The 57,671-nt window shown below is 38.3% G+C and carries 51 protein-coding genes, 1 pseudogene and 1 riboswitch (1 of these 53 running past the window's edge); of the genes and pseudogenes, 39 read left to right on the forward strand and 13 right to left on the reverse strand.

What is annotated here, in order from left to right; translation table 11 throughout:
- Positions 1 to 25: 25 nt before the first annotated feature.
- The 15 genes from GZ63_RS0109070 (at position 26) to nhaC (ending at position 15,606) form a co-directional block, all read left to right on the forward strand.
- Positions 26 to 724: an N-acetylmuramoyl-L-alanine amidase gene (locus GZ63_RS0109070; RefSeq protein ID WP_029268798.1), complete on the forward strand. Its 699-nt coding sequence runs from the start codon at positions 26 to 28 to the stop codon at positions 722 to 724.
- A gap of 97 nt (positions 725 to 821) precedes the next feature.
- The gene (locus tag GZ63_RS0109075; RefSeq protein ID WP_029268800.1) at positions 822 to 1,490 is read left to right on the forward strand and encodes a GntR family transcriptional regulator; all 669 of its coding nucleotides are present in this window, start codon (positions 822 to 824) and stop codon (positions 1,488 to 1,490) included.
- Between the two features lie 22 nt (positions 1,491 to 1,512).
- Entirely contained in the window at positions 1,513 to 2,298 is a 786-nt protein-coding gene (locus GZ63_RS0109080; protein ID WP_029268802.1) for a carbon-nitrogen family hydrolase, read from the forward strand.
- Positions 2,299 to 2,319: 21 nt separating this feature from the next.
- Positions 2,320 to 3,009, forward strand: coding sequence for a DUF2848 family protein (locus GZ63_RS0109085; protein ID WP_226374363.1), 690 nt, complete (start codon positions 2,320 to 2,322; stop codon positions 3,007 to 3,009).
- 28 nt (positions 3,010 to 3,037) lie between these two features.
- Positions 3,038 to 3,877 carry an NHL repeat-containing protein gene (locus tag GZ63_RS0109090; RefSeq protein ID WP_051681440.1) on the forward strand — a complete coding sequence of 280 codons (840 nt, stop codon included), beginning with the start codon at positions 3,038 to 3,040 and terminating at the stop codon, positions 3,875 to 3,877.
- Between the two features lie 57 nt (positions 3,878 to 3,934).
- The gene (locus GZ63_RS0109095; protein ID WP_029268808.1) at positions 3,935 to 5,164 is read left to right on the forward strand and encodes an NRAMP family divalent metal transporter; all 1,230 of its coding nucleotides are present in this window, start codon (positions 3,935 to 3,937) and stop codon (positions 5,162 to 5,164) included.
- A 141-nt stretch (positions 5,165 to 5,305) separates the two neighbouring features.
- Positions 5,306 to 5,944: a GntR family transcriptional regulator gene (locus GZ63_RS0109100; RefSeq protein WP_029268810.1), complete on the forward strand. Its 639-nt coding sequence runs from the start codon at positions 5,306 to 5,308 to the stop codon at positions 5,942 to 5,944.
- A 181-nt stretch (positions 5,945 to 6,125) separates the two neighbouring features.
- Positions 6,126 to 7,289: a lactate 2-monooxygenase gene (locus tag GZ63_RS0109105; RefSeq protein ID WP_029268812.1), complete on the forward strand. Its 1,164-nt coding sequence runs from the start codon at positions 6,126 to 6,128 to the stop codon at positions 7,287 to 7,289.
- Between the two features lie 62 nt (positions 7,290 to 7,351).
- Positions 7,352 to 7,906 (forward strand): DinB family protein, encoded by a 555-nt coding sequence (locus tag GZ63_RS0109110; protein WP_029268814.1) that lies wholly within the window; start codon positions 7,352 to 7,354, stop codon positions 7,904 to 7,906.
- Positions 7,907 to 8,223: 317 nt separating this feature from the next.
- Complete coding sequence (locus tag GZ63_RS0109115; protein ID WP_029268816.1) at positions 8,224 to 9,357, forward strand: Leu/Phe/Val dehydrogenase; 1,134 nt, start codon at positions 8,224 to 8,226, stop codon at positions 9,355 to 9,357.
- A 32-nt stretch (positions 9,358 to 9,389) separates the two neighbouring features.
- A complete protein-coding gene (gene pdhA, locus GZ63_RS0109120) occupies positions 9,390 to 10,448 on the forward strand; it encodes a pyruvate dehydrogenase (acetyl-transferring) E1 component subunit alpha (protein ID WP_029268817.1) in 1,059 nt (352 codons plus the stop codon).
- The gene (locus GZ63_RS0109125) at positions 10,448 to 11,470 is read left to right on the forward strand and encodes an alpha-ketoacid dehydrogenase subunit beta (RefSeq protein WP_318842369.1); all 1,023 of its coding nucleotides are present in this window, start codon (positions 10,448 to 10,450) and stop codon (positions 11,468 to 11,470) included. The genes pdhA and GZ63_RS0109125 overlap by 1 nt, the downstream gene beginning before the upstream one ends.
- A 14-nt stretch (positions 11,471 to 11,484) precedes the next feature.
- Positions 11,485 to 12,708, forward strand: a complete 1,224-nt coding sequence (locus tag GZ63_RS0109130; protein ID WP_029268821.1) for a dihydrolipoamide acetyltransferase family protein — start codon at positions 11,485 to 11,487, stop codon at positions 12,706 to 12,708.
- On the forward strand, positions 12,709 to 14,139 hold the full coding sequence (gene lpdA, locus GZ63_RS0109135; RefSeq protein ID WP_029268823.1) for a dihydrolipoyl dehydrogenase: 1,431 nt from the start codon (positions 12,709 to 12,711) through the stop codon (positions 14,137 to 14,139).
- A gap of 21 nt (positions 14,140 to 14,160) precedes the next feature.
- Complete coding sequence (gene nhaC, locus GZ63_RS0109140; RefSeq protein ID WP_051681441.1) at positions 14,161 to 15,606, forward strand: Na+/H+ antiporter NhaC; 1,446 nt, start codon at positions 14,161 to 14,163, stop codon at positions 15,604 to 15,606.
- Between the two features lie 123 nt (positions 15,607 to 15,729).
- On the opposite strand, the gene GZ63_RS0109145 is transcribed toward nhaC, so the two are convergent.
- The gene (locus GZ63_RS0109145) at positions 15,730 to 15,993 is read right to left on the reverse strand and encodes a hypothetical protein (RefSeq protein WP_029268827.1); all 264 of its coding nucleotides are present in this window, start codon (positions 15,991 to 15,993) and stop codon (positions 15,730 to 15,732) included.
- A gap of 157 nt (positions 15,994 to 16,150) precedes the next feature.
- Here GZ63_RS0109145 and cyoE point away from each other — a divergent pair, with 157 nt between their 5' ends.
- On the forward strand, positions 16,151 to 17,083 hold the full coding sequence (cyoE, locus tag GZ63_RS0109150) for a heme o synthase (protein WP_029268829.1): 933 nt from the start codon (positions 16,151 to 16,153) through the stop codon (positions 17,081 to 17,083).
- A gap of 77 nt (positions 17,084 to 17,160) precedes the next feature.
- Here cyoE and GZ63_RS0109155 read toward each other — a convergent pair whose 3' ends face one another.
- Positions 17,161 to 18,372, reverse strand: a complete 1,212-nt coding sequence (locus tag GZ63_RS0109155; protein WP_029268831.1) for an MFS transporter — start codon at positions 18,370 to 18,372, stop codon at positions 17,161 to 17,163.
- Positions 18,369 to 18,797 (reverse strand): MarR family winged helix-turn-helix transcriptional regulator, encoded by a 429-nt coding sequence (locus GZ63_RS0109160; RefSeq protein ID WP_029268833.1) that lies wholly within the window; start codon positions 18,795 to 18,797, stop codon positions 18,369 to 18,371. Before GZ63_RS0109160 ends, GZ63_RS0109155 begins: the two co-directional genes overlap by 4 nt.
- Before the next feature lie 181 nt (positions 18,798 to 18,978).
- Here GZ63_RS0109160 and GZ63_RS0109165 point away from each other — a divergent pair, with 181 nt between their 5' ends.
- The 3 genes from GZ63_RS0109165 to GZ63_RS0109175 all read left to right on the forward strand — a co-directional run bounded on the left by GZ63_RS0109165 (position 18,979) and on the right by GZ63_RS0109175 (position 22,877).
- Positions 18,979 to 20,637: an ATP-binding protein gene (locus GZ63_RS0109165; RefSeq protein ID WP_029268834.1), complete on the forward strand. Its 1,659-nt coding sequence runs from the start codon at positions 18,979 to 18,981 to the stop codon at positions 20,635 to 20,637.
- Positions 20,630 to 21,331: a response regulator gene (locus tag GZ63_RS0109170; protein ID WP_029268837.1), complete on the forward strand. Its 702-nt coding sequence runs from the start codon at positions 20,630 to 20,632 to the stop codon at positions 21,329 to 21,331. Before GZ63_RS0109165 ends, GZ63_RS0109170 begins: the two co-directional genes overlap by 8 nt.
- A gap of 217 nt (positions 21,332 to 21,548) precedes the next feature.
- Positions 21,549 to 22,877 (forward strand): CitMHS family transporter, encoded by a 1,329-nt coding sequence (locus tag GZ63_RS0109175; protein WP_029268838.1) that lies wholly within the window; start codon positions 21,549 to 21,551, stop codon positions 22,875 to 22,877.
- 42 nt (positions 22,878 to 22,919) lie between these two features.
- Here the strand turns inward: GZ63_RS0109175 and GZ63_RS0109180 are convergent, their stop codons facing one another.
- Complete coding sequence (locus GZ63_RS0109180) at positions 22,920 to 23,474, reverse strand: thioredoxin family protein (RefSeq protein WP_029268840.1); 555 nt, start codon at positions 23,472 to 23,474, stop codon at positions 22,920 to 22,922.
- Between the two features lie 233 nt (positions 23,475 to 23,707).
- Here GZ63_RS0109180 and GZ63_RS0109185 point away from each other — a divergent pair, with 233 nt between their 5' ends.
- Positions 23,708 to 24,271 carry an AarF/UbiB family protein gene (locus GZ63_RS0109185; RefSeq protein WP_226374365.1) on the forward strand — a complete coding sequence of 188 codons (564 nt, stop codon included), beginning with the start codon at positions 23,708 to 23,710 and terminating at the stop codon, positions 24,269 to 24,271.
- 60 nt (positions 24,272 to 24,331) lie between these two features.
- Here GZ63_RS0109185 and GZ63_RS0109190 read toward each other — a convergent pair whose 3' ends face one another.
- Positions 24,332 to 25,471, reverse strand: a complete 1,140-nt coding sequence (locus tag GZ63_RS0109190; RefSeq protein WP_029268844.1) for an MFS transporter — start codon at positions 25,469 to 25,471, stop codon at positions 24,332 to 24,334.
- A gap of 143 nt (positions 25,472 to 25,614) precedes the next feature.
- On the reverse strand, positions 25,615 to 25,821 hold the full coding sequence (locus GZ63_RS0109200; protein WP_029268847.1) for an alpha/beta-type small acid-soluble spore protein: 207 nt from the start codon (positions 25,819 to 25,821) through the stop codon (positions 25,615 to 25,617).
- Positions 25,822 to 26,018: 197 nt separating this feature from the next.
- Here GZ63_RS0109200 and GZ63_RS0109205 point away from each other — a divergent pair, with 197 nt between their 5' ends.
- From GZ63_RS0109205 to GZ63_RS0109245, 8 genes are all read left to right on the forward strand, one after another.
- Positions 26,019 to 27,191 carry a pyridoxal phosphate-dependent aminotransferase gene (locus GZ63_RS0109205; protein ID WP_029268849.1) on the forward strand — a complete coding sequence of 391 codons (1,173 nt, stop codon included), beginning with the start codon at positions 26,019 to 26,021 and terminating at the stop codon, positions 27,189 to 27,191.
- A 280-nt stretch (positions 27,192 to 27,471) separates the two neighbouring features.
- Positions 27,472 to 27,576, forward strand: a riboswitch (TPP riboswitch).
- Positions 27,577 to 27,680: 104 nt separating this feature from the next.
- On the forward strand, positions 27,681 to 29,012 hold the full coding sequence (locus GZ63_RS0109215; protein WP_029268850.1) for an acetylornithine deacetylase: 1,332 nt from the start codon (positions 27,681 to 27,683) through the stop codon (positions 29,010 to 29,012).
- 30 nt (positions 29,013 to 29,042) lie between these two features.
- A complete protein-coding gene (locus tag GZ63_RS0109220) occupies positions 29,043 to 29,813 on the forward strand; it encodes an ABC transporter ATP-binding protein (protein ID WP_029268852.1) in 771 nt (256 codons plus the stop codon).
- The gene (locus GZ63_RS0109225) at positions 29,810 to 30,547 is read left to right on the forward strand and encodes an ABC transporter permease (RefSeq protein WP_029268854.1); all 738 of its coding nucleotides are present in this window, start codon (positions 29,810 to 29,812) and stop codon (positions 30,545 to 30,547) included. The genes GZ63_RS0109220 and GZ63_RS0109225 overlap by 4 nt, the downstream gene beginning before the upstream one ends.
- 2 nt (positions 30,548 to 30,549) lie before the next feature.
- Positions 30,550 to 31,539, forward strand: coding sequence for an ABC transporter substrate-binding protein (locus GZ63_RS0109230; protein WP_029268856.1), 990 nt, complete (start codon positions 30,550 to 30,552; stop codon positions 31,537 to 31,539).
- 104 nt (positions 31,540 to 31,643) lie between these two features.
- Complete coding sequence (locus GZ63_RS0109235) at positions 31,644 to 32,222, forward strand: biotin transporter BioY (RefSeq protein ID WP_226374367.1); 579 nt, start codon at positions 31,644 to 31,646, stop codon at positions 32,220 to 32,222.
- Entirely contained in the window at positions 32,223 to 33,707 is a 1,485-nt protein-coding gene (locus GZ63_RS0109240; protein ID WP_029268860.1) for an AMP-binding protein, read from the forward strand.
- Positions 33,685 to 34,824 (forward strand): thiolase family protein, encoded by a 1,140-nt coding sequence (locus tag GZ63_RS0109245; RefSeq protein ID WP_029268862.1) that lies wholly within the window; start codon positions 33,685 to 33,687, stop codon positions 34,822 to 34,824. Before GZ63_RS0109240 ends, GZ63_RS0109245 begins: the two co-directional genes overlap by 23 nt.
- A 74-nt stretch (positions 34,825 to 34,898) precedes the next feature.
- On the opposite strand, the gene GZ63_RS0109250 is transcribed toward GZ63_RS0109245, so the two are convergent.
- Positions 34,899 to 37,079 carry a malate synthase G gene (locus GZ63_RS0109250; protein WP_029268864.1) on the reverse strand — a complete coding sequence of 727 codons (2,181 nt, stop codon included), beginning with the start codon at positions 37,077 to 37,079 and terminating at the stop codon, positions 34,899 to 34,901.
- A gap of 227 nt (positions 37,080 to 37,306) precedes the next feature.
- On the opposite strand from GZ63_RS0109250, the gene GZ63_RS0109255 reads away from it, so the two are divergent.
- Together GZ63_RS0109255 and GZ63_RS0109260 are read left to right on the forward strand one after the other, a co-directional pair.
- Complete coding sequence (locus GZ63_RS0109255) at positions 37,307 to 37,531, forward strand: YdbC family protein (RefSeq protein WP_029268866.1); 225 nt, start codon at positions 37,307 to 37,309, stop codon at positions 37,529 to 37,531.
- A gap of 154 nt (positions 37,532 to 37,685) precedes the next feature.
- Positions 37,686 to 39,284 carry an amidohydrolase gene (locus GZ63_RS0109260; protein ID WP_029268867.1) on the forward strand — a complete coding sequence of 533 codons (1,599 nt, stop codon included), beginning with the start codon at positions 37,686 to 37,688 and terminating at the stop codon, positions 39,282 to 39,284.
- Between the two features lie 58 nt (positions 39,285 to 39,342).
- On the opposite strand, the gene putP is transcribed toward GZ63_RS0109260, so the two are convergent.
- On the reverse strand, positions 39,343 to 40,863 hold the full coding sequence (gene putP / locus GZ63_RS0109265) for a sodium/proline symporter PutP (protein WP_029268869.1): 1,521 nt from the start codon (positions 40,861 to 40,863) through the stop codon (positions 39,343 to 39,345).
- A gap of 333 nt (positions 40,864 to 41,196) precedes the next feature.
- Here putP and GZ63_RS0109275 point away from each other — a divergent pair, with 333 nt between their 5' ends.
- Positions 41,197 to 42,591 carry an amidase gene (locus GZ63_RS0109275; RefSeq protein ID WP_029268871.1) on the forward strand — a complete coding sequence of 465 codons (1,395 nt, stop codon included), beginning with the start codon at positions 41,197 to 41,199 and terminating at the stop codon, positions 42,589 to 42,591.
- Positions 42,592 to 42,807: 216 nt separating this feature from the next.
- Here the strand turns inward: GZ63_RS0109275 and GZ63_RS0109280 are convergent, their stop codons facing one another.
- On the reverse strand, positions 42,808 to 43,230 hold the full coding sequence (locus GZ63_RS0109280) for a PaaI family thioesterase (RefSeq protein WP_051681442.1): 423 nt from the start codon (positions 43,228 to 43,230) through the stop codon (positions 42,808 to 42,810).
- A gap of 74 nt (positions 43,231 to 43,304) precedes the next feature.
- Positions 43,305 to 44,630 (reverse strand): phenylacetate--CoA ligase family protein, encoded by a 1,326-nt coding sequence (locus GZ63_RS0109285; protein WP_198020928.1) that lies wholly within the window; start codon positions 44,628 to 44,630, stop codon positions 43,305 to 43,307.
- Positions 44,631 to 44,976: 346 nt separating this feature from the next.
- Here GZ63_RS0109285 and GZ63_RS0109290 point away from each other — a divergent pair, with 346 nt between their 5' ends.
- The 5 genes from GZ63_RS0109290 to GZ63_RS0109310 all read left to right on the forward strand — a co-directional run bounded on the left by GZ63_RS0109290 (position 44,977) and on the right by GZ63_RS0109310 (position 51,825).
- Positions 44,977 to 45,558, forward strand: coding sequence for a TetR/AcrR family transcriptional regulator (locus GZ63_RS0109290; protein WP_029268877.1), 582 nt, complete (start codon positions 44,977 to 44,979; stop codon positions 45,556 to 45,558).
- A 201-nt stretch (positions 45,559 to 45,759) separates the two neighbouring features.
- Positions 45,760 to 47,229, forward strand: a complete 1,470-nt coding sequence (locus tag GZ63_RS0109295) for an aldehyde dehydrogenase family protein (protein WP_029268879.1) — start codon at positions 45,760 to 45,762, stop codon at positions 47,227 to 47,229.
- Positions 47,230 to 47,284: 55 nt separating this feature from the next.
- Positions 47,285 to 48,646 carry an aminotransferase family protein gene (locus tag GZ63_RS0109300; protein ID WP_029268881.1) on the forward strand — a complete coding sequence of 454 codons (1,362 nt, stop codon included), beginning with the start codon at positions 47,285 to 47,287 and terminating at the stop codon, positions 48,644 to 48,646.
- 366 nt (positions 48,647 to 49,012) lie between these two features.
- The gene (locus tag GZ63_RS0109305) at positions 49,013 to 50,389 is read left to right on the forward strand and encodes an APC family permease (protein WP_051681443.1); all 1,377 of its coding nucleotides are present in this window, start codon (positions 49,013 to 49,015) and stop codon (positions 50,387 to 50,389) included.
- A 455-nt stretch (positions 50,390 to 50,844) separates the two neighbouring features.
- Positions 50,845 to 51,825, forward strand: a complete 981-nt coding sequence (locus GZ63_RS0109310; protein WP_029268885.1) for an MBL fold metallo-hydrolase — start codon at positions 50,845 to 50,847, stop codon at positions 51,823 to 51,825.
- A gap of 17 nt (positions 51,826 to 51,842) precedes the next feature.
- On the opposite strand, the gene GZ63_RS0109315 is transcribed toward GZ63_RS0109310, so the two are convergent.
- Entirely contained in the window at positions 51,843 to 53,462 is a 1,620-nt protein-coding gene (locus tag GZ63_RS0109315) for a M20/M25/M40 family metallo-hydrolase (RefSeq protein WP_029268887.1), read from the reverse strand.
- 239 nt (positions 53,463 to 53,701) lie between these two features.
- Here GZ63_RS0109315 and GZ63_RS0109320 point away from each other — a divergent pair, with 239 nt between their 5' ends.
- From GZ63_RS0109320 to GZ63_RS0109330, 3 genes are all read left to right on the forward strand, one after another.
- Positions 53,702 to 54,730: a DctP family TRAP transporter solute-binding subunit gene (locus GZ63_RS0109320; protein WP_029268889.1), complete on the forward strand. Its 1,029-nt coding sequence runs from the start codon at positions 53,702 to 53,704 to the stop codon at positions 54,728 to 54,730.
- Between the two features lie 121 nt (positions 54,731 to 54,851).
- On the forward strand, positions 54,852 to 55,322 hold the full coding sequence (locus tag GZ63_RS0109325; protein ID WP_198020927.1) for a TRAP transporter small permease: 471 nt from the start codon (positions 54,852 to 54,854) through the stop codon (positions 55,320 to 55,322).
- Positions 55,323 to 55,334: 12 nt separating this feature from the next.
- Positions 55,335 to 56,609: a TRAP transporter large permease gene (locus GZ63_RS0109330; RefSeq protein WP_029268893.1), complete on the forward strand. Its 1,275-nt coding sequence runs from the start codon at positions 55,335 to 55,337 to the stop codon at positions 56,607 to 56,609.
- A gap of 584 nt (positions 56,610 to 57,193) precedes the next feature.
- Here the strand turns inward: GZ63_RS0109330 and GZ63_RS18120 are convergent.
- A complete protein-coding gene (locus GZ63_RS18120) occupies positions 57,194 to 57,394 on the reverse strand; it encodes a hypothetical protein (protein ID WP_029268895.1) in 201 nt (66 codons plus the stop codon).
- 153 nt (positions 57,395 to 57,547) lie between these two features.
- Positions 57,548 to 57,671: pseudogene (locus GZ63_RS18830) on the reverse strand (IS110 family transposase) (its annotated part continues 35 nt past the right edge of the window); the annotation flags it as partial.

Genomic DNA, 57,671 nt, shown 5'->3' on the forward strand with positions numbered 1-57,671 from the left:
AACATACTATACGAGGAGGATTTTGATGAAAAAAATTTTTATTGATGCAGGACATGGAGGAGCAGATTCGGGTGCTATTGGTAATGGGCTTAAAGAAAAAGATGTTTGCTTGACGATTGCTCTAAAGATGAGGGATTATTTGAACCGGGAGTATGCGGAACAAATTATTAAACTTTCCCGCACAAAAGATGAATATTTGACCTTAAAGCAGCGCACAAATATGGCAAATCACTGGGGGGCGAATTGCTTTGTGTCGATTCATCTTAATGCAGGGGGAGGGGCAGGATTTGAATCGTATATTTATAATGGGAAATTTGCAGATAAGCGTAGCACCAATCGATTTCGGAACCACGTGCATGATGAAATAATCGTAGGTACAAAATGGCAGGACAGGGGGAAGAAAGAGGCAAACTTCCATGTGTTAAGAGAATCATCGATGACAGCTATTTTGACAGAAAATGGATTCATTGATCACGAGCCTGATGCAAATAAATTAAAAAGCGATGGCTTTTTGAATACACTTGCCTTCGCTCATACAAAAGGACTAGCGTTAGCCCTCGGATTAAAGCAGTGCACTAGTAAAAAAATGCATGTAATACAAAAAGGAGAGACATTTTGGAACTTAGCGATCAAATATCAATCAACTGTAAAAAAATTAAGGCAATTAAATCCTGACGTAATTCCAGAAAGATTGCAGATTGGGACACGAATCAGAGTGAAATAATGGAAAAGTCTTACCATTTGGTAAGCTTTTCTATTTACAGTGTATACAGAGTAATGTATTATGTATACATAAGAAATTATAGGAGTTGCATTGTAAGATGAGTGAATTAAATTTTGGAAAGCCTATTAAAAAAGAAACAGTCTATGAGATTGCGTACAGGGAACTTAAATCAGCAATTTTATCGAACAAGCTAAATCAGAATCAATTTTATACCGAGGAGGATTTTGCGAATGAATTAGGTATTTCAAGAACTCCGGTAAGGGAAGCCATTCAAGGCTTGGTTTATGACCGATTGCTTATTGCAGTTCCAAGAAAAGGAGTGAAAGTAAGAGGGTTTACGAATTCAGAAATTAATCAAATATTTTTACTTAGAAAAGCGATTGAAAAAGAAGTACTAACGGAGTTTTTGAAAACGGTAACAAATGAACAAATAAACAGGTTGGAAGAAATTATTTCTCAGCAAGATAAGGCTATTATTCATGAAAACAGAGAATTATTTATTCAATTAGATCAAGAATTTCATAATTGTATCATTCATTATACCAATTACAATTTAGTTGAGGAAATTTATAGCAAGCTGCATGATCTAACGGTTTTAATTGGATATCAGGCAATACGAAAAGAAGGCAGAATGAATGAAGTGATTACAGAGCATAAGGATATTGTGCAGGCGATTGTAGAAAAAAACAAGGAGCAAGCTAGTGCTAAGTTACTTCTCCACTTAGATAACACAATGGACTCTTACAAGATTATGGATAATAAATGAAAACGAAACGGGAGGTTTTATCATGAAATATGCAGTTTATCAAATGGATATTATTGCTGGTAACCCCAAGAAGAATAGAGAGAAGGTAAACAACTGGGCAAAGGAGACAATGGCAAACGAAAAGCTGGATGTGCTTGTTCTTCCAGAAATGTGGACGACAGCCTTTACGCTTCCGGAATTAGATGAGTTCGCAGATGTTAATGGTGAACCTACGACATCCTTTCTTCAAGAACTTGCAAAAAAACATCACGTTCATATTATCGGTGGTTCCATCGCAAACAAAAAAGACGGAAAATTTTATAATACAAGTGTAGTAGTTGACCGTAAAGGATCGATCGTATATACGTATGACAAAATTCACTTAGTACCCATGCTCCATGAGCATAAATACCTCACGGGTGGTACAGAAAAGGTAAGAACATTTGAACTAGAAGGAGTAAAAATGGGAGTCATCATTTGTTATGATTTGAGATTTCCAGAACTGGCTAGAAAATTAGCACTAGAAGGTGTACAGGTATTGCACATTGTCGCTGAATGGCCTGCCCCGAGAAAAGACCATTGGAGACATCTCCAACTAGCCCGGGCAATTGAAAATCAAATGTTCGTTGTATCTTGTAATCGTGTTGGTTCTTATGATGGAGAGGATTTTGCAGGAACGTCGATGATCATTGATCCTTGGGGAACGCCATTAGAAATTGGCAGTGACTCAAAGGAAGAGACGCTTTCTACAACGCTGTCCTTGGATATCGTTCCTAAAATTAGAAAAGATGTACCTATTTTTTCAAGCAGAGTTCCAGAACTATATTAATCATACAAGGGGGAAATGATAATGAAAAATACACTAAAACTAAATGTACAAGGAAAAAATAAAACAATCGATGTAGATGTTCATCATGTATTTAACGCTGGATATGCAGGAAGTGATCAAGAAAAGGTGCAGGAACATATTGATGAATTAGCAAAATTGGGTGTACCTACACCGACAACAACACCTATCTTATTTCCGGTTTCCGATTATGTTGTATCCACAACGAAGCATATACAAGTGCAGCATGAGGAAACAAGCGGGGAGATTGAATATGTATTAATTTGGCATAACAATGAATTATACGTCACCGTCGGCAGTGACCACACAGACCGCAAATTAGAAACATTCAGTGTGCCGATGTCAAAACAGGCATATCCGAATGTGATTGCAGAAGATGTATGGAAATATGAAGACGTTAAAAATCACTGGGATCAACTAGAGTTTATTTGTTGGGTTACTTCTGGAAATGAGAAAAAAATCTATCAACAAGGCACCTGTGCAGATTTATTAAATCCGGAGCAATGGGAAGAAAACTTTTCTAAATTAAATGTGGAAGAAGATGGAAATTTATTCTTCTCTGCAACGATTAATACGGAAGATAATACATTGGCATTCGCTGATAAATATGAATTTGAATTAAGAGACCCAGTGCTTCATCGATCCATTAAACATCAGTATGAAGTGAATGTGCTTCCTGAATCTATTGAGTAATCAAAATAGAATAGGATGTGTTTCTGGTATGTTGGTATTTGGGCTTGGTCCGAGAAAGTATCAGGTAAAGCGAGATTGGGGACGTCTTCCTAGTCACCTTTCTATTAAAAGTATCTCCGCAATTGAAGTGGATCAGCATGACAACGTTTTTGTACTACAGCGGAGTCGTCCTTTTCTACTTCTATTTACTAGCGAAGGAGAGTTGATTGATGCTTGGGACAATGATTATATAGCTGATGGACATTATTTATACGTTACTCCCGAAGATAGAGTCATTGTGGTAGATCGGGATTTTCACCGACTGATTGTCTTTAATAAAGAAGGGGAAGTAATTGATGTTATTGGCGAAAGGCATATCCCGGGTTTGCCCGGGGAACCTTTTAATCATCCAACTGATATGGTGATGACAAGAAATGGACATTATTACGTAACAGATGGATATGGGAATAGCTGTGTCCATCATTTTGACCCTAGTTGGAAGCGGTTGAATACTTGGGGTGAAAGAGGCTCAGAAAATGGTGCTTTTTCAACACCACATGCAATTGCAACGGATTCCTATGGTCGTTTGTTAGTGACAGATCGAGAAAACAATCGAATTCAATTTTTTAATCAAGATGGAAATTATTTAAAAGAAATTGGGAATGTTTATCACCCGATGGATATTTGGATTGACAAAGAGGGGCTTATTTATGTGACAGATCAAACACCCAGTATAAATATGTTCAGTCCTGAAGGTGAATGGATTGGTAGATGCCGGACATTTGGCATATATGGCCATGGGATTACGGTCGATAGCAAAGGGGATATTTATATTGCAGAAATGTTTCCAGATGGAATTACAAAATTAGTTTTGAATCATTTAGGATAAATATATTTCAAGTATTTTGAATTTGCAAAATTTAATATCTGCAAAGGGGGAAGTAAGATGAATTCAAATCATTTGCAACCTGATAAACCTATTATAACAAAAGGGCATAAACGATTAATATGGGGCGCCATTTTCTTGATGGCAACTTCCTCAATAGGGCCCGCCTTTTTAACACAAACAACTGTTTTTACGGAAGAGTTTGCAGCTAATTTCGCTTTTGCTATCTTAGCCTCTGTTATTATTGATATTGGTGCTCAACTGAATATTTGGCGCATTCTTGTTGTTTCGGGAAAACGAGGTCAGGATGTAGCAAATCTGGTTTTACCGGGTCTAGGTTCAGTTATTGCTATATTAATCGTAATAGGCGGTCTTGCATTTAACATTGGTAACGTTGCTGGTGGGGGACTTGGACTTAATGTATTATTTGGTGTTTCGACCACAACAGGTGCCATCATCACTGGGATCCTTGCAGTAATCATATTTCTTTTAAAAGATGCTGGAAAAGCCATGGATATTGTCGCTTTAACTTTGGGCTCCATTATGCTAATCATGGTTGGATATGTTATGCTTACAACCAATCCTCCAGTAGCTGAAGCAATGGTGAAAAGTGTCTTTCCGGATGATTATAAATCACTTGTTTTACCTGTTATTACGTTAGTTGGCGGAACCGTTGGAGGTTATATCACGTTTGCAGGAGGACACAGACTACTTGACGCTGGTGTAAATGGTAAAGAGAATTTACCTGTCGTAAATAGGGCAGCTAATTACGGAATTTTAACAACGGGTGTCATGCGTATTTTCCTTTTCCTTGCCGTACTAGGGGTTGTAGCAGCTGGATATAAGCTTGATGCCAGCAATCCACCAGCATCTGTGTTTCAAATTGCTCTTGGGGACGTTGGATATAAGATATTTGGTTTAGTACTTTGGTCCGCAGCATTAACTTCTGTTGTAGGATCTGCTTATACAAGTGTTTCCTTCTTGCGCTCATTCCATCAAAACTTCGAAAAATATAACAAATATATTATCATCGGATTTATCCTTTTTTCTACAATAGTCTTTGCGGTTGTTGGGAAACCAGTTACAATCTTAGTAATTGTCGGTTCATTAAACGGATTAATTTTACCATTAACATTAGGATCTATTTTGATTGCATCACGCAAAAAGGAAATTGTTGGGGACTATCATCACCCTACATGGATGATTGTATTCGGTATTATTGCAGTAATTATCACATTAATCGCTGGTTGGTTTTCTTTAGAAGGCATTGCAGAGCTTTGGACGGGGTGAAAAAAGAAGCTGTTCGTAATTATTACGGACAGTTTTTCTTTTATTTTTCCGTCAATCAATTTTCCAGTATTTCCTTTTTTGCCGGAATGATGTAAACTGTTTACAAGTCAGATAGATAAGTTATTAACAGGGGGTGGGATGATGAGTGGTATTGTTAAGCCTGAATCACTTCATCTTCAAGCATATCATATTATAAAAAAATCCATTATGGATGGTGAATTCAAGCCGTCTGAACGTGTGGTGGAATCAAAGATCGCTACGAAGCTGGGCATTAGCAGAGGACCAGTCAGAGAAGCAATCCGTATGCTTATTCAAGATGGACTGCTTAATTATAATGATGGATTTGTTCGTGTTTATCAGCCGCATGTACAGGATGTTATTGATTTATTTGAGTGCCGTGAAAGTTTGGAAACACTTGCAATTCAACTAGCGATTAAAAATATTTCAGAGGCGGAAAAAGAGCAATTAGCCGTTAATTTAAAAGAAACGAAAGAAGTACCAGATCATGGGGTAGAGCTTGGGCAATTAGACCAGCAATTCCATACGATTATCATTGGGGCTTCAAAAAATAGACAGTTAATTGAATTGATGGATACCATTAAGACGAAAATTCATTATATGCGTAAAAGTATGGTAGGCGGAGATTTTTATCCGGAATTTATTGAGGAGCACGAACATCTTTATGAATTAATACGTGAGAAAAAAGAGGAAAAAGCTGTAAAGTTCATGCATGCTCATATTAAAAGAGCTTTAGATGGTGTACTCATGCATATTGGTTAATACTTTATTAAAATATCATAGAAAACAAAGAATCTTAATCCAGTTTGAAAGGGTTAAGATTTTCATTTTTAAAAATAATTTGCAAGCTTTTAGTTAACTGTTGACAAAAAATACAGAAAATTATATTATTTCATTAAATGGAGTTTTCGTTTAAAAAAGTTAAAAGAAAGAAGTGTATTCGTTGGCCAGTGTAGGAAATGAAGTTCAAAATCAAATTTATGAGGGAATGTTTTCCCAAGAACAGAAACGTTTGCCAGTTTCGTTTGAAGACTGGGAAAAAGCCGCAAATAATTTATTAGCAAAGCACTCTTTTGATTATGTAGCAGGCGGGGCTGGATCAGAAGAAACCGTACATAATAATCGAGATGCATTTAAACGCTGGCAGATTGTACCACGTATGCTCAATGATGTAGGTAGCCGTGATTTAAGGGTTCATTTATTAGGTCATACATTTCCTCATCCATTTATGTTAGCACCAATTGGTCTGCAGTCGATCATCCATCCGGACGGAGAGGTAGCGGTTGCAAAAGCAGCTGCTAAAATGGGAGTTCCTATGATCGTAAGTACGGTGTCATCAAAGCCGATGGAAGAAATTTCTGCGGCTGCTGATGGAAGCCCGAAATGGTATCAGCTTTATTGGAATGAAGACCCCGAGATAACGGCCAGCTTTCTAAAACGCGCAGAAAGAGCAGGTTATACGGCAATTGTCATTACATTAGATGCTCCTGTCACACCATGGAAAGAACGTGATCTCACAAATAGTTATCTTCCTTTTATGTTAGGGGAAGGCATAGGAAACTATCTTACTGACCCTGTTTTTTGCAAGAAACTTGGATGTGATCCGGAATCTGACATGAAGACCACAATCGATTACTGGGGCCAAATCTTTGGAAACCCAAAAGTAACGTGGGATAATCTGTCATTTATTCGTGAACATACGAATTTGCCTATTTTGTTAAAAGGAATTCTTCATCCCAATGATGCAAAGTTAGCATTAGAATACGGTGTTGATGGCATTATTGTCTCTAATCATGGTGGAAGACAAGTAGATGGTTCGGTTGCGGCCCTTGACGCATTGCCAGAGATCGTAGCGGCAGTACAAAATAAAGTACCTATTTTAATGGATAGCGGAATAAGAAGAGGTGCTGATGTCTTAAAGGCACTCGCCCTGGGAGCAACTTCTGTACTCATTGGCAGACCATATATTTATGGGTTAGCAGTTGCTGGAGAAGAAGGAGTAGAGCAAGTTCTACGCCAGCTGGCAGCTGATATCGATTTGACGTTAGCGCTGTGCGGGAAAAACTCTCTATCATCCATCGATCGCTCATTATTAAGAAGGAAGTAGCTTTTTCCAGTTGCTCTATAATTACCTGGTTGTTTCTATCTATCCGTTCTGGGGTGAAACGATTGAAAAGCAAAGAAATAAATCGACACTTTCAACAGTTAAAAAAGCAGCGGGAAATTTTTTATAATGACTGCAGTTTGGATTTTAAACATGCATGGAGGAGGCCTTTACCGGATAAATGGTTCATCGGCGAAACGCTGTATCACTTAGTCTTATTAGTAAGACTGTTCAGAAGGTTTTCTGTTTTATATATACCGGTTATGCTACCAATTGCCCATTTACGGAAGAAAAAACCTTATCAATCTGAAATACATAACATATACAAAGAATATAAGGAAAAGAAAAAGAGGTCAATGTCCGCACCATCTCTACTTGTACCACCTAAAGATTTGAAAAAGGATTATCGCTTCAAAGACGTTCAGGAATTGCTTGAGGAAGAAACGAAAAAGCTGATGGATGTGATCGAAAGTATGGAGGAAAATGTTGCCGGACATATACGTTATCCCGACCCAATTGCCTATTACCCCAATCTGATCCAAAGTATCCATTTGCTAGCTATTCATGAGCAACACCATTTTGATCTTGTTAAAAAATATGAATTGCTTCAACTGCAATAAATATTCCTTTCAGCACTGTAACGGATCATAGTAACGATGCATGCTGATCCGTTGCAATGTCGTTGAAGACTACAAAGTGCATGAAAATGAAAGCGTTTTCTAATTTGTCGTTTCTATTCTGTTAAAGTTTTTTAAATCCTTCGTTTTTTTCAATTATTATTTACTATTTGCAGTTGACAGTTAACAGTCAACAGAATATACTTAAAAATGAAACGTTTACAAAGCAAAGATTTTATCGATTTTAGATCGACTATTTTATGTAAGATGATGAAAGCGAATACATGGGAATAAAAGTAAAAAACTGGAGGTAGTGTGTGATGAAACAACTAGCAAAAAAGAACGAACAGGATATATTTCAAAAAATAGCAGGGCATGAACAGGTCGTTTTTTGTAATGACCCAATCACTGGTTTGCAAGCTATTATTGCGATTCATGATACAACCCTCGGTCCAGGTCTTGGTGGAACGCGGATGTACCCTTATGAAAATGTAGATGACGCACTTGAGGATGCACTTCGTTTATCTGAAGGAATGACATACAAATGTGCAGCAGCTGATATTGATTTTGGCGGTGCAAAGGCTGTAATTATTGGAGATCCGGATAAAGATAAAACCCCTGCGATGTTTCGTAAGTTTGCACAATACGTCGATTCATTGAATGGTAGATTCTATACAGGAACAGATATGGGAACAACCATGGATGATTTTGTTCAAGCACTAAAAGAAACGAATTTCATTAATGGAATTCCTGAAGCATATGGCGGAAGCGGTGATTCATCCATACCAACATCTCAAGGTGTTGTATATGCCATCCAAGCAACAAATAAGCACGTCTTTGGTGATGACAGTCTTGGAGGAAAAACGTATGCGATTCAAGGTTTAGGAAAAGTAGGTTATAAAGTAGCAGAGCATTTACTTCAAGCTGGAGCAGATTTATTTGTAACGGATATTCATGAACATGTACTTGAATCGATCCAAGATAAGGCAAAAGAATTAGGCGGTTCTGTAACCGTTGTAGGAAGTGACGAAATTTACAGTGTGGATGCAGATGTCTTTGTACCTTGTGCAATGGGCGCGGTTCTCAACGATGAAACCATTCCTCAATTAACAGTAAAAGCTGTTGTAGGCTCAGCAAATAATCAGCTTAAAGCCAAAACGCATGCACAAGTACTTGCAGATAAAGGTATTTTATATGCACCGGATTACATTGTAAATGCAGGTGGTTTAATTCAAGTTGCTGATGAGCTATATGAACCAAATAAAGAACGTGTATTACTTAAGACCAAAGCAATCTATGACTCTCTTCTAGAAATCTATGAACAAGCGAAACTAGCAGATATTACAACAGAAGAAGCAGCAAATAGAAAATGTCAGCAAACCATCGATGAACAACGAAACAGAAACAATTTTTTCGCTCGTGATCGCAGACCAAAATGGAATATTCGTGGGTAAAAGCCAAAAATAATTCGTGAAGGGTGAATGAAATGAAGGAAAAGTATCCAATGATGGAGATTATTGATAAGGCCGGTAAATTCGTCTCAAAGGAATATGAAAAGGAAATAACGAAGGAACAAGCACAAAAATTTTATTATCATATGCTACGAATTCGTACCTTTGATCGGAAAGGGAAAGCTCTGCAGCGTCAGGGAAGAATTGGAACCTACGTGCCTTTTGAAGGACAGGAGGCATCACAAGTAGGAAGTGCATTAGTTCTTGAAGAGAAAGACTGGATGTTTCCAACATACCGTGATCACGGGGCTACATTAACATTTGGAGCTGAAATGGATCGTGTATTGCTTTATTGGAACGGACGTGTGGAAGGCTCCGTCCCATCGAAAGAAAAAAATATTTATCCTGCTTCTGTTCCAATTGCGACACAGCTCCCACATGCTACAGGTGCTGCAATGGCAGAAACGTATAAAGGAACAAATAATGTAGCGATTGCTTATTTTGGTGACGGTGCGACTTCAGAAGGGGATTTTCATGAAGGTATTAATATAGCGAGTGTCTTTCAGGCACCAGTTGTATTTTTTAACCAAAATAATGGATTTGCCATTTCTGTTCCAATTGAAAAACAAATGAATTCTGAAACGATTGCCCAAAAATCAGAGGCATATGGCATACCGGGAGTACGTGTAGATGGTATGGATGTTTTCGCTGTGCATTTCGCAGTAAAAGAAGCTTTTGAAAGAGCGCGGAACGGAGAAGGTCCAACTTTAATTGAAGCGGTAACATGGCGTTTCGGTGCTCATACAACTGCTGATGATCCTACAAAATACCGCGATCAGGAAGAAACAGAGAAGAAACGGGAAGAATTGGATCCAATTTTACGATTAGAACGTTTTATGAAAAATCATGATATGTGGGATGAAGACTGGGCTGAAAAAATAGAAAAGGAAATTGAAGCAGAGTTAGATGACGCAATTGTAGAAATGGAAAAATTCCAGAAACCTGATCCTGCTGATATGTTTGACTATGTTTTCGAGGAGCCAACTTGGACGATTCAAGAGCAAAAGGAAATCTTAAAGGGGGCGACAAAATAATGGCAAAGATGTTAGAGAAGCAGGCGAATGAATCAATGGAAACAACTAAATCAATGACACTGATTCAAGGGGTTACTGATGGCTTAGGAACGATGCTTGATGATGATGAAAACATCCTAGTGCTTGGTGAAGATGTTGGTGTAAATGGAGGCGTTTTCCGAGCTACAGATGGCTTGCAGGAAAAGTTTGGCGAAAGAAGAGTGGTCGATACACCACTAAGTGAAGCGGGGTTTGTGGGTGCAGCTGTCGGAATGGCGCTTAATGGATTGAAGCCGGTTGTAGAAATTCAGTTCCTTGGTTTCATTTATCCAGCGTATGAACAAATTGCAACACATGTTACACGTGCACGTTCACGTACAATGGGCCATTATCATTTACCAATGGTTATTCGTGCTCCGTATGGTGCAGGGGTAAGATCACCAGAAATTCATTCAGATAGTATTGAAGCTTTATTTACCCATTTACCAGGAATCAAAGTTGTTTGTCCATCAAACGCCTATGACGCAAAAGGATTGCTTGTCGCTTCGATTGAAGATCCTGATCCTGTATTATTCTTAGAGCCAATGCGTCTTTATCGCGGTGAGCGTGTTGAGGTACCTACTGAAAAGTATTCCATTGAGTTAGGAAAAGGGGAGCGGATTATCGAAGGTGAGGATGTAACTGTTCTTGCATGGGGAGCAATGGTTCCGATCGCTAAAAAAGCAGCCGAGCAAATGAAGGAAAAAAATATCTCCTGTGATGTTATTGATCTTCGTACATTGTATCCATTAGATAAAGATATCATTGCAGAATCCGTCCAAAAAACAGGTCGCGTTGTCATCGTTCATGAAGCACAATCAACTGGCGGGGTAGGAAGTGAGATCACATCCGTTATTAATGACAAAGCCTTTTTATACTTAAAATCTCCAATTGAACGTGTAACAGGGTTTGACGTGCCAGTTCCACTGTTTGCTTTGGAAAATGATTATTTGCCAACACCTCAGCGAGTGCAGGATGCGATCCAAAAAGTAATTGATTTTTAGGAGGAGAACAAGCAATGGAAGTAAAATTTCATGACATTGGAGAAGGAATGAATGAAGGAGAAATTTTAACGTTTTTTGTTAAAGTTGGCGATGAGGTAACTGTTGACCAACCGCTTGTGGAGATGCAAACAGATAAAATGGTCGCAGAAATCCCATCTCCAACTGCGGGCACCGTCAAGGCGATTCACTTTAATACAGGGGAAGTCGTGACTGTCGGGACACCTATCATGGAAATTGATAATGGCGAGGAAAACAGTCCTCCGGAAAAAGCAGAAGAACCCAAAAAACAGGAAAAACAATCTGCTCCACAACCAGTCGAAGAGAAAACCTCAACTAAGAAAAAGCATAACCGTGTCCTAGCAGCCCCATATACACGAAAAATCGCACGTGATAAAGGGGTAGATATAGAAGAGATTCAAGGTACAGGTCCTGCCGGCCGTGTGACAGAAGAAGATGTGTATCAGTTTGTAAACGGTTCAGCGGGTAAAGCGGGAGTTCAGGAAGCTGCTGCGGCGAGTGTCCCCGCTGCAAATCAAAAAGAACAAGCAAGCGATACAATTCCTTTTAAAGGAATCAGGAAACAAATTGCAAAAAATATGAGCTATTCCTTGCAGACTATCCCACATGTCACGCATTTTGAGGAAGCAGATTTAACAAACTTGCTTGAACTGCGAAAAGAATTGAAAGAATCTGGGGATAACATTTCCGTTGTAGCATTTTTCTTAAAAGCGCTAGCTATCTCACTAAAAGAGCATCCAATCTTTAATGCAAGACTTGATGAAGAAAATGAAGTCATTCATTTACTTAAACAATATAATTTTGGTCTTGCTACAGATACGGAAGCAGGATTGTTGGTACCAGTCCTTCCAAATGTGGATCAAAAATCACTACGTGAAATTCATACAGAAATGAAAGATCTAACGAAAAAAGCGCAAGAAGGAAAATTAAGTGCTCAAGAAATGGCAAATGGCACCTTTACGATTAGTAATGTTGGGCCACTTGGCGGAATGGGAGCTACACCAATTATTAATCATCCGCAAACGAGTATTTTGGCATTTCATAAAACGAAAAAAGTGCCTGTTGTCATGGATGATGATGAGATTGCAATCCGCTCCATGATGAATATGTCGCTTTCTTTTGATCATCGTGTTGCTGATGGCGCAGCATCTGTAAGGTTTACAAATCGGTTTGTAGAATTACTGGAAGAGCCGAAAAAGTTACTATTGGAGTTGGTTTAAATGGTTGTAGGAGAAATTGCAGAAAGCCGAGATTTAGTCATTATTGGCGGCGGTCCTGGCGGCTATAATGCCGCCATCCGGGCTGCACAACTTGGACTTGATGTAACCATCATTGAGAAAGGAAAAATGGGAGGCGTTTGTTTAAATGAAGGATGTATTCCTTCAAAAGTCTTTGCACACGCAGCAAAGGAATATGCCTCTGTTCCAAATCTATCCATACTTGGCATCAATATAGGAGAGCCAACTTTTGATTTTCATGCACTAATGAAATATAAAGACAGAACAGTTACACAACTCAGAAAAGGCGTAGAGGCTTTATGTGCAGCCAATAAAATTGAAATCATTGAAGGACAAGCTACTTTCACAGCAGAGAATAAGATTGGCGTTGAGAATGGTCATCAATTTGACGTGTATGAATTTAACCATGCGATTATTGCTACAGGAAGTGCAACTATAAAACCTGACTTTTTGCCTAAGCAAAGTGACCGTGTTTTATTTTCTGATGTAATTTACAATCTAGATGAAATGCCACAAGATTTAATCGTATATGGCAGTAATTATATTTCACTGGAAGTTGCATTTAGCTATCATAATCTCGGTGCTAATGTAACAATGATTTTAGATGAAACAGATGATTTTTCATTTGATACGTCTATTAACAGAGAATTAAAGCGTATTTTGAAGAAACAAAAAATTAAAGTGCATCGCGGATTTAAAGTGGAGGAAGTGCATGCTTCTGAAGATGACGTTGAAGTCCAACTTGCTAAAGATGGAAAAGAAGAAACTTTAAAAGGTACGCATATCTATGTAGCTACGCAGCACAAGGCAGACATAGCCGAATTAGGACTGGAACGCTTTGGTCTTAAAATGACGGAAGACGGTCTCGTTGAAACAGATGCACAAATGCGGACATCGTTGGACAAGCTTTTTGCCGTAGGAGATATCACAGAAGGAACACCTTCTGCAGTGAAAGCGATTAAAGAAGGAAAAGTAGCTGCTGAGACCATTGCTGGACTAAACAGTGAAGTTGATCTAACTTTCCTTCCATCAATTGTTCATAGTATTCCAAAGATCGCGTCAGTAGGATTAACCGAAGAAGAAGCTGCTGAAGCAGGGTACAAAGTGAAAACGAGCCAATTTGCAAATAGTGGCAATAGCTACGCAATGATTACAAATGAAAAGAGTGGAATAACGAAAATAATTAAAGATGAAGAAACAGATTTACTTCTGGGATTCCATGCAATTGGAGCGGGAGCTGTTGAATTAATCAGCACGGCTGTAACTGCTCTTGAAATGGTAGGACGAGACGAAGATTTAAATTTCCCATTATACCCGCATCCTAGTTTTAATGAGACGATACTCGAAGCCGTGGAAGGTCTGGAAGAAAAAGCGATTCATATGCCACCACCTAAGAAGACTGCGAAAGTATAAAAGTAATGAAGGAGACTTTTTATGTTCCGAATTAAACCTGTACAAGTACCATCTTTATCTGAGGCAGTATTGATAACAGTCGCAATTCTATTCATCATGGGTTCCAGCATCATCATTTATGATGCACCTCCGCATATCCCTTTAGCTATTTCACTTTTACTTCTGGTTGTATATGGACTGATAAAGAAAGTGCCATATAAAGATTTAGAAGAAGGAGTAACGGAAGGTGCCAAGGCCGGCATGGCTGCAGTATTTCTCTTCTTCTTTATTGGAATTTTAATTGCCTCCTGGATGCTGGGAGGCACGATTCCAACCCTTATTTACGCTGGCTTTGAACTAGTGACACCAAGCTTCTACTTTGCGATTGTTTTTGTCATAACAGCAATTGTAGGTATGAGTGTTGGGAGTTCTTTGACAACAGTAGGAACAGTTGGCGTTGCTTTTATCGGAATATCAAGCGCAATCGATGCTTCACTTGCAATTACAGCAGGTGCGATCGTATCAGGTGCGTTCTTTGGTGATAAAACTTCACCACTATCCGATACGACAAATATGGCTTCATCCATATTAAAAGTGGACTTATTTGAACACATCAAAAACATGACATGGACAACAGTCCCAGCATTTGTGATAACCTTTATTTTATTCGCTATATTATCACCTAAACTTACAGATACAAATTTCGGAAAAATGGAACAATTTCAGCAAGGATTACTGGATACAGACCTTGTCCACTGGTATAATGGTGTCATTCCAATCGTTGTTTTGTTAATTTTCTCAATAATGAAAGCGCCTGCATTACTGGCGCTCGCTGCCGGATCCCTTAGTGCCATTGCAATTTCCTATATTAATGGAGCCACACCGGTTGGGGACCTGTTTGGTGTTTTATTCGGCGGATTTGTTTCTGAAACAGGCGTCTCAGAAATAGACGAATTATTGACCCGGGGCGGCATAGAGGATATGTTATTTACCATCGGTCTTGTCTTACTTGCTCTAAGTATGGGCGGATTGCTATTTACCTTAGGAATCGTGCCAAGATTGCTTGCTTCCATTGAAAATATGCTAAAGAAAGTAAGATCTGTGATTTTAACATCGGCACTCACTGCAATCGGTATTAATGTTCTTGTTGGGGAACAATATTTATCAATCCTATTAACCGGCGAATCTTTTCAATCCCAATATAAAAAGGTCGGTCTGACAAATAAAAATTTAGCAAGGGTTTCCGAAGATGCAGGAACTGTCGTTAATCCACTTGTCCCGTGGAGTGTTACAGGGGTCTTTATCACAACCGTTCTAGGGGTTCCGACCTTACAATATTTCCCTTTTGCAATCTTTTGTTTGCTATGCCCCTTATTAACTATATTTTATGGGTTTACCGGGAAAACATTGACCTATATAGACAAAGAAAAGGAAGGAGCAGAACGAAATATCCACGCAGAAAACATGGCAAAAAGAAAAATGATTTAATAAAGGCGAGGCATGCACAAATGTATGTCTCGTTTTCCATGGTTATGCGCTTGAAATTTATGCCACCGTTGAAATTGTCCATTTGTTCCCGTGCATCGGTTGATATATGTTCTTTTCCGGTTGCTATCCCCGCACACCGGTTGATACATGTTCTTTTCCGGTTGCTATCCCCGCGCACCGGTTGATATATGTTCTTTTCTGGTCGATATCCCCGCGCACCGGTTGATATATGTTCTTTTCCGGTTGATATCCCCGCACACCGGTTGATATATGTTCTTTTCCGGTTGCTATCCCCGCACACCGGTTGATACATGTTCTTTTCCGGTTGATATCCTCGCGCAGCGGTTGATATATGTTCTTCCAGTCGGTTCCACCTCTCTGGTTCAATTTTCATCATCTACAATCGATGTATTCAGTCCTTCATCTCCATAAATGACAAAAATTAGTCATAATAAAATTCGAACAAAGTATGTGCACATGTTATAATAGTCCTAAGTATGGTATCCTATCAATATATGGGGTATTTTAAAATGAACTGCACGAGGTGAACAAAGTGAGTAAAACTTCTACCGATATGATTGGAAAAGTTACTGATTCAAATCAACAACATACAACTTCTATCATCTCCGATATAAAATCACTTGTAAAAGGCATTGTGTTAATATCGAATGTTCTGCCGGTACTAACCGGATTGGCATTAGCGCTCTATTTTACCAATGCTTCTCTTGCGGAGAATTGGAATGTGATTCTACTGACATTAATTGGGAGTACCCTTGTTATGGCTGGAGCATTAATGCTTAATAATTGGTATGAAGTTGATCTCGACAAGGAGATGCAGCGGACAGAGAAGCGACCAACTGTTACAGGAAGCATTCCTCTTAAGATGGTTTTAACAATGGGAATCAGCACAACGATTCTTGGATTCATTCTTCTTTTATTTACAACATTTGAAGCGACGGTATATGCATTTATAGGTTGGTTTACTTATGTTGTATTGTATACGTTCTGGTCAAAACGAAAATATACACTCAATACAATCATTGGTAGTGTTTCCGGAGCAGTAACCCCTTTAATAGGGTGGGCTGCAATTGAATCAGCATATCATGTTGTTCCAATTGTACTAGCTTTGATCTTGTTTATCTGGCAAATTCCACATACGTTTGCCATCGCCATAAGAAGATGTGATGAATATAAAGCGGCTGGGGTACCGATGCTTCCAGTCGTATGTGGTGTCGAAGTGACAAAACGTCAAGCGCTTATCTATATAGCCTGCTTGCTTCCATTACCATTGTTTTTAACTTCGCTTGGCACAGCATTCGTCGTTCTTGCTTCGTTGCTGAATGTAGGTTGGCTGGCGCTTGGAATTAGTGGGCTTTTCACAAAAGATAACTTGAAATGGGCGAACAGGAACTTTTTCTATTCATTAAATTATGTGATCATCCTTTTTGGTATGATGATTGTATTTACCGGATTTTAATCTTAACATATAAACAAAAAAGCTATCTCCAAGGGCAGAGGATTTGTTTTATTGCCCGAAGAGGTAGCCTTTTTAGTTTAGCGAGCTTCTGTTGAGACCATCGTTGATTCCTTATGCTGGCTTGCTTTTTTGCCGTGCAAGAAGTAGTAGACACAGCCTCCTACTAAAGTAAGTCCCGCCATTGATATATATAACCCTTTAAAACCGATGACTGGTATTAAAAATCCAAGAAAGAAAGGTCCGATGCCAAGTCCTGTATCAAGGAAAATATAATACGTTGATGTTGCTAATCCAATGCGATGTTTTGGAGATTCTTTAACCGCAATTGCTTGTGCACTGGACAGGAATGTGCCATATCCAAGGCCAACGAAAATACCCGCTAATAAAATCAAATAACCTTGAATATCAGCAAAGCTTAAAATGAGAAAAGCCATTGCGAATAATAGAAAGGCGGGATACATCACAAAATTCTCCCCTTTTGTGTCAAACCAGCGTCCGACAAAAGGTCTTGAAACTAATGTCGCCACGGCGTAAAAAATAAAAAAGAAGCTGGCGATATCTACTACATCGATTGCGATCGCGTAGGAATTGATAAAAGATAAGATACTTGCATATCCAAGCCCCATAAAACCAGCGATAATGGCAATCGGAATCGTTCTTGGTTCAAGAAAACTACTTCGTTTAAATCCTTTTAAATCCTCCAATTGCTCTTTCGTAATTTCAGATTTAGGGACTGTTAAGAAAAAGGAACAAATAAAACTAAAGCCAAGCAGAATGATACATAGAATAAAGTTGATACTAAAATCCGCGTGCTGGTGGATAAACATACCAAGAAAAGGTCCTACAGCTGCAGCGAGTGTAATACTTAAGGCATAATAACCTATGCCCTCTCCATGCCTTTGTTTTGGAATGATAGATGCAACAATGGTTCCAGTGGCAGTGGATGCGATGCCTAAAGCTGCGCCATTCAAAAGGCGGATAAGATAAAGGAACATCAAACTATCGATCGTAAAATAAAGGAAGTTCGTTAATAATGTAAAAATAAAACCGATATAAAGAATCTTTTTTTGCCCAACGGTATCGACTAACCCTCCGGCAAATATCCTAGCAATCAAAATGCCGATGATAAAAATACTGGAAGCTAGACCTGCCTCACTGGGCGTGGCTTGGAATTGATCTACTGCAAAAACGGATATAGTGGCCATTAATAAATAAAATGTAAAGTATAGAAAAAAATTGGCAGTTGATACAATGAGGAAATCTTTTGTCCACAATTTTGTGCTAGTCATCTATTTTTCCCCCTTTCTTGAAGCAAATTATCACGGATTTGAGGAATAAAATGAAAAGCAGCAAGTAGCTCTTCTTCAGGAATATCCTTTAAAACTTGATTTTCTAATCTCGTAATCCTCTCCCTGCAAGACTGATATACTACCTCTCCCTTTGATGTTAATTGGATGATTTTCTCCCGTCTATTTTTGCCAGGAATTTGTTCCATCAGCTCTTTCTTTTCTAGACGATGGACACTTCTTGTGATCGAAGGTTTCTCGATATGATAATAATTTGAAATGGTTACAAGTGTTGAAGGACCTTTCTTTTTGACGTAAAAAATAATCTGCCACAAGGAATAAGACAGGTCGTATTCCTTCAGCAGGTCATTTAACTTTGATGTGAGCGGCCGGTATAATAATAAATAACGCTGGAAAAAGCCTTGCATGTTATTCGCTCCTATCGTAACCTTAGATAATAGTTAACAAAGGTAACGATACATAAATTTTATGGAGCTGTCAATGTTTCATGGTAAAAATTCTTATTTCGCTTCCTAAATATGATACACTCTAAACGAGCATTTCCCTTGTATTACATAAACAGGAACGAAATATAGGAGCTATGCATACATGGAAAACTTTGAATCGAACAGGAATAAAAGACAGTTGACATGTCCAAACGTTTCCTTTCAATTTAGTTTAAAATTAAAAATGATCTTGCTTTTCAGCTTGCTGATCATCGGTATTTTTATCATTTTCGGATTATTTTTGCGTTCCTTTATTTCGGCTACTATGGAAGACCAAATCGGAAAAAGGGCGTTAGGTGTAGCGAAAAGCGTAGCAAATACACCTGAAATAAGAGAAGCCTTTGAACTTGAAAATCCAGCAAGGGTGATCCAGCAAATTGTTCAGCCTATCCAGGAAGCAACAGATGCGGAGTTTATCGTTGTTGGAAATGAAGAGGGTATTCGCTATTCCCATCCGGATCCTGATCGTTTAGGAGAAAAAATGGTAGGGGGCGATAATGACAGGGCACTAAATAAGGGTGAATCCTATATTTCCAAAAGCACAGGGTCGCTTGGACGATCCATTCGCGGCAAAGTGCCTATATACGATAACCATAACAATGTCATCGGCTTAGTTTCCGTTGGATTTTTAAACAATGATGTCCAAAGTATTATTCAAAATCAAAGCAAATCTTTGTGGTTTACGTTATTGGGGATTGTGCTTCTCGGAATTGTTGGGGCCATTTTCATTTCCCATTACATAAAAAGGCTTTTGTCTAATATGGAACCGGAGGAAATTAATCATTTATTATTGCAAAAAGAAGCGATTTTGCAGTCGACACATGAAGGGATTATAGCAGTGGATCACAATGGACTAATTACAATGATGAATACTGCTGCACAAAAGACGTTATTTGATAAACAAATACAAAATGCTGCCTATATGGGCAAACCAGTTAAGGATTTATTGCCGCATTCTAACATATATGACGTACTGACATACGGGGAAAGGCATTATGACAAAGAAATGATTCTTGGCAATGATGTCGTTCTCGTCAATCGAACGCCGATCTATCACGAACGAGCGATCACTGGGGCGGTGTCCACTTTTCGCAGTAAAACAGAAGTGGAGCATGTCACAAAAGAATTGCTGCAAATTAAGCAATATGCAAATGCACAGCGTGCGCAAACCCATGAATTTTCAAATAAGCTTTACATTATTTTAGGATTGTTGCAGCTTAATCAAATTCAAGAGGCCATTGATTTTATCAAAAAAGAAAATAATATCCAGCAGGAATGGTCGCGCTTTTTGCTTGAAAATGTGTCTGATCCAACGATACATGGTTTACTGCAAGGGAAATTCAATCAGGCAAATGAACTCGGCATTACCATGTTCATTCAGCCAGCTAGCCAACTGACCTACCCACTTACAGGCAGTAAAAAAGATGCTTTATTGACAGGCCTTGGCAATTTACTGGAAAATGCCATTGAGGCTGTGAACGTTCAAAATCGTTCTCAACGAGAAATTTCTATTTTCTTTACGGATATTGGTGAGGATATTGTCATCGAAATTGATGATTCTGGTCCGGGAATGAAAGGTGAGGGAAATATTTTTGAGCAAGGCTATTCTACGAAAATTGGTTTACATCGCGGTACCGGACTCGCCTTAACAAGACTTCAGCTACGAAAAGTTGGCGGCGAAATCATGCTGGAAGACGGGGAGTTAGGTGGAGCCTGTTTTGTTATCATCATACCGAAGGAGGCTGAAAATGAAAATGAGTGAAAAATTCCAAGTCCTTATCATTGAAGATGATTTTAGAATCGCTGATATTCATCATCAATTTGTTGAAAAAATGGGAGATTTTATTGTACTGGAAAAAGTGAAAACCGGGAATGAAGCGTTAACCTATCTTCAAAATACGGAATCGATGCCAGATCTCATTTTATTGGATATTTATATTCCGGACGTTGAAGGTCTGGATTTATTATGGGAGCTCCGGACAACATTTCATCATATTGATATCATGATTGTAACCGCTGCAAATGACGTTGAAAAAGTAGAAGAATCGCTTCGGGCAGGTGTTTTTGATTATATTATCAAACCTGTGGATGTAGCACGTTTTGAGGAGACATTAAAACGATACAAACAACAGCGTCAATGGATTGCATCCAAAGAAGTGATGGAACAGAGAGATATTGATTTTATCAGGAGAGGAGATGCTCTTGCTCCTTCCACTGACAATAGCAATCATAATTTGCCAAAAGGTATTGATCCACTTACATTAAATGAAATTACAAGTTTACTAAAAAATAATGAAGTGCAGGGAGTAACTGCTGTGGAGCTAAGTAAATTAATCGGTACAAGTCGATCAACTGCAAGACGTTATTTAGAATATTTGGTATCCGTTGAAAAAATCCGTACAACTCTGAAATACGGAAGTGTCGGCAGACCAGAGAGGAAATACGTATTAAAATAAATAACTTGTTCTCCTATCCGTGAAACTTATGAACAAAATGAAGAATAAAGAGGTTAAGCCGTTTATGTTTAGAAGGTTCCCCATGCAATGTATTCATGATATTTTTTAATTAATCTAAAAGTAACGGGTTACCCCCTTTTTTGGATGAAATTGCGAACGCTTTCATTGATGGTATGCTTTAATTCCATCATTTATAAGGCGGAAAGGAGAGACAAAATTGGATTTAAGTTTGATTGCATTTATTACGATATTTATTATTGTGTTACTGCTTATAAGCGGAAGAGTGTCACCAATTATTGCCTTGGTGCTTGTACCAATTATCGGTGCATTTTTTGCAGGTTTTGATATTACCCAAATCGGGGATTTCTTTGATGAAGGTATTGCATCCGTTATCAATGTTGTGATTATGTTTATTTTTGCAATCCTTTTCTTTGGGATTATGCAAGATGTCGGTTTGTTTGATCCACTTATCAATAAATTGATTGCTATTTCACGAGGGAACGTTATCGCGGTCAGTGTTGGGAGTGTTCTAATCGCAATGGTTGCACAATTGGATGGCTCTGGGGCTTCCACATTCTTAATTACCATTCCAGCGCTTCTCCCGCTATATAATCGATTGAAGATGAACCCATATTTACTCCTCTTATTGATCGGTGGAAGTGCAAGTGTGATGAACATGCTTCCATGGGCAGGCCCTTTGGGTCGTAGTGCTTCTGTACTAGAGATGGATGTTACCGAACTTTGGAGACCGTTAATACCAATCCAAATCATTGGAATGGTACTTATGATCGGTTTAGCTGTTTTCCTTGGGTATTTTGAACAACGCAGAATTCGAAAAAAATATGGTGATGTACAATCTGCTGCTGCGTTAGAAGAAGAGGCAGATGAAGATCAATCCGCAAATGAACCTCAAAATCGTAAATGGCAGCGACCAAAATTACTATGGGTCAACATCATGTTAGCGATAGCCGTTATTGGTGTTCTCGTATGGGGCATCATTCCGGCAGGTTTTGTCTTTATGATTGGTGTCAGTATCGCACTGCCAATTAATTATCCGAAAATGAGCGATCAAATGGAGCGAATCCGTGCACATGCCCCGAACGCATTAATGATGGCAACGATTATTCTTGCGGCAGGTTCGTTCTTGGGAATATTAAATGGCACAGGTATGCTGGATTCAATTGCTGAAGATACTGTCAAAGTCTTGCCTGCTTTTGTCGCCCCTTATGTCCATTTGATTATAGGATTTCTAGGTGTACCATTTGAATTATTACTAAGTACAGATGCATATTATTTCGCACTGCTCCCTGTCGTTGATCAAATTGCAGCAGGTTTTGATATTGCTTCGTTATCGACTGCATATTCCATGATCATCGGAAGTATTGTTGGTACTTTTATTAGTCCGTTCTCCCCAGCGCTTTGGCTCGGGCTAGGCCTTGCAGGACTTGAGATGGGGAAACATATACGTTATTCCATTTTATGGTTGTGGGCCATCAGCATTATTTTATTAATCGTTGCGTGCTTGATGGGGATCATCACCTTATAAGCATAAAAATAAGACTGCAGGAGCGGATGCACTGCAGTCTTATTATATGTTTGCTAATGATTCTTTTATTTCTTCATAGTTGGCATCCCAAAACTTCGAATCATTTTGGAATGATTTTGTCATGAATTTGATAATTTCTTTAAACTTCTCTTGATAGTTTTCTGCATCTTTCGGTGGAATGCTTGCTTTATGTTTATCAACAAACGCTGCGGTATATACTGATTTTGGTCCCCATTTTGCAACTTCATTCCCGTTCGCATCAATAAATATATAAATTGGAACTGTGCGGGATTTTCCATTGGTCAAATACTGATCCATTAATTCTAAGTTTTCATCGCGTAGTAGAACACGGACTGGCATTTCTGTTTTTTCTGCAAAGCGAAATAAAATCGGCAGATCCATCATACAATGACCGCACCAAGGCTCGGCAAGAACAATTACCCTTAAGTTTTTCTCTTTTACAGACTGAAAGAATGCGTTATCCTCTGGTAACGTAAAGTTTTTATAAACATGATGAAAACCATCTTTTAGTTTATCCAATGTTTTTGTATATTCTTCAGATGTTAATCCCTTATTAAACCAACCATTTAAATCCACTTTCGATCGACTCCTTTTATGATGATAACTATTTTCAGTATAAGCGATTGAATTACTAACGTAAATGGAACTGCTTTAAACAGAGGGTTATGCATTGTTGTTCATTTTCATATATAATAAAACTAAAGAAAATTCTTTTGATCAGCGGGCCGAAAGGAGCAGTTCATTTGAAAACGACTGCCGAATTAGCAAACAGCGTCAAAATAAAAGAATACAAAAACGGAGTATCGATCTTGGAAAAAGATGAGCTTCTAGAATTTATCGGGAAAGGTAGAAGTGCGGTTGTTTTTAAAATGAAACATACAAACAAAGCACTTAAAATATTTTTCCCGACATGTGCACAAATTGCTAAAGAAGAAGCTGACATATATAGAGTACTTGAAGGGAACGTATATTTCCCAAGATTATATGAAGCAGGTGATAATTACTTAGTAATGGACTATATTCAAGGGGTAACATTATTTGACTGTCTGGCCCAGGGGATAGAACTTAACGAGTTAGTCATTCAACAAGTGGACAAGGCCTTACTTTCTGCGAAACGGCTCGGACTTAATCCTTCAGACATCCACCTTAAAAATATTATTTTACTGCCCGAAGGAAAAATTAAAATTATTGATGTTGCCAGATTTAGACAAACGAAAGATTGCCGCCAATGGAAAGATTTAAAGAAAGCTTTTTTTAAGTTTTACAAAAAGAATTTCTTTCCGAAAAAAATTCCTGTATTTTTATTAAATTTCATTGCATTTTTATATAAAAAGGTAAGTTTCTCATTGCCTGTTGTATACACTCTTTTTTAAACAAAAAATGCCGTTTGCACGATTGCTTTATCGTCAAACGGCATTTTTTTGAGGTTGTAATTATTTTTTCTGTGATCCTTTCGAAATAACCCATACAATGAGTGCAATCAATAACATAAGGCCAGCACTAACTAAAAATGGAAGCCCTAATACTTCAGCAACGGTTCCTGAAATAAAAGAACCTGCAACTGCCCCTAGCGAAAAGAAGGCATAAAAAATACCATATGCTTTCCCGCGATCGACTTTGGAAGATGTTTCTGCAACAATTTGATTCATCGAAGGAAAGACAAGTGCAAATCCGCCACCATAAACGATCATAGCGAAAATACTGCTAAGGAAACTAGGGATAAAGCTCAGCATTGCAAGTGCGATAGCGATAAATGCAATACCGGTTAAAACAAGTCCCAGAGATGCGTACCTGTCATAAATTTTATTGATTGGTGTTAAAAAGATAATTAAAGCCACGATTCCAAAAATACTTAAAAGCATCCCGGTTGTTTCGGATGTAAGACCTAAATCATCCACTTTTAAAGGAAGTGCAAAGGCCAACGTGCCATTACTTACCATTAATGCAAAAGCAGCGAGGGAAGCTTGCATCAGTAGCGGATGTTTTAGGAGAGGAATAAAATGTTTCAGAGCAACTTTGTTTCTTTCACTGGAAACGAAGGATTCTTTAATAAATCTTGCTATTAATATAGAAGATATGATAAATAAGCCTGAAATCATTAAAAAAACAGATTCGATGGAAGCCCGTGCTGCCATAATTCCGCCGATAGCGGGGCCTATAATAGCGGCAATCCCAATACTCGCTCCGGTAAAGGCCATTGTTTTTCCTCTTGATTTATTGCTAGACATATCACCAACATATGCAAAAGCAGCCGGAATTAATATTCCTCCCGCAAGCCCGTGCAGGAGTCGGAAAATAAAAAGCTGTTCGCCAGTTTGTGCGTACGGATAAAAAAATAAAACAATGGCAACCGTAACCATCCCGGTAAGCAGCATTCGCTTACGTCCAAATCGATCAATCCAATGGCCGCCAACAACATTTCCAAGCATATTTGTAAGGGAATAAACTGCGACAATCGCTCCTGCTAAAATATGAGAAGCCCCTAATCCGAGTGCATAAGGGGTGATGATTGGCAACTGTACGAATGTATCTAAAAATGCAACAATGATAATGAAATAAAGTAGCTTGTTCATGTAATCGACCTTCTCTTTCTCTATACTTCTTTCATTATAACGCTCCATAAGTTGCCTGTCACTTTATGTATGATAAGATTCATTTTTTTGTAATAAGACTGTCTCATAGGAAGATAATCTCCTTAAAGACAGTCTCATTACGGCTACGAATTGTTCCTATTGTTCATACTTTCTTCGGCGATTTGGATCATTCGTTTGACCATTTCGCCACCTACCGATCCATTTTCACGTGCAGTTGTGTCAGCTCCAAGCTTTACATCAAATTCATTTGCAATTTCTTCTTTCATTGCATTTACTGCATTTTCCGCTTCAGGCACTGACAATGCATTTTTGCTTCTGTCATCCGCCATCGGTAATCCCTCCTTGGGATCGTTGAACAATTGGATGAACAGGATCACCTGTTCATCCTTTATTTTAAGCAGAAAACATTCTTTTATCCGTTCCAAAATATGGGGATATAAAGTAATTTTCAATCAAATTTGAATCTTTACAAAATGAATAGAAATCGCTATGATAGTACCAATTATGGACATTGGGAGTGTTTACGATGTGGACATTTGAGCAATCGAAAACGTTAAAACGTTTACCAGAGCAATTTTTTGCAAAACTTGTTCAAAAAGTGCAGCGCCTGAAGGATGAAGGACATGACGTGATTAATCTTGGGCAAGGAAATCCTGATTTGCCGACGCCGCCTTCAATTGTAAAGGCCTTGCAAAAAGCAGCTGAAGATCCGGTCAATCATAAGTATTCACCATTTAGCGGCCATACATATTTTAAAGAAGCAGTAGCAAAATTTTATCAGAGGGAATATGGAGTGGAAGTAGATCCAAAAAGGGAAGTATCCATCCTTTTTGGAGCAAAAACAGGCTTAGTGGAGATTAGCCAATGCTTATTGAATCCAGGTGATTTGGCATTACTGCCTGATCCGGGCTATCCGGATTATTTGTCTGGTATGGCGCTTGCCGATGCAAAACAAATATTGATGCCATTGTTAAAAGAGAATCATTTTTTACCTGATTACCATGCTATTTCTGAAGAAGACGCAGAAAAGGCCAAACTTCTTTTCTTAAATTATCCAAACAATCCTACGTCAGCAACTGCGACAAAGGAGTTTTTTGATGAAACGGTAGCTTTTGCAAAAAAACATCATCTATGTGTCGTTCATGATTTTGCCTATGGGGCGCTCGGTTTTGATGGGGAGAAGCCGCGCAGTTTTCTCCAATCAGAAGGAGCAAAAGAAATTGGAGTCGAAATGTATACGATGTCAAAAACATATAATATGGCAGGATGGCGCGTCGCTTTTGCAGTAGGCAATCCATCTGTAATCGAAAGCATTGATTTAATCCAGGATCACTTGTATGTAAGTTTATTCGGCGCCATTCAGTATGCGGCGGCCCAGGCACTTCTTGGAGATCAGACTGCTGTAAGAGAACTGGTTCAAACTTATGAGCGCCGGCGCAATCGTTTTATCAAAGCAGTGAAGGAAATTGGCTGGAAAGTGGATATGCCAAAGGGGACATTCTTTGCCTGGCTTCCGGTTCCAAGTGGGTATACTTCACAGGAATTTGCTGATTTACTGCTTGAGAAAGCCCATGTTGCTGTGGCTCCTGGAAATGGATTCGGATGTACAGGTGAGGGATATGTACGGGTTGGACTGCTTGATTCAGAAGAAAGATTAGAGGTAGCTGCCAAACGCATAGGAGAATTAGGTTTGTTTTAGGAAATAAAGGACTTGCGTTAAAGCAAGTCCTCCCTGAATTTAAGTCGAAGGTCGATTTGATTTGCTGTATTTCTTCTCATCTTTTGTTTTCATTGCATTTAACTCTTCTTTGCTTTTGTTTTTTGTTTTCGTTTTATCTTTTGCCAATGAAAATGCCTCCTTTATATTTAGTATGGTACACTTCATAAAAAATAATAGGTTAAAAAATTTTTCCCTTGTTTAATCTTGCAATCCATGTATAATTGTTAATGAATTCAAAATAAAATAATCGATTTAAAATGATCACCTCTAGGGGAGCTTTATGAAGCTGAGAAAGACGCAAACAGTCTTGACCCTTGAACTTGAACTAGTTAGTACTAGCGGAAGGAAGCGGTGTGGTATTTTGTATATTTTTGTATTGGCAACAATACAGATATTTGACGTACGATACATGCTAAAGCCACTTTCTTCGTGAAAGGGCTTTTTTTAATGGAAATGGAGGATTATCAAATGGAAAAAGATATCCAATCGATTATGAAGCAGGTAGATGAGAGGCAAGAAGAACTGCTTGATTTATTAAAAACATTAATTCGTTTTAGGACACCTGCACCACCAGCACGAAACACGGAAGAGGTACAAGCATATATTGCATCATTTTTAAAAAACAAAGGTTTTGATATTGACACGTGGGATGTATATCCGAATGACCCGAATGTTGTCGGAGTATTAAAAGGAAAAGAATCGGATGCTTATCAGAGCCTAATGATTAATGGTCATGTTGATGTTGCAGAAATTGGAGAGGATGAACAATGGGAAGTTGATCCGTTTATCCCGGTTGTGAGAGATGACGTGATCATTGGACGCGGAGCAGCAGATATGAAAGGTGGGCTTGCTGGAGCTTTATTTGCGATTCAACTGCTTTTTGAAGCCGGCGTTGAACTGCCGGGAGATCTGACTTTTCAATCGGTAATCGGTGAAGAAGTTGGAGAAGCAGGTACACTGGAATGCTGCAAGCGGGGTTATGAGGCGGACTTTGCCGTTGTTGTGGATACGAGTGATTTAGAGATTCATGGTCAAGGCGGTGTGATAACAGGGTGGATTACGATTAAAAGTGAGAATACGTATCATGATGCGACCAGAAGAAATATGGTCCATGCAGGTGGAAATTTATTCGCAGCAAGTGCCATTAATAAAATGGTGAAAATTTTAAATGGTCTGGAGGACCTGGAGCGCCACTGGGCTGTGACGAAAAGTTACCCTGGTTATCCGCCTGGAACAAATACGATTAATCCCGCTGTAATTGAAGGGGGGCGACACGCAGCATTTATTGCAGATGAATGCCGCCTATGGATTACAGTTCATTATTATCCAAATGAAACACATGAAACGGTGGCTAAAGAAGTAGAAGAGCACATCCTAAACGTCGCTGCAGCAGACCCATGGCTAAAGGAAAATCCCCCTCTTTTTACATGGGGAGGAACGTCTATGATTGAAGATCGCGGCGAAATTTTCCCTTCTTTGGAAGTGGATGAGAATCACGAAGCAGTGAACCTTTTGGCAAATTCACATCAACATGTTACAGGTGCAGAAGTCATTAAAGGTGTTTCTCAATCTGTAACAGATGGTGGCTGGCTTGGAGATGCAGGTATTCCAACAGCTATTTATGGTCCTGGTGATACATTCAATGCACATAGTGTTAATGAACAGCTTTCCATTTCACAATTGATAGACTACACAAAAATAATGATTAAATTTATTTATGAATGGACACATACAGCTAAAACAAAACAAGGAGTGTCAGCCAACCATGATCCATCAGCAGAAAATGCAAGCTCGATGTAAAAATAGCCTTCAGAATGTGAGGGAAATCAGATGAGCAAAGCCGTACTCGAATTTAAAGATGTGTCTTTTCAATATCAGGAAGCGGACAAGTCAGTAGATCTGCTTGATTCACTTCACTTCCGGGTTTTTGACGGGGAGTTTATCAGTATTATTGGTGCGAGTGGTTCAGGTAAATCAACGTTGTTCCGTCTGATTACTGGCCTAGAGCAGCCTGTGAGTGGATCGATCCATATAAACGGGGAGCAGCGGCCAAATCGACTAGGCAGTGTTGGTTACATGCCCCAGCAAGATTTACTCATGCCATGGCGCACTATCTATGAGAATGCTGTATTGCCGCTCGAGATAAAAGGTGTTAGCAAGCAGGATGCACATCAGCAGGTTGTGAAAGGATTGAAAGAATTTGGGCTAAGTGGGTATGAGCAGAACTATCCAAGCGACTTATCCGGTGGAATGAAACAGCGCGTATCTTTTTTAAGAGCTGTCTTAAGCGGTTCGAATATCTTGCTGCTGGACGAGCCGTTTAGTGCACTGGATGCGATGACAAAACTGTCGATGCAGGAGTGGTTGCTTGCGCAGTGGGAGAAAAGAGGCCAAACCATTTTATTTATTACCCATGATGTAAATGAGGCATTATTTTTATCTGATCGTATTTTTATTTTAACAGAGAGGCCCGTAAAACAGCTCAAAGAAGCAGTTGTCCCAATGAATCGCCCACGAACCTTAAGTGGTCTTCATGCTCCGGAAGTAACAAAAATGAAGGAGCAGCTAATTGAACAACTTCGAGAGAGGATTAGCCTATGAGAAATTATCTCCCCTCGATTTTATTAATTGCTGTTTTCGTCATCGTTTGGGAGGTTGGGGCAAGGATTGTTAATACGGAATTTATTTTACCAGCTCCTTCAGGAATTGGACTCAAACTTTGGGACTTAAAAGGATTGCTCTTGAAAGAACATCTCACGTCCACATTACTGATTATTGTGATTGGGCTTGCCATTTCCATTGTGCTTGGAATTGCTCTAGCGATTACGATGACGCAAAGCAGCGTAATGGAAAAAACATTTTATCCGATTATTATTACATCACAAACAATTCCAATCATCGCACTTGCTCCAATTTTTGTACTGTGGTTCGGGTATTCGATATGGAGTAAAGTCGTTGTGACAATTTTAATCACATTTTTTCCGATAACGGTTAGCACATACGACGGGCTGCGTTCCAGCAGTAAAGAGCTAAAGGAATTGCTGTTAACCATGGGGGCAAGCAAAAAGGATATATTTTTCAAATTAGATGTTCCTTCTGCTATCCCTTACTTTTTTTCTGGCATGAAAGTGGCTGTACCGCTCAGTGTAATCGGCGCTGCTATTGGTGAATGGCTGGGCGCCCAAGAAGGACTTGGCTACTTCAGCAGAAGAATGATGACGCAGTTTGACGGTGCGGGTGTGTTTGCACCGATTGTCATCCTATCATTATTAGGAATTATTTTCTTTTTAATTGTAATTATGTTCGAAAAAAAGGCATTAAAATGGAGGAAATAACATTGAAAAAAGCATTGGTATTATTTATAGCTATAGCTCTAGGAGCTACTCTTACGGCATGTGGGGATAAAGAAGCAACAGGAAAAGCAGATGAATTAAAGGAACTGGACGTTATGCTTGATTGGTATCCGAATGCTGTACATAGCTTTTTATATGTAGCAAAAGAAAAAGGATATTTTGAAGAAGAAGGGCTCGACGTATCGATTCAATTTCCGGCAAATCCGACAGACCCGCTCAATTTAGCGGCTTCCGGAAAAATAGATATCGGATTTTATTATCAGCCGGATGTCATTATGGCTAGAGCAAATGAAGACATCCCAGTAAAGTCAACAGGTGTTGTTGTTCGTTCACCACTAAATCATCTTGTGTTTAAAGAAGATAGTCCTGTACAAACACCGAAAGATTTTGAAGGCAAAAAAGTCGGCTACCCAGGTATTCCTTTAAATGAAGCTATCTTAAAAACAATGGTGAAAAGTGACGGCGGGGACCCAGAAGCAGTTGAAATGGTCAATGTGGAATTTGAATTAGGATCTTCACTTATTGCTGACAAAGTAGACGGTGTGATCGGAGCTTATATTAATCACGAAGTTCCGGTGCTTGAAAGTAAAGGGCATGGGATCGCATATAATAATCCTGTTGATTATGGTGTCCCAAGTTACTATGAACTAGTAGGTGTAACAAGTGACCAAACATGGGAAGACGAGCAAAAAAAGATTGAAGCATTTTGGCGTGCAGCAGAAAAAGGATATGATTTTATGGAAAAAAAGCCAGACGAAGCGTTGGATATTCTGTTAGATAATCAGGACGAGGCTAATTTCCCGCTGGATGAGGAAGTGGAGACAAAAAGCATGGAAATTTTACTGCCAAAAATGGAATCTGAACATGGTTTTGGAAGCCAAAGTGAAGATGCATGGCAAGAGACAGCTGATTGGCTGAAGGAAACAGGATTAATTGAAGAAATACCAGAGATGGAAGATTTGTTTGTAGAATAGCGAAGCTTTAAATCTATCGTAAACGAAATAAAATGAATGTTGACAATCAGCCTCTATACTGTATATTATTCTAGTAATAGAATGATAGAGAATAGAGGTTTTTTATGATGAAGTTACGTGATATGATGTACATTTCTTTATTTGCAGCAATTGTTGGTGTATTAGGTTTCTTCCCTCCAATACCACTTCCGTTCAGTCCCGTACCGATTACCGCTCAAACACTTGGAGTGATGCTAGCCGGAGGGATTTTAGGAGCACGTCGGGGCGGTCTAAGTTTACTCTTATTTATCATCCTTGTTGCCATTGGTACGCCACTTTTATCAGGTGGAAGGGGCGGATTAGGTCCATTGCTTGGCCCTGGCGGAGGATATATTATTAGTTGGCCTATAGCTGCATGGACAATCGGTTATCTTGTAGAAAAAAGTTGGAATAAATTATCATTATGGAAGATACTCTTGTACAATGTACTAGGTGGAATTTTATTAATCTATGCTGGTGGCGTTACTTATTTATCCATTGCAGGAAATCTCCCGTGGCTGCCAACAGCTATCAGCGCACTTGCATTTTTGCCTGGTGACTTAACGAAAGCTGTAGTTTCCAGCTATATTACATGGAAAATCAGCAAAGCATACCCGCTGATAACTCCAAAAAAGCACCAACAACCAATAAAAAGGGTGGGATAAATGGGAATTGGGAAACAGATTGAACAGATCGCACAAGAGCATCCAGACAAAGCAGCGCTTATATTCAAAAATAACTTTATAACGTATGATGCATTTTATCAATCCATATGCCATATACAAAAACACCTATTATATATTGGTGATACGAAAAGGCCTCAAAAAGTTGCCGTTCTTATCGGAAACGAGCCGGCATTTCTTGAAGTATTCTTTGCGGTAGTGACACTTGGATGGACCGCAATTCCTTTTGATCCAAAATGGAGTGAAAGGGAAGCAGCACAGGTAATGAGCAAAGCAGAAGCTGATATCTATTTAAAAAGTAAACAATTTACGGAATATGCTCCGTACATGGTTGACGCAGCTTATGATATCGAAGAAATAAAAGCCACTCCTATCATTGGCGATTCGCTGCCTCCATGGAATGTACATACTTCTGAACATTTTTATCTTGGATTTACATCTGGTTCAACAGGATCTCCAAAAGGATTTATTAGAAACCATACGTCTTGGTTAGAAAGCTTTAAAGCAGGTGAGGAAGCATTTCAATATGGAAGGGATGATGTCATTATGGCACCCGGGCCGTTATGTCATTCCTTATCCTTATTTGGAGCGATCCATGCACTCCATATGGGTGCCACTTTTCATTTGACAACAACTTTTTCTGCATCAAGCATTCTCAGTCATTTAAGAAAAGGATGTACAAGTGTCTTATACGCAGTTCCTACAATGCTACAAAGCCTTATGCAACATCTAACAAAACCGATCAAAAGAAAAATCACCTTTCTTTCTTCAGGCGCAAAACTGGATTCCAGATTGAGACATAAACTAGGAAACGCATTTCCAGAAAGTATTATTTATGAATATTACGGTGCTTCTGAATTAAGCTATGTTTCTTTTTCTTCGGAAGAGCTATCTTCCAAATACCCGGGTAGCGTAGGAAAGCCCTTTCCAGGAGTACAAATAACGGTACGAAATAGCAACGGGGAACCAGTACCAAACGGAAATATTGGAAAAATATATATCGAAAGTGATTTTTTATTTGATGGGTATGTCCATGAACCAGAAGAAACGAAAAAAGTATTAACCGATTTTGGTGCGAATATTGAAGATCTTGGATGGATGAATGATGAAGGTGTTCTTACGATCGTTGGCAGAGAAAAGAACATGATGATCAGTGGAGGGCTGAATGTTTTTCCTGAAGAAATAGAAAAAGTAATGAAAGAAAAGGATACAGTAAAAGAAGCAATTGTAATCGGAATACAGGATGAATACTGGGGGCAAAAGGTGATAGCTTTGATTCAATGGAAAGGGAAAGCATATCCGGATTCTCTCCATTTGCATTGCAAACAGCGATTAGCTTCTTATAAAGTACCAAAAGCTTTTTATGAAATAGAAGCGTTTCCTTATACATCCACTGGTAAAATTGCACGGAAGGAAATTGAAATGAAATGGCGTGATTTGATAAATGAATACACCTGTAATTGTTAAAGCAAAACGGACAGCTGTAGGTAAAGTTGGCGGCATATTTAAAAACGTTGCTCCTGAAAAGTTAGGCGCAGCGGTTATTCAAGCATTGATCAAGGAAAGTAAAATGGATCCGGCAGCCATTGATGAAGTGATCCTTGGAAATGTTGTCGGTCCAGGTGGTAATATGGCAAGACTTACAGCACTTTCAGCCGGACTTCCAGCAGATGTTCCGGGTGTTACAGTCGACAGGCAATGTGGATCAGGTCTAGAAGCTATTCAAATGGCGTGTAGACATGTTCAAGCTGGTGCTGGAGAAATTTATATTGCTGGTGGGATTGAAAGCAGTAGCTTGGCGCCTTGGAAATTGGCAAAGCCTGCTTCCCTGTATCAACCACCGACATTATTCACACGTGCACGTTTTTCTCCTGATACGATTGGTGATCCAGAAATGGGAGAAGCGGCTGAAAACGTAGCAAAAGCGTATCAAATTTCCAGAGAAGAGCAGGATTTATTTGCTTATCATAGCCATCAAAAAGCAATTGCTGCCCAAGAGGAAAATAGATTTACGGAAGAAATCACAGTCGTACAGGGGAAAGATCAGGATGAATGTCCCAGGTCTCGATTAACGATGAAACGGCTTGCTAAGCTGCCTGCCCTTTTTAAAGAAAATGGTACGGTAACAGCAGGTAATGCGTGTCCCGTGAATGATGGGGCTGCTGCTGTTTTAGTCATGTCTGAGAAAAAGTGCCAGGAACTTGGCTTAAAACCAATATTAAAATTTATTGATGCGACAAGTGCTGGAGTAGATCCAAATCTTCTTGGTGTAGGACCCATTCCTGCTGTTCATAAACTGCTGAATCGAACAAATTTGTCAATGAAAGATATTGATGTAATCGAATTTAATGAAGCATTTGCTTCCCAAGTATTAGCATCTGCAAAGGAACTTGCTATTGAGTTTGATCGAATGAATGTTGGCGGAGGAGCACTTGCTTTTGGTCACCCGTACGGTGCTTCGGGTGCCATTCTTGTTACACGCTTATGTACAGAAATTCAAAGGCTAAAAGGAAAACGAGCGCTGGCAACACTTGGAATTGGCGGCGGGCTTGGATTAGCAGCGCTATTTGAGAGGTGTGAATAAACTGGAAAAGGTATCCCAATTATAAAAGGGGATTAAACACGAATATATAGGATAAGGGGGACAGCCCCCTTACCCTATATATTTACACCGCTTGCCATTTGTTGCTTAAGCTCCAGTCTTCGTTGATGGAGGATAGGCTCCGTATACCCGCTTGGCTGATCTCTTCCCTTCAACACGAGATCGCAAGCAGCCTGGAAAGCGATTGATTTTTCAAAGTCATTAGACATTGGCATATAGTCTGGATCGTTTGCATTTTGCTCATCTACAATCTTGGCCATACGCTTCATCGTTTCGATTACTTGTTCTTTTGTACATATTCCGTGGTAGAGCCAATTGGCAATGTGCTGGCTTGAAATTCTTAAGGTAGCACGGTCTTCCATTAATCCAACATTATTTATATCCGGCACTTTCGAACAGCCTACACCCTGATTAATCCAGCGAACAACATAACCTAAGATTCCCTGTGCATTATTATTCAATTCTTCTTGAATTTCATCATTGCTCCAATTTGATTCTTCAGCAATTGGTATTGTCAGTAGATCGTTTTGGAGTGTTGTGATTTGTTTTTCTAATTCGATTTGCTTATCTTTTACATTTATTTGATGATAATGGATCGCATGTAATGTCGCTGCTGTAGGTGATGGAACCCACGCAGTATTCGCACCTGCTTTTGGATGTGCTAGTTTTTCATCAAGCATGTTTTTCATTTTATCGGGAGCTGCCCACATGCCTTTTCCGATTTGTGCATGATTCGAAAAACCTGCACCAAGTCCAGTAAATACATTCGATTTTTCATAGGCAGCGATCCAGGTAGATGCTTTCATATCTTGCTTTCTGATCATTGGGCCTGCTTCCATAGATGTATGAATTTCATCTCCCGTACGATCCAGAAAACCAGTATTAATAAATGCGATACGTTCTTTTACTTCTTTAATAGCGGCTTTCAGGTTGAGAGAAATACGGCGCTCCTCATCCATTAAACCAATTTTTAGTGTATTTCTTTCTAGAGATAGCATATCTTCTACACGGTTAAAAAGCTTGTTTGCAAAAGCTGCTTCTTCTGGACTATGCATTTTTGGTTTCACAATATAGATAGAACCCTTACGTGAATTGTCATAAACGCCCTTTTTCAGCAATGAATGTTTTCCTATTAAACTCGTAATCACAGCATCTAACATTCCTTCGTAAACCTCTGCATTATCTTTGTTTAATATAGCACTATTTGTCATTAAATGCCCTACATTACGTACAAACATCAGAGATCTTCCGAATAAGGAAAATTCTTTATGATCAAGAGATTGATAGATTCGATCTGGATTCAGTGTACGTGTTACTTCTTTCCCACCTTTTTTAAATGATGTGGATAAATCGCCCTTCATTAATCCAAGCCAGTTACGATAAACCTCTACTTTATCCTCCGCATCAACTGCTGCAACGGAATCTTCACAGTCAATAATGGTAGAAAGTGCTGCCTCTAATACAATATCTTTGATTCCAGCATCATCTGTTTTTCCGATTGGATCGGAAGGATCAATTTGCATATCAAAGTGTAAACCATTATTTTTAAATAAGATCGACGTAGGGCTATTTGCATTCCCCTGAAAACCAGTTAGCTTTTCATTTTCTTTTAAACTAGTTACGGTACCATCTTTAAGCGTAACAACTAATTCACCATCAACGATCGAATAGTTCCCGACGTTTTTATGTGTACCCTTTTGGAGAGGGATGGTTTCGTCTAAAAATTCTCTTCCGAATTCAATTACTTTTTGACCGCGGATCGGATTATATTCGGCCGTTTTATCTGCTCCATTTTCCTCACTAATGACATCTGTTCCGTAAAGTGCATCATAGAGACTGCCCCAGCGAGAATTGGCAGCATTTAATGCATAACGCGAATTATTGACCGGAACAACGAGCTGAGGTCCAGCTTGTTTCAACTCGTCATCTACATTTTCTGTTTCAATACGAAAATCTTCCGGAATAGGTTGCAGGTACCCTATCTCTTTTAAAAATTGTTTGTACGAGTGGAAATCATTTGACTTATTTTCTTTATGGTACTGATTCATTTTCTCCTGTAAGTCTTTTCTCTTTTCAAGGATAGCGTCATTTTCAGGTGTTAAATCATTAATCAGTTTTTCAAAATCAATCCAAAACTGTTGTGTATCAGTTTCACTTCCAGGGATTGCCTCTTTATTAATGAATTCATAAAGGTTTTTGGCAACTTTCAGTGATCCTACATCTACATATCCATTCATATTTTAACCCTCCATTAAAAATTGCAGCTTTTGTTATATAACAGAACCTTAGTGAGTATTATAGACAGAAATTTCAAGAAAGTCAATCAGATATGGAAAATAATTCAAGGGTTTTTTAGTTGTGGAAGATAGTTATTCATTATATTAACTGTTTTTTTATAATGATAACGTAATGCATACCTAGGAGGTATGTTAAAATATGAATACAATAATAGGAGGTGGACAGTGTGGCTGACATTAAATACGAAATATTAGAGACCATCGGTGTATTATCTGAATCTCCAAAGGGGTGGACAAAGGAATTAAATTTGATTAGCTGGAATGGGCGGAATCCTAAATATGATTTAAGAGATTGGGCTCCAGATAAGGAAAAAATGGGGAAGGGAGTTACATTATCAAAAGAAGAACTGCAGCAATTAAAGGAGATTTTGCTAACAAAAGAAATCTCGTAAAAAGTTGGCCAATCATATCGAATGGAAGCTATTTCCCTACCGGTTATGTGAAGGGGTTTTTTGTTAATGAACGATTCAGAATTTTATTGACTTTTTTCGAAAGATTCATGTATAGTATCCCTACATGTAGCCGTTAAATAAGGAGAAATCAGCTATGAGAAAAATATTTACAGATGGAAAATTTTATACGTTTGATTCAGTTAAGCCTCAAGTAGAAGCTGTCGTAGTGGAAGATAATCGTTTCATTGATATGGGATCATCACACGAAATGATCATGCAGTGGGACAGCCCGGACACTGAAATTATCAAACTGAATGGCAAGACAGTGACACCTGGATTAATCGATAGTCACATGCATCTATCCGGAGTAGCCGGATCGTTTTTAAATTTAGATCTGACCGGACTGACATCGAAACAAAAGATGCTTGAAAAAATCCAAACAAAAGCAAACACCCTTCAAAAAGGGGAATGGCTAATCGGAAGAGGCTGGGATGAAAATCTGTTTACAGACGGAAAGATACCTACGATTGAGGAATTAGATCGCATTGCACCGCACGTTCCGCTTTTTTTACCTAGAGTTTGCAGCCATGCAGCTCTCGTGAATACAAAAGCGTTGGAAACGTGTCATTATCATCCATCGATTACCGTTCCAGAAGGCGGGACAATTGTGCTTGATGAGGATACGAAGCAGCCGACAGGTTTGTTGCTCGAGTCCGCATCAGACCTGATTAGGAATCATATTCCAGAACCTTCCTATGAAACAATAAAACTTGCGATGCGAAAAGGGATCCATTATGCAATGGAAAAAGGTTTGACAAGTGTACATACGAACGATCCGCTTTTTTTAGGCGGGCTTGAATCGACTTATCACGTGTATGATGAATTATTAAATCAGGAACAGTTAGGGTTGCGATGTAATTTATTAATCGATCATGTTTTCCTGAATGATTTGAAAGTAAAAGGAATGTACGCGGGCTATGGAAACGATACGTTACAAATAGGTGCAGTAAAAATCTTTGCAGATGGCGCACTGGGAAGAAGAACAGCTTTATTATCAAAGCCGTATAGTGATGCACCAGGTGTCTGTGGTGAAGCGATGCAGGATCAACAGTCCCTTTATCAGATTGTTCAGGCAGCACGTGATCTATCGATGCCTGTTGCTGTACATACGATTGGAGATCAGGCGCTAGAGAATGTGCTGGATATTTTGGATCAATTTCCAGCGGCCTCACATCGTGATCGTCTCGTTCATATTCAAATTTTAAGGAACGATTTGATAGAACGAATGGTGAACACGAATAGAATTGCAGATATTCAGCCAAGATTTGTAGTTGGTGACTTTCCTTGGGTAGAGGAGCGCCTTGGTGAGGAAAGAATTAAACTTTCCTATGCATGGAAGTCATTAATGCATGCAGGTGTCATCTGTGCTGGCGGTTCAGACGCTCCTGTAGAACCGGTTGATCCGCTACTTGGAATCCATGCAGCTGTCACGAGAAAGATTCCAGGCCAGGCACATGACGGATATATCCCCAAAGAAAAACTATCGATGACGGAAGCTTTTCAATTATTTACAGTGCTCGGTGCATACCCGACTAATGAGGAAATGAAGAAGGGTACAATTTCAAGGGGAAAACTTGCTGATATGACAGTTTACTCGAAAAATCCATTCCATATGGAAGATGCCGATGAATTATTAGAGACCGAAATTGAAATGACTATTATTGGCGGGAATATGATGTATCGGAAAGGATGAATTTGGAAAAAGCCACTTTTTCGTCTTGTTTTCAAGCGAAAAAGTGGCTTTTTACCATTTATTCTTTTGCTTTTAATATTGTTTTATCAAATTCTTCTGCCATTTCAGGAGTAATCTTGCCCATTAAACTTACGATAATGGTAATGATAAGATTGAATAGAAATCCTGGGAGAATTTCATAAAGATCAAATATTCCTCCTGATAAAAATTCACCCCAAATAATAACCGTTAACGCACCAACGATTATTCCCGCTAGTGCACCATTTCGAGTAATTCGCTTCCAGAATAATGATAATAAAATAATCGGACCAAAAGCAGCACCAAACCCAGCCCATGCATAGCTAACAAGATCAAGGACAGAGCTCTCAGGATTTATCGCAATCAGCGCTGCGATAATAGCAATCACGAGTGTGGCGATTCTTCCAACCCATACGAGTTCCCGGTCAGAAGCCTTTTTTCTGAAAATAGCTTTGTAAAAATCCTCAGCTACAGCGGATGATGATACAAGTAGTTGTGAGTCAATTGTACTCATAATCGATGAGAGGATTGCAGCAAGCAGGATCCCAGCTACTACCGGATGAAAGAGGATTTGTGAGAAAGCAATAAAAATTTTCTCGGAATCTGCAAGCATTTGTACACCGTTTTCCGACATAACATTAATCTCAAACGTTTCTAACACGGAAACATCCTGTGTATTTATAAAAGCAAGACCAATAAAACCTGTGAAAATGGCACCATACAGACCTAAAATCATCCAAGTTGTCCCAATAAAGCGAGCTTTTGGTACATCTTTTGGTGAGCGTAAAGCCATGAAGCGGACAATGATATGCGGCTGTCCAAAATAACCAAGCCCCCAGGCTAAAGAAGAAATGATTGCTAATACACCAACACCTTTTATCATATTCAGATGATCCGGATTAATTTGACCAACGGCTTGGACAGCTTCGTTCCAGCCTCCAATTTGGTTTAGCGCTACCAAAGGAACAACAATTAATGCAAGAAACATTAACGTACCTTGGATAAAATCTGTCCAGGCAACAGCAAGGAAACCACCAAGTAATGTATAAGAGACAACGACAATTGTTCCCACCCATAGTGCTGTTTGATACGAAAACCCAAATGATGCTTCAAACAGTTTAGCACCAGCAACCATTCCGGAAGAAGTATAAAAAGTAAAGAATAATAAAATGACTAATGCAGAAATCACACGAAGGATATTGGATTTATCTTTAAAGCGATTTCCTAAGAAGTCCGGAATTGTAATGGAATCACTAGCCACTTCTGTATATACTCTTAATCTTTTAGCAGTAAATTGCCAGTTCAAATATGCACCAGTTGCTAAGCCAATAGCCATCCAAGCTTCTGACAAGCCAAATGCGTAAATGGCTCCAGGAAGACCAAGTAATAACCACCCACTCATATCGGAGGCACCGGCACTTAAAGCGGCGACACCAGGCCCAAGTTTTCTCCCGCCAAGTACATAGTCAGATAAATCATTGGTTCGCCAGTACATAAATAGTCCAATGACGAGCATTCCAATTAAATAAACAAGAAATGTTACGAAGGTTGCAGTCCCCATTTAATGCCCCCCTTTTTCAGTAAATAAAGTAATGATGGAAAGGATAATTAAAATCGGCATCGGCACAAAAAGCCACAAAATGGTTCCTCCTGAAATAGCGTACTCCATATGTTCAGCTCCTTTCTATTATTCGTATTGTTCCCTTTACTTCTTATGAAGATTGTATGCTTCATAAAATGTTCCTATGTTGGGAAAATTTGCATAAGACAACGATATTATAAAAATATTAAATTTACAAATCATTCCCAATATTATTGACCTTCTTATGTGAAAGCGCTATAATACAGGGAACTTGTACCATTTTTAAAATAAAATGACTAGAGAGGGATACCCATGTTCACAATTAATGACTTAATAGAGGGATATGCAAATAAACAATATTCACCAGTTGAAATAACGCGTGCGTATATTGAGCGTGCCAAGCAAAACTCACATCTAAATGCATATATCACATTAACGGAAGATACAGCAATCGAACAAGCTAAAATCGCTGAAAAGCGCTGGCATTTAGGTGAGGCAGGGCGCTTGGAAGGAATACCACTATCTTATAAGGATAACTATCATACAAAAAATGTAGCGACTACAAGTGGCTCTAAGGTTGATGCAGATTTTGTTCCGGACGAACACTCGAATCTTGTTCAAACTTTAACAAATGAAGGGGCAGTGATGATAGGTAAGAACAACATGCATGAATTTGCTTTCGGAATTACGAATAACAACCCTTTTTACGGGCCGTCTCGTAATCCTTGGAATACGGATTTGATTTCAGGTGGTTCAAGTGGCGGATCTGCTGTATCTGTAGCTACAAATACCAGTATAGCCTCATTGGGAACGGACACAGGGGGATCAATTCGGATACCTTCAGCTTGTTGTGGCTTAGTCGGATTAAAACCTACCAATGACTTGCTTAGCAAATCAGGGATAACCTTATTATCCTGGAGTCTGGACCATGCAGGGCCTATCACACGTAATGTCTCTGATCTCATTGTGATGATGGAAGCGTTAGTCGGTAGAGAAATATCGGAAACGAAAATTCAATCGACAGATTTGCTCGGTTTAAAAGTAGGAGTACCTTCTAATTTCTTTACCGAACAAATTGAACAGGAAGTGTTAGATGCTTATCATCAAACATTGCAAAAGTTAGAGGAATTAGGTGCTGTTTTAGTCGAAGTAAAAGTGCCTGATGCAGAGGAGGCTTTAGCCTTAACATTTACCTTAGCAACCGGCGAAGCAGGATTTTTACACCGAGAACGAATGGAATCCCGCTTGGATAAATATGGAGAAGATGTTCGCCAAATATTACAATCAAGTCCTTCTCTTATTGCGCTAGATTATATGGAAGCATTGCATAGACAACAGGAGATTTCGAATAGTTTTGATGAATTAATGGAAGAAATTGATGTACTTGTTGCACCAACTTTACCTATTGCTCCAAAGCCAATCGGAAAAGAAATAGTTACGATTAACGGAGGAAATGAGCCAATTTTTAATTGCATGATTCGCTATACTTCTTATTTCAATTTAACAGGACATCCTGTTTTAGCTCTGCCGGTAGGGATAACTTCGGATAGCCAATTACCTGTTGGAGTGCAGTTGGCAGGCAATAAAAGAGATGAAGGGCAATTACTTAAAATTGCCAAAATCTTTGAAAGACATTATTTACATGATTTCTATAAACAGCGAGAAAAGGTATGCAATGCTTCAAAAGCAGATGAAGTTAATTCGTAAGCGGAAAATAAAAGAGGTTGCACGCAGCAATAACGAGTTTTCTTTACAGGCGTAAACGAAAAAATGCTAATATATAAAGAATGGAATGAAAATTTGAATGAACAATAGCAGGGAAATTTGCAAATCATTCCCCTGCTATTGTTCTGTGTTTTAGTAGTGAAATATCAAAGGAAAGAGAGACTAATCTCAGTTGGCTAAGAATGAAATGATAAAACTTTATTTCTCCATAAAGTTTTCCTTTTTTCTATAAACCATTCCTTCCATAGTTGCGATAAGATCATCTGAAGCATTATATACCTTCATTTCATAGGTTGCTATTTTAGGTGTTAATTTCGTTTCCTTTGCAATACAAATGATTTCCTCCCCCTTTTTTCCAGGGGCCAGATAAGACATGTTGACATTTAATCCTACAGCTGTTCTCCCGTGTGAATTACTTGCGACTGCAAAAGCATAATCTGCCAATGAGAAAATAGCTCCACCATTAGCAGCACCATTGAAATTCAGTAAATCTTTCGTAATCGGCATCTTTACTTTTGCATACCCTGCTTCACAATGTTCTAACATGATGTTTAAGTGGTTAGCAAATGGGTCCGATGTGAAAAAATCGATCATTTGCTTATCATTTGTTTTCGTTTCCATGTAAATTCTCCTAACGTGATGTAATTCTTGTATTAATAAAGAAGAGAGGGGGGGAGATTCTCTTCTTTATTTGTTTATTGTGTAATATGTTCTGTTCTTTGATCTACGACGCGTACCGCTTTCCCTTCTGATCTTGGTATCGATTTAGGTGGTAGAATCGTAACATCTACACTTACTAGACACTCATCCTTGATTGTAGATTGAATATAGTCTTTGAGATTACCAATATTCTCATGGTTGATATCTTGCTTGTATTGATGGAAAGTAGGTTCAGATAATTCAACCTGCAATTCAACTGCATCCATTGCTCCGTCTTTTTTAAGATGGATCTGGTAGTGTGGAGAAAGTGCTTTCATTTGTAGCAAGGATCTCTCCATTTCAAATGGGAAAACATTAACACCCCGAATAATCAGCATATCATCAATTCGGCCTTTAACACGAGACATGCGCACGGTTGTACGTCCACAATTACATTTTTTACGTGTAATCGTAGCAATATCTCCGGTCCTATACCTGATAACCGGAAAGGCTTCTTTCGTTAAACTTGTAAAAACGAGCTCTCCTTCCTCACCGTCAGGAACTGTTTCTAATGTGTCAGGGTCAATCACTTCAACGAAGAAATGGTCTTCCTGAATATGCAGACCGTCCTGTTCTTCGTGACATTCAATTGCGACACCTGGTCCGACAACTTCACTCAATCCGTAAATATCCACAGCCTTAATATCAAACTTTTCTTCCAATGTATTTCGCATCTCCTCAGACCAAGGTTCAGATCCAAATATACCATATTTTAAATTGGTCTTTCGTGGATCTTTTCCTTGTTCCTCCATTACCTCGGCGATATGAAGTGCATAGGAAGGAGTGGAACATATTACTTGTGGTTTCAAATCTTCTAGGAGCAAAATTTGCCGATTTGTATTTCCTCCTGATACCGGAACGGTAGTAATGCCTAGCTTCTCACCGCCATCATGTAATCCCAGTCCACCTGTGAATAAACCATATCCATAAGCATTGTGCATCACTTCGTTTTGGCTCCCGCCAGCAGCCGTAATGGATCTGGCAACAATCTCTGCCCAGTTGTCAATGTCATTTTCGGTATAGGCAACAACTGTAGGCTTCCCGCTTGTACCGGATGAAGCATGCAAGCGGATAATATCTTCCATCGGAGTGGCAAAGAGACCGTATGGATAATGATCTCTTAAATCCGATTTTACAGTAAAAGGTAGTTTTTTAATATCTTCTATTGATTTAATATCGTTTGGTTTTAGATGTAATTCATCAAATTTTTTCTTATAAAATTCTACATTTTGATAGACTCGTTCCACTGTTTCTTGCAGGCGACTTAACTGTAAAGTATCCATTTCATTTCTTTCTAGTGTTTCTATTTCTTTATTAAAAATCAAACTGATTCCTCCTTTAGGTTGAAAGAATGATTGACGTAAAAACGTCTACTTCCTGCTATTTATTCTTCCATTATTGGGAATTATATCCATTGTGATTATCTGATTTTGTAGCAAGCATATAATATAACAGATTAATCAATAACGTGATATTTTCGTTATCATTTATAATAGCGCTTACATATCAGAAAGTCAATATAAGTATGAAAATTATAATAATTATCAACTGAGTTCTATGGACAAATGAAAGGTATGAAAACCCATATACTCTATTAAACTGCTTTCGTTGATGCTATACTTTTTGTAGACGCAGAAATATATATCGCAAAAGTTGCAGGAGGATTTCATGGTTAAATTAACGGAGACTAAAATTAAGGAAAGCGCACTAACACTTTTTATAAAGAAAGGCTATGCAGGCACCTCTCTTACGGATATTGGAAAAGAAGTGGGAATAAAAAAGCAATCCATCTATACGCATTTTAAAAGTAAAGAAGATTTATTTTTACAAGTAATGAACCAGGTGATTCAAGAGGAAATAGCCTTTTTAAACGATTATTTTACCAATCAAAAACATGTATCACTTCACGACATTTTATATCATTTTATCAAAAAACTAAAAGAGCGATTCATATCTGATGGAGAAGAAAATATTAAATTTTTACTTCGAATGATGTTCATTCCGCCAAATCGTATTAAGGAAACGGTAATATCTAAAGCTCTTACCTATTACGATCAGTTAAAGAATCACATCGAACATACTTTTCATCTGCATAAAGATGTTATAAACGTTTCTGTTGAAGCTGGGAAAATTTCCTTTTTAAATTTGTTTGATGGGTTATTGGTTGAACTTATATATATCAATATAAGAAATTTTGAGAAAAGGTTTCAAATTTCTTGGAACATTTATTGGCAAGGAATAAAAAAGTAAATTATTACTTGCAAAAGTTCTGATAATTTTGTACAATAACTTACGAACGGTCGGAAGTTATTGTGCAAATAATCTCATTGAGGAGGATTGGTTCTATAAATCATCATTTTATTGAAAGTTAATTTTTTTTACAACGATTGTAAGCGGTAACAATAATGTAAATTATTTGGATTAAAAATATTTTCTTAGAAGGTGAATGGAATGGAACAATCATATCAGTTATTTGTCGATGGGGAATGGATGGATTCGATTTCTAAAGAAACGTTTAAATCGTATAATCCTGCTACTGGCGAGGTAAATGCTGTTGTAGCAAAGGGAGGAAAAGAAGATATTGATTTAGCAGTGAAAGCAGCTAGAAAAGCTTTCCAGTCCGGCCCGTGGGCTGAAATGGCCCCTAGTGACAGAGGCCGTCTATTAAATAAGGTAGCACAGGAATTGTGGAAGAAAGCTGACTACTTAGCGGAAGTGGAAACAAAAGACAATGGACTTCCAATTAATGAAAATAAGATGATTGCAATGCCTTCCATGATTGATGTTTTAGAGTTTTACGCTGGGCTTGCAAATAAAGTACAAGGAGAGACGTTAGCGTCACCTCCCGGAAGATTTAATTATACGTTGAAGGAACCACTTGGAGTTGTTGGTGCAATTATTCCTTGGAATTTCCCGTTGATGTTAGCGATGTGGAAGATTGCCCCAGCTTTAGCTGCAGGAAATACGATTGTACTAAAACCTGCTGAACAAACACCGATCAGTCTGTTGGAAATGGTGAAGATTTTCAAGGAAGCAGGGATTCCTGATGGAGTCATTAACGTTGTTCCAGGGTATGGAAGTGACGCGGGGAATGCATTATCTTCGCATCCAGATGTTGATAAAGTTGCATTTACAGGGTCAACATCTACAGGGAAAATTATCATGCAGGCGGCCAGTAAAAATCTAAAACCGGTAAGTTTAGAACTTGGAGGAAAAAATCCGAATATTGTATTTGACGATGCAAATATCGAAAATGCGGTGAATGGCTCGATGTTTGGTATTTACTTTGGTCAGGGGCAAGTCTGTGCATCCGGCTCCAGATTGTATGTACAAGAAAGTATTTATGAACAATTTATGGAAGCTTTTATCGATAAAACACAGAAAATCAAAGTTGGAAATCCTTTAGATCCTACTACTCATATGGGGCCACAAGTTTCCAAGCAGCAGCTAGAGCGAATTGAACATTTCGTAAAAACAGGGGTGGATCAGGGAGCAAAACTTGTCATTGGTGGAGAAAGAGCAAAAGTTGACAATGGAAACTTCTTCACTCCAACTGTTTTTGAAAACGTTTCAAGCGATATGACAATTGCCAAGGAAGAAATTTTTGGGCCTGTATTATCTGTTATCAAATTTAAGGATGAAGAAGATGCATTGCAAAAAGCGAATGATACACTGTACGGCCTAACTTCCGGTATATGGACGGAGAATCTAAAGCGAGCGCACCGAATGGTAAAAGGTTTACAATCAGGCACCGTATATGTCAATACATTCAGTATGCTTGATAGTGTTGCTCCTTTTGGAGGTACAAAGCAAAGTGGATTTGGAAGAGAACTGGGGATCCAGGCATTGGATATGTATACACAAACCAAAAATGTTTGGATGGACCTTAATGATGAACATCTCAATTGGTATGGCGTGTAGTCATTTCTCAAAAAAGAGAAACTTGTTTCTATAATAAAAAATGGAGGTTTTACGCATGGCAGTAAAAGCAAATGTACAGAAATTATCTGAACTGGACAAAAAACACTTTTTACATCCTTTAACACCACCAAAAATGCAATATGAGCAAGGACCACCAATTATTGTATCTGAGGGTAATGGCATTTATATAAAAGATGAGAACGGTGATACGTATATTGATGGAATGTCGATGCTATGGAACGTAAACTTAGGTCATGGTCAGGAAGAATTGGCAGAAGCAGCAAAAGAACAAATGAAAAAATTAGCGTTTAGCTCGTCATTTAATGGTTATTCTCATGAGCCAGTCGTCCGCTTGTCTGAAAAAATTGCTTCGCTTACACCTGGAGATTTGAATGTTGTATTCTATACATCTGGGGGTTCTGAAGCCAATGATACAGCATTTAAACTAGCTAGGTACTACTGGAAATGTAAAGGACAGCCAAATCGTAATAAGGTGATTAGCCTAAAGCGTGGATACCACGGGGTTGCAGTAGGGTCTACAAGTGCTACAGGAATGCCGGAATTTAATAATTTAGTGAGTTCAAAAGCTCCGGATTACATTCACGCTGAGCCGCATCTTTTAGAATGTGAACGTGGAGATAAGAATGCTGAGCATTACGATAAGAGTGTAAGAGGTATTATTGAAAAAGAAGGGGCAGAAAACATAGCGGCAATTATACTAGAGCCAATCATGGGTGCAGGTGGCGTATTTACTCCGCCTGAAGGTTATCTGCAAGCACTTCGTGATCTTTGTGATGAACATGGTATTTTAATGATTACAGATGAAGTCATTTGTGGCTTTGGTCGTACAGGGAAAAAATTTGGCGTAGATAACTGGAATGTTGTACCTGACATGATGACAATTGCAAAAGGAATTACAAGTGGTTATATTCCTTTGGGCGGTGTCGTCATGCGAGAGAAGATTCGTGATGCACTGATTCAAACGGATGACGTTTTCTTCCATGGATTTACTTATAGTGGACATCCAACTTCCTGTGCTGTAGCATTAAAAAATCTTGAAATTATTGAACGTGACAACATTCTCGATAACGTGAAGAATATGGAGCAAGTATTTAAAGCGGAGCTACAGAAACTGGAAGACAAACATCCACATGTAACAAAGACAAGAGCGATGGGTCTGCTTGGCGCGTTTGAATTATACGCAGATCGTGACAAAGAAGAACCTTTTGCACCCGAAATGGGAGCCGCTTTCCAAGTGGTAGATGAGTGTTTCAAACGTAATTTAATTTTACGATTTATTGACTGGGAAGGTTCCAATATTGTAGCTGTAGCACCACCATTAATTATAAATAAACAAGAAATTGAAGAAATTTTTAAAATCATTGATGAGCACTCACGGCATTTGAAAATAACTTGAACTAAGTTTTTAACGTACATCAACGATATAGCTAGGAAGGTAGACGGTATTCATTTAAAGAAATAAGCATTTCTAAAAACGAATGAATCATACGTTTACTTTCCTGGCTTTTTTGTAGTTAAAGTTCCAATATATTCGTTTGTGTTATTAAAGATCGAAGTGAAAGGAAAATATGCCTATAATTGACGGAATATTGTGAATATAAAGTACTGAAATCTACAGTTGCGATATTTCTATTAATGATAGAAAAGAGAAGCTGTAGGTAGCAATAAGAAATAAAATTATGCTAGATCAGAAAACGAAATTATAAGTGAACTTTTAATTCCCATATTTAGAATAACGATAAATTTTTTTAGGAGGTTTATCATGCAAACTGAAAAAGTTTTATCAGGTGGCATTAACCCTAAATCTAGTAAAACAGGAGGAGAACTTGGAAAGGTATTAAAAACGAAAGACTTAGTCATTTTTGGTTTGGTTTTTATGGCTCCTGTATCAGCGCAAACATTGTTTGGTGAATTATCTGTACTGTCACAAGGTCATGCAGTTTTATCTTATCTGTTTGCTTTAGTTGCTATGCTTTTTACTGCATCAAGTTACGGTGTAATGGCAGGAACATTTCCAAAAGCAGGTTCAACTTATAGTTACACTTCTCAAGCTATCCACCCCTATGTTGGATTTGTTGCTGGTTGGGCAATTCTTTTAGATTATTTAGTGATGCCAATATTACTCACTAAATTAAGTGCAACTTTTCTAATGGAATTACTACCATTTATTCCTTTGTGGTTCATGTTGCTGTTATTTCTTATTCCAATTACGGTTTTTAATTATTATGGAACAAAACTTACTGCCCGTGTTAATCTATTTATGACAGTAGCGATGCTTCTAAGTTTAGTGCTATTTATCGGATTTGCGATTAAAAATTTAGTATCTGATGGTGGCGCAGGTGCAATTTTTTCATTTCAAGGAGTGATTAATTCGAATACATTTTCTTCTGGGGTTGTTTTATCAGGTGCATCCATTGCAGTATTATCCTATCTAGGTTTTGATGCAGTAACGACGATGGCAGAGGATTCAAAAGTAACAGGCAAAATGGTGGGAACTGCAGCTGTTATCTCCCTATTGTTTGCATCATTTTTTTATATCTTACAAGTTTATTTTGCAACTTTAGTAATGCCAGATTTCACTTCATTTGGTTCACAAGATACAGCTTTTTTTGAAATAGCAACACTAGTTGGCGGAAGTGCATTAGCAACGATATGTACGCTAATCATTGCAGTCTCGGGCATTTCAACTGGACTTGCAGGGCAATCTGCCGGTTCTAGAATTTTATTTGGAATGGGACGTGATAAAGTATTACCCAAATTTTTCGCTCATGTACATGAAAAATATAAAACGCCAAGTAATAGTATCATCATTTTGGCTATACTCGGTTATGTTGGAGCATTATTTTTACCATTAGATTTTATATTTAGTATTATGGTTTTTGGGGCGTTAACTGGTTTTATGTGCGTAAACTTATCTGTTGTCGTTGAATTTTTCTTCAAAAGAAAAATAAGGCAAGGGTCTAAGCTGTTTTTACATTTCATATTTCCTGCATTTGGAATTTTAATTTGCGGGTTTATTATGATCAATATGGATGTAATAGGTTTAATTGCTGGGGTCACTTGGATAGCGATTGGTACGACTTTACTAATTGCTAGAATCAAATACTTTAAGGTAAATGAAAATCTAGACTGGAGTTAATTGTTCATAAACACATACACCGATATCAATAGAGATCTCACCAGATAGCGTGGTAATTAGAAAAAATTTTTTCATGTTCGTATAGAGGTTTAATGCAGGTGAAAAGAAAAAACGATATCCTTAGAAGGAAAATTAATGAGATTTGTATGGGATGCAATCGACTCGACCATCTGAAATAATGATAAAATATCGGGGGAAGCAGAAGGTATATTATTGAACACGAAGTAACACTAGTGATGTCAACGAGGTATTCGACAATTTGACTAAATTTAAAATAAATAGGGATACTGATGTTTTTAAAAGATTAGTATCTCCCTCTTTCTTTATTTTAACCCTCTATCGAATTACTTTTTTAAGAGGTAGATATTTATTGTGTTTTTCACTCACCCGGGGAGGAAAAACAAGTGTCTATTGATGTATAATGATAAATAAATTAGAAAAAGGAGAAGTGAGAGATGAAATTGAAAACGCAAACACCAACGGTATACCCAATTATAGTTCCAACTTCATCAAGCTTAAAATCCTTTAACTTTTATCTTGTCAAGACAAAACAAGCTTTGATTCTTGTTGATACTGGTGTAAATGTTGATAAGTGCTGGAATTATCTTATGAATGTTCTTGAGGATAACGGATTTAGCCTAAATGATATTGATAAAATCATACTTACGCATAATCATAATGATCACATTGGTCTGGTTAATCGCATAAGGTCCCACAACCCTATTCCTGTATATGCACATCGGGATGCGATGCTCCGTTTAAAAAGAGATGAGGCTTTCCTGAAGAAGCGTATTGCATTTTTCCAAACGCTTTATAATGAGATGGGATGTGGGGATAGAGGGGAAAAACAAATTGAAAAATTAAACAAGGCACTAAAAAAGAATAAATCTCAAATAATAGAAGGTGAAATTCTTCCATTAGTAGAGGGAGATGAAATAGATGGTTTTCGGGTAATTGAAACTCCAGGGCATGCCCCGGACCACATTGTGCTATTGCACGAAGACAGTGGTTTATTACTTGCAGGGGATCACTTGATTCAGCATGTATCGAGTAATGCGCTGATAGAGCCTGATAAACAAGGTGAGAAAATATCCTCTCTATTGCAATATGAGCATTCGCTCAAGAAACTAAAAGATTACTCTTTGTCAATTGCTTATCCTGGACATGGGGAGATCGTAAAAAATCCACTTCAACTTATTGACAAAAGAATAGAGGGAATAGAGAAAAAATCAGAGAAGCTGAATAACATTGTTACTGATCAATCGTTGACAGCGGCGGAAATCGCCAAAATTTATTATCAGGAAAAATATGGAAGTGAATTTTCACTTGTCATGTCCGAGATAATTGGACATCTTGATCGATTAGAGTCATACAACCGAGTTACGAAGGAAAAGCAAGATGGAATTTTCTACTATTATACGAGAGAAACGAACTGATTCGGAATAATCCCGAATCAGTTCGTTTCTTGCATTTCATACAGCCTCTCGATCAATTCATCCAATATCTCCGGTGTTTCTTCAAAAGCATTTTTGATATGCAATCGTTCCGTCCGTTTGTGTGCATCCTTTCCAAACGGTCCAATATTTAGGACTGGGGCGTTTAGCTGCTTCATTTCTTGAAAAGGGATTGTATAGCTTTCTCCCCATACTGGTGTGTTTTCTTCAAATGAAATCCAGCCCTCATTCAAGTCGCTGTAATTCACATAACTAAGATCACAAATCCCATTGAAATAATGAATTCTTTCAATAGGTAAACGAAATCGGTGCATTGCCATTTCTTTCACAAATTCGATGCATGTTTCAGTCAATTGATTCGTGCTTGAGTTAACAGCTGGATAATATGGTGGTGCATACAATATAATGATGGCTGGTGCTAATTCTTGACATTGAATCATTAATTGATCAGTGATTCGAAGACTTTTCTCCCGCTCATCCCACGTTTTATTAAACTGAATATCTGCTTTGACTGATTCAATATAAGAAGCTCCAAATTTATCTCGCGCATGCTTTAATAAATCTTTATACTGGATGACTTTAACCTTGCTAGTAGGGTCAACTTTATTGTCTAAACAGACCTTCGTATAAGCTTGATTGCATCGATTTGCGGCTTTTTGTGCCGCTTGTTCAAATAGATGAAATACATCTTGAGCTGTTTGTTTCATTAAAAAAACATTATAAAGGGCTGCGGATCGGTATGGCGTTTGTGTAGAATATTCCAGTCTTAAATCTTTTTGCTGTAATGTTACTGGAAGCGGCGTTCTTTCGTTTAAATCCGTTTCCTGAAAATGATGATTCCACTCTACCTCCTGCGTTAAAAAGGAAGCGATGTAAGGGGATGTTAGTCCTCTTAATGGTTCTCCAGCGTGTGTTTCTTTCCCGTAAAAAAGTGCTGCAGGCATAATCTTACCAATGGTTCCAGAATAAATATAATGATGATGAGCATTAGGATCTTGAGAAAAAACGGGTTCACTATTTAGAAATAATTGGTAATTGAGACCGTGTTCGTTTTTTAATTCTAGCAATGTTGGCACGGCATGTCGCATCCCTGAAGAATTAACTTCCTCATCAGGAACGGTTAATAATAAAAGGTTAATCGGCCATTCCTCTATGCTCGCCTTTTCAATTAAACGCATATGTAATGCTAATCCCATTTTCATGTCCATGGTTCCTCTGCCAAATAAATAGTTGCCTGTCTTCAAATCGTGAAGTACATCCTGTGGTAATTCATTTTGTCGTTCCGCTAATACCTTTGTTAATTCCTCTGGTAAAGTAGCCAGTGGTTCAAAATCCCCGTATTCCTCTGTACTTACTGTATCGAAGTGGCTTATCAAACAAATTGTTTTCTTAGCGTCCGGATGTTTATATAAGGCGGTTAAAAAATGTCTTCTTAAATCTGCAGGATGTAAACGGAGTAATTCCGGATGCTTTTGAAAATAAGCAAGTCTCTGTAATTTTGCATGTAATTTCATTGGGAATTGGCGTTCCCCCTCAGATAAAGTAATGCTCTTCCAACTGACAAGTTCGCAAAGCAATTTTCGCAGGTCGCTCGGTTTTTCCCATCTTATTTTACTCAATTTAACTACCTCCACTCGCTGATTTACTGAATATCTCTTTCACCATAGAAAAAATGTTATCTTCCGGATTTGAAAATTCGAAATTCAATTGACATTCTGAATAGCAATCTATATTATAAGTTTAACCGCTTTCATATTACAAAAATAGGGGGATAGTAAAAAAATCGTTTTATAAGGAACAAGTATCGTGCAATGATATCGATATCTTCACAAAATTATAACACCTAGGGGGTACATGTATGAAACGCAATAAATATATCATAAATTTCATGGTTTTGATTGCATTATCTATTATATTAGCCGCTTGTGGAAATGATTCGGAAAAAACAGAAGGTAAAGCATCAGGCGGAGATGGGGATTCCATTGTTATTAAAGTTGGTCATATTGCACCAGAAGAACATTCTTATACAAAGGGCCTAGAAGAATTTGCTAAACGTGTGGAAGAAAAAACAGATGGACAGGTCACTTTTGATATGCATGGTAATGGGCAACTTGGTGGTGAACGAGAGGTAGTTGAGCAAGTTCAACTTGGTACGCTTGATATGACAATGGTTACAGCAGGTCCTTTAACTAACTTTGTTCCGGAATTCGCTGTACTTGAAATGCCGTTTTTATTTAGAGATATCGATCATGTTTATGCAACGCTTGACGGGGAAGTTGGGGATGAATTGATGGAAAAAATAGATGAGCAGGGTTTTAAAACGCTTGGCCTATGGGAAAATGGATTCCGTCATCTAACAAACGACAAAAAGCCGATTACATCTCCAAAAGATACGAAAGGAATGAAGATCCGTACGATAGAAAACGATCTTTATATTGATACGTATAAGGCAATTGGTGCCGATCCGACACCGATCGCTTTCCCTGAAACATATACATCGCTTCAGCAAGGGGTTGTAGATGGGATGGATGCTTCCTATGGTGTATTCCATTCTACAAAACTTTATGAAGTTCAAGGGCACCTAAGTGAAGTGGACATGCATTATGCAGCAGCACCGGTAATTATAAATCAGGGCGTTTTTGAAGGCTATCCGGAGGATGTGCAGAAAGTTTTAATGGAGACAGGTAAAGAAATGACGGATGTTCAGCGTGAAATTAATCAGGAAATGGAACAAGAACAAAAAGAAGAATTGAAAGAGCAAGGAGTAGAAATTGTCGAAAAGAGCGATGTAGACATGGAAGCATTTGAGAAAACGCTACAGCCAGTTTATGACAAATATGAATCTGAATTCGGCGATCTTGTAGAACGTATTAAAGCTGTTGAGTAAAAATAAACAAGGTTCCATCAACGTGGAACCTTATTAAATTTCCTAAATCAATAGTAACTTAAAATAGCAAAAAACAGAAAGTGTGAGCAGAATGTGGAAAAAATTCATGGATAGGCTCAATATGACAACAGAATGGCTAACAGCTTTATTTCTTGCTGTGATGGTGCTATTAATCTTTATACAAATCGTATCTAGATTATTTTTTTCTGTATCTTTCTCTTGGACAGAGGAAGTCGCTCGTTATTTAATGATCTGGTCAACCTTTCTCGGGGCTTCCTTTGCATTCAAATACGGAGCACATATCGGAGTTGAGGTGTTTGTAAGGAAGATGCCAAGGATCATCAAGAACATTGTCCAGATTATCGCATCCCTTGCTTCTTTAGCGTTTTTCGTTATCCTGATTTCGATGGGGTGGGAGATTATTGGCTTGTCGATGGTGCAAACGTCACCAGCACTAGATATACCGATGGGCTACGTATATATAATTTTTCCAATAAGCGGTGTATTAATGATTCTTAATTTAATTGATGTAACAATCAAATCTATCTTACACAATGAAAATGATGTTACAAATGAAGTGCCGATGGACTAAGGGGGGATTTCAATGGCCACTTTGCTTTTTATTTTGCTACTTGTATTGATCGTCATTAATGTTCCAATTGCAATTGCACTTGGACTGGCAACCATCGTTGTATTTATTGTTGCTGGAAATGTCCCGCTCGTTATTTTACCGCAAAAAATGTTTGCAGCACTTGATTCATTTCCGCTGATGGCTGCTCCGTTCTTTATCTTGGCTGGAAAACTAATGGAACATGGCGGAATTAGTGAACGTCTCATCGGATTTGCGCAAAGTTTAGTCGGCCAGTTTAAAGGCGGTCTGGCCCATGTTTCGATTGTGGCATGCGTATTTTTTGCAGCAATTTCCGGATCTGCCAACGCAACTACTGCAGCCATTGGAAGCATCATGATTCCAGCAATGGTAAAAGCGGGATATGATCGAAACTTTGCTACAGCTATCCAAGCAGCTGGGGGTACCACGGGAATAGTCATTCCTCCAAGTGTACCACTTGTCCTTTACGGTGTGTCTGCAAGTGTTTCCATCAGCAGCCTTTTTATAGCAGGGATCGTACCGGGGATTCTTTTAGGTGTATCCCTTATGATTGTTGCGTATATCGTTTCTTCTGTTAAAGGGTATGGAAAAGGAGCAGAAAAAACAAACATCAAACGTATTGTGAAAGCATTTAAAGAGTCTATTTTAGCTTTATTCATGCCAATTATTATTCTTGGCGGTATTTACGGAGGATTTTTTACACCAACGGAGGCTTCTGTTGTAGCGGTTGTATACGGATTTATTGTTGGTTGGTTTGTTTATAAAAAGATAAATCTAAAAATTTTACGTAAGATCCTTGTGTCTTCATCTGTTACAACTTCGGTTATTTTATTTATTATTGCAACTGCAGCGTTATTTGGGATGCTCTTGACACGAGAAAATGTTCCGCAAAACATTGCCAATATGTTCCTAGAAGCAGATTTATCACCGTTTGTTATTTTACTTTTACTAAACCTATTTCTGCTAGTGGTAGGGACATTTATGGAAACAATTGCGTCGATTATTATTTTAACCCCGATTTTGCTTCCGGTTGCAACCAGCATTGGCGTGGATCCGACCCACTTTGGAATTATTATGATTACAAATCTTGCCATTGGGTTAATTACACCGCCGGTTGGTGTAGCACTATTTGTTGGTGCCCAGGTTGGAAATGCCAGGTATGAAGGAGTTGTCAAGGCAATTCTGCCATTTTTATTTATGATGATTGTCGATGTGCTCTTAATTACATTTATACCAGGCTTAACGTTGGTAAACATTATGGATAAATAGATTGTTATCATGCAAAAGAAGTAGCAGGAGGATTTGGAGGAGCAGTACATTTCAAATAGTCCCTCTGCTATTTTTTTGGCTTTATTAGTGGGCTGTCAAGGGGATGAGCGACCAATATTGGAAAAAGGTTTTCATTCTACATCTCAGTACATAAAACAACGATTGATCATACTTGGATCTAGAATGAAAACGAATTTTTAATTGTGTATTGCCTACTAGGAGGATTAAGCCTGATGAATCAATAAAAAGCAGCATGCGAAAAACCTTATGCTTTCACACCCTTAAAACAAAATCAAGGTAAGAGAATGACCGCTTTTTTGCCTGTTTTTTATTACCCGGGAAATATATATCGAAATCTGCATTTTTTTGTTTGTTGTTGTTCGTCTAGCTTTTTGCTAATAAAATAATTAATCTACTCGATTTGCATCAACATATTGACTTATTATGTTTCGATCATGTGGTTTGGTTAGATAGCTGAAAGCGACAAATACAATGATATTGGCAATCAAACAAGAATACCTGCATGGATATCAAATGGAGTATTTGGATGAATCAATTGAAGTATATATTTACTAAAAAACTTGTTAATAAGCCAGCAATAACTCCTGCTGATGTAGCTCTTCTCCAGTAAAGAACACGGTAAACTCCAGGGACAAACTGAACGATTGATCCATAGGCACTGCTAAGAGTGCAATAAGTCCTTTTCCTCCAAACACTGCTACTAGATAAGCTAATGCCCCTATTACAATGACTGCGCCGCACATGGACCATGAAACAATAATCATTAATACCTGTTTATTGTATCTTATTTAGACTATTCTGAAATAGGGAAAACCACATAAGAGATAAAACTTAAATTATTGTAAATAGTTTGACAAATTAACAGATTTACGGGTAAACTATTGGTACGATGATTAAAAGACCTGCGGTAGTATGAATTTATCATTGTGTAAAAACATGGATGGATGAAAACTATAGACACTTGTTGATTCAAGACCAATTCGCAATTCAGTCACGGATTTCCCTTGAGAAACATATAGGATTTCATCTCTTAATGTGGTG

The organism is Virgibacillus alimentarius (assembly GCF_000709085.1).
Lineage (GTDB): Bacteria > Bacillota > Bacilli > Bacillales > Amphibacillaceae > Virgibacillus_B > Virgibacillus_B alimentarius.

What these genes read in the sequence shown, in the direction of transcription:
- GZ63_RS0109130 (WP_029268821.1), top strand. Translation starts at nt 11,485, where the DNA reads ATGGAAGTAAAATTTCATGACATTGGAGAAGGAATGAATGAAGGAGAA.
- GZ63_RS0109170 (WP_029268837.1), top strand. Translation starts at nt 20,630, where the DNA reads ATGAGTGAAAAATTCCAAGTCCTTATCATTGAAGATGATTTTAGAATC.
- GZ63_RS0109320 (WP_029268889.1), top strand. Translation starts at nt 53,702, where the DNA reads ATGAAACGCAATAAATATATCATAAATTTCATGGTTTTGATTGCATTA.
- GZ63_RS0109215 (WP_029268850.1), top strand. Translation starts at nt 27,681, where the DNA reads ATGGAAAAAGATATCCAATCGATTATGAAGCAGGTAGATGAGAGGCAA.
- GZ63_RS0109260 (WP_029268867.1), top strand. Translation starts at nt 37,686, where the DNA reads ATGAGAAAAATATTTACAGATGGAAAATTTTATACGTTTGATTCAGTT.
- GZ63_RS0109085 (WP_226374363.1), top strand. Translation starts at nt 2,320, where the DNA reads ATGAAAAATACACTAAAACTAAATGTACAAGGAAAAAATAAAACAATC.
- pdhA (WP_029268817.1), top strand. Translation starts at nt 9,390, where the DNA reads ATGAAGGAAAAGTATCCAATGATGGAGATTATTGATAAGGCCGGTAAA.
- GZ63_RS0109190 (WP_029268844.1), bottom strand. Translation starts at nt 25,471, where the DNA reads ATGAACAAGCTACTTTATTTCATTATCATTGTTGCATTTTTAGATACA.
- GZ63_RS0109070 (WP_029268798.1), top strand. Translation starts at nt 26, where the DNA reads ATGAAAAAAATTTTTATTGATGCAGGACATGGAGGAGCAGATTCGGGT.
- GZ63_RS0109305 (WP_051681443.1), top strand. Translation starts at nt 49,013, where the DNA reads ATGCAAACTGAAAAAGTTTTATCAGGTGGCATTAACCCTAAATCTAGT.
- GZ63_RS18120 (WP_029268895.1), bottom strand. Translation starts at nt 57,394, where the DNA reads ATGATTATTGTTTCATGGTCCATGTGCGGCGCAGTCATTGTAATAGGG.
- nhaC (WP_051681441.1), top strand. Translation starts at nt 14,161, where the DNA reads ATGTTCCGAATTAAACCTGTACAAGTACCATCTTTATCTGAGGCAGTA.
- GZ63_RS0109125 (WP_318842369.1), top strand. Translation starts at nt 10,448, where the DNA reads ATGGCAAAGATGTTAGAGAAGCAGGCGAATGAATCAATGGAAACAACT.
- GZ63_RS0109275 (WP_029268871.1), top strand. Translation starts at nt 41,197, where the DNA reads ATGTTCACAATTAATGACTTAATAGAGGGATATGCAAATAAACAATAT.
- lpdA (WP_029268823.1), top strand. Translation starts at nt 12,709, where the DNA reads ATGGTTGTAGGAGAAATTGCAGAAAGCCGAGATTTAGTCATTATTGGC.
- GZ63_RS0109310 (WP_029268885.1), top strand. Translation starts at nt 50,845, where the DNA reads ATGAAATTGAAAACGCAAACACCAACGGTATACCCAATTATAGTTCCA.
- putP (WP_029268869.1), bottom strand. Translation starts at nt 40,863, where the DNA reads ATGGGGACTGCAACCTTCGTAACATTTCTTGTTTATTTAATTGGAATG.
- GZ63_RS0109330 (WP_029268893.1), top strand. Translation starts at nt 55,335, where the DNA reads ATGGCCACTTTGCTTTTTATTTTGCTACTTGTATTGATCGTCATTAAT.
- GZ63_RS0109075 (WP_029268800.1), top strand. Translation starts at nt 822, where the DNA reads ATGAGTGAATTAAATTTTGGAAAGCCTATTAAAAAAGAAACAGTCTAT.
- GZ63_RS0109200 (WP_029268847.1), bottom strand. Translation starts at nt 25,821, where the DNA reads ATGGCGGATGACAGAAGCAAAAATGCATTGTCAGTGCCTGAAGCGGAA.
- GZ63_RS0109225 (WP_029268854.1), top strand. Translation starts at nt 29,810, where the DNA reads ATGAGAAATTATCTCCCCTCGATTTTATTAATTGCTGTTTTCGTCATC.
- GZ63_RS0109300 (WP_029268881.1), top strand. Translation starts at nt 47,285, where the DNA reads ATGGCAGTAAAAGCAAATGTACAGAAATTATCTGAACTGGACAAAAAA.
- GZ63_RS0109250 (WP_029268864.1), bottom strand. Translation starts at nt 37,079, where the DNA reads ATGAATGGATATGTAGATGTAGGATCACTGAAAGTTGCCAAAAACCTT.
- GZ63_RS0109325 (WP_198020927.1), top strand. Translation starts at nt 54,852, where the DNA reads ATGACAACAGAATGGCTAACAGCTTTATTTCTTGCTGTGATGGTGCTA.
- GZ63_RS0109155 (WP_029268831.1), bottom strand. Translation starts at nt 18,372, where the DNA reads ATGACTAGCACAAAATTGTGGACAAAAGATTTCCTCATTGTATCAACT.
- GZ63_RS0109240 (WP_029268860.1), top strand. Translation starts at nt 32,223, where the DNA reads ATGGGAATTGGGAAACAGATTGAACAGATCGCACAAGAGCATCCAGAC.
- GZ63_RS0109220 (WP_029268852.1), top strand. Translation starts at nt 29,043, where the DNA reads ATGAGCAAAGCCGTACTCGAATTTAAAGATGTGTCTTTTCAATATCAG.
- GZ63_RS0109090 (WP_051681440.1), top strand. Translation starts at nt 3,038, where the DNA reads ATGTTGGTATTTGGGCTTGGTCCGAGAAAGTATCAGGTAAAGCGAGAT.
- GZ63_RS0109290 (WP_029268877.1), top strand. Translation starts at nt 44,977, where the DNA reads ATGGTTAAATTAACGGAGACTAAAATTAAGGAAAGCGCACTAACACTT.
- GZ63_RS0109100 (WP_029268810.1), top strand. Translation starts at nt 5,306, where the DNA reads ATGAGTGGTATTGTTAAGCCTGAATCACTTCATCTTCAAGCATATCAT.
- GZ63_RS0109235 (WP_226374367.1), top strand. Translation starts at nt 31,644, where the DNA reads ATGATGAAGTTACGTGATATGATGTACATTTCTTTATTTGCAGCAATT.
- GZ63_RS0109080 (WP_029268802.1), top strand. Translation starts at nt 1,513, where the DNA reads ATGAAATATGCAGTTTATCAAATGGATATTATTGCTGGTAACCCCAAG.
- GZ63_RS0109205 (WP_029268849.1), top strand. Translation starts at nt 26,019, where the DNA reads ATGTGGACATTTGAGCAATCGAAAACGTTAAAACGTTTACCAGAGCAA.
- GZ63_RS0109095 (WP_029268808.1), top strand. Translation starts at nt 3,935, where the DNA reads ATGAATTCAAATCATTTGCAACCTGATAAACCTATTATAACAAAAGGG.
- GZ63_RS0109245 (WP_029268862.1), top strand. Translation starts at nt 33,685, where the DNA reads ATGAATACACCTGTAATTGTTAAAGCAAAACGGACAGCTGTAGGTAAA.
- GZ63_RS0109280 (WP_051681442.1), bottom strand. Translation starts at nt 43,230, where the DNA reads ATGGAAACGAAAACAAATGATAAGCAAATGATCGATTTTTTCACATCG.
- GZ63_RS0109115 (WP_029268816.1), top strand. Translation starts at nt 8,224, where the DNA reads ATGAAACAACTAGCAAAAAAGAACGAACAGGATATATTTCAAAAAATA.
- GZ63_RS0109295 (WP_029268879.1), top strand. Translation starts at nt 45,760, where the DNA reads ATGGAACAATCATATCAGTTATTTGTCGATGGGGAATGGATGGATTCG.
- GZ63_RS0109165 (WP_029268834.1), top strand. Translation starts at nt 18,979, where the DNA reads ATGGAAAACTTTGAATCGAACAGGAATAAAAGACAGTTGACATGTCCA.
- GZ63_RS0109160 (WP_029268833.1), bottom strand. Translation starts at nt 18,797, where the DNA reads ATGCAAGGCTTTTTCCAGCGTTATTTATTATTATACCGGCCGCTCACA.